Raw genomic sequence first — 57671 nt, forward strand, 5'->3', positions numbered from 1 at the left:
GGCTCGCAGGCCTCGACGCTGGTCATTCGCGCCATGGCGCTGGGCGAGGTCCGGCTCGCCGACTGGTGGCGGGTCATCCGCCGCGAACTCATGACCGGCCTGCTGATGGGCGCCATTCTCGGCGCCAGAGGGCCCACTCGCCCGCCGCGGCAGAGCATTCGCGGCTCGGTTCGGTCGTCGAGAGCTTCGCTTCGGGCGACGGCACGGCGCTCTCGCCCGGCGACTGCCTGCTCGTGGACTTCGCGGCGAGCCCGCCCGAAGCGGGCGCCTCGCGCGCGTGGTTCCTCGAAGTGATCGGCACGCACCTGGAGACCGCCGGCGGTGCGCAGGGCACCCGCCTCGCGAACGACACCGACGTGCGGCCCACTTCGTTCGCGCTGGCCGCTGCGCGGCCCAACCCGTCTTCGAGCCGCACGACGATCGAGTTCGACGTCCCGCGCCGTGCCGGAGTCCGCCTCGAAGTCTTCGACGTGCTGGGCCGGCGCGTCGCGACACTCGCCGACGACGAGTTCCCGCCCGGGCGGCACGCGATTGGCTGGGATGGCGCGACGACCTCGGGCGAGCGCGCTCGCGCGGGCGTCTACCTGTGCCGCATGACCGCCGGGGAATTCCGGGCGCGGAGGACGATCGTCCTCCGGCCGTGAGGCCAGCACCCCACCGCAAGGGAAGGCTCGGGCGCCTGACCGCGCGCCCGAGCCTCGTTCGCGTCGCCCGCGGCGTCCCGCGGCGTTTCGCGCCGCGCCGGCCGAAGGCCCCGCTACGCGATCGGCCGCACCAGCACGCGCGCGTCGAGCACGACACATCCCCTGCCGGGCGGCAGCACCTTCACCGGGTTCAGGTCGAGCTCGGCGATCTCGGGGAACTCGCCGGCGAGCTGCGAGATCCGCAGGATCGTCTCCTCGAGCCGCGCGAGGTCGCCGGGGGGCGCGCCGCGGTAGCCGTCCAGCAGCCTCGCCCCGCGGATGCCGCGCACCATTTCGTGCGCGTCGCGGTCCGTGAGCGGGTGCACGCGGAAGACGACGTCCTTGAGCAGCTCGACCTGCACGCCGCCGAGGCCGAACAGCAGCAGCGGTCCGAACGACGGATCGCGCGTCATGCCGACGATCGCCTCGATTCCCTCGCGCACCATGGATTGCACCGTGACGCCGGCCATCTCGTCGCCGCGGCCGAGTGCGGCGACCCGCGATTCGATGGTGGCGAAGGCCTCGCCGACCTCGCGGGTGCTGCGCAGGTCGAGCTGCACGCCGCCGACGTCGCTCTTGTGCGTGATCGTCTCGCTCGCGAGCTTGATCGCGACCGGAAAGCCCAGCCGCTCGGCGGCGTGCTCGGCCTGCTCGGCCGAACGCGCGAACGCCGCCGCCGGCGTCGCGATCCTCCACGCGGCGAGCAGTCGCGTGACCTCCTCGGGCGTGAGCCACGCGCCCGCCGGCCCGCCGGCGCGGGCCAGGGCCGCGGCGATCAGCTCGCGCGTCGCGGCGCGGTCCACGTCCGCGAACTCGCGCTTCGTGCCATCGGGCGTGAGCAGCCAGCGCCCGTAGCGGACCACCCGCGCGAGCGCGATCGCGGACGCCTCGGGAAACGTGTACGAGGGAATCCGGGTCTCCTGCAGCGAGCGCAGTTCGTCGGGTGTGCCGTGCCAGCCGAGGAAGCAGGACACGATCGGCTTGGGTGCCGCGCCCTTCGCCACCGCGTCGGCCTTGGCCGCCTCGTTGCCGCGCACGATCGCCTGCGCGACCTCGCCGGGGTTGGTCACGACCGGCGGCACGTACAGCACGATCAGCGAGTCCACGCCCGGATCGGCGGCGACCAGGCGCACCGCTTTCTCGAACGAAGCGGGCGTCGCCGAGGCGATCATGTCCACGGGGTTCTTCGTGCTCGCTTCGGCGGGCAGAAACTCGCGCAACTGCCGCACCGTGTCGTCGGACAGCGTCACCACCTCGAGCCCGTGCGACTCGCACGCGTCGCTGGCCATGATGCCGGGCCCACCGGCGTTGGTGACGATGCCGACGCGGTGGCCGCGCGGCACCGGCTGGTTCGCGAGCAGCATCGCGACGTCGAACATCTCCTCGAGCGTGTCGGTGCGGATCACGCCGGCCTGCTCGCACAGCGCCGTGACCGCCGTGTCGGCGCCGGCGAGCGAGCCGGTGTGGCTCGAAGCGGCGCGCTGGCCGGCGCGCGTGCGGCCGCTCTTGACCGCCACGATCGGCTTGCGGCGGCCGATGCGGCGCGCCAGCTCGACGAACCGCCCGGGCACGCCGAAGGACTCCAGGTAGAGCAGCACGAGCGCGGTGCCCGGATCCCGGTCCCACCACTCCAGCAGGTCGTTGCCCGAGACGTCGGCCTTGTTGCCGACGCTGACGAAGTGCGAGATGCCGATGCCGAGCTGCTGCGCGTACTGCAGGATCGCCAGTCCGAGCGCGCCGCTCTGCGACGAGAACGCCACCGTGCCGGCGGGCGGATGCGCGGGCGCGAACGAGGCGTTCATGCTCGTGCCCGCCTCGGTGTTGACGACGCCGAGGCAGTTGGGGCCGATCAGCCGCATGCCGTAACGCCGCACGATCCCGAGCAGCTCGCGCTCGCGCTCGACGCCTTCGCCGCCGATCTCCTTGAAGCCCGCGCTGATCACGACCACCGCCCGGACGCCGCGCCTGCCGCACGCTTCGACCGTGGCGTTGACGTGCGCGGCCGGCACGACGACGACCGCCAGGTCCACGACCTCCGGCACGTCGGCGATGCTCGCGTAGGCGCGCACCGACTGGACCGTGGCCGCGTTCGGGTTCACGGGGTAGACCGCGCCCTGGAAGTCGTGCTTGAGCAGGTTGTGAAAGAGCGCTCCGCCGACCGTGCCGCGGTCGCGCGAGGCGCCGATGACGGCCACGGACCGTGGGCGGAAGACGGCCTCGAGCCCGGCGCCGCCGGCGGGTTTGCCCGTCGGCGGGGCCGGAGCTTCGGCCGGGGCGCGGGGTGCGGCGGCGCCGGCCGGGGTGTCGTTCATCGCGTGCTCCATCTTCTATTGAGGAGGAAAGCCCGGCCCGCGGGTGGCGGGCGCCCTGCGTTTCGCGCCGCCGGCCCCACGCCGCACGCGCGGGCGCGGCGGTGTCCGGGCTCGGACGCGAAGGGCAGGATGCGCGCCCGGCCCGGGGGGCGCAAACGCGGGCGCAGGCCGTGCTAGTGTCCGGCCCGCCCGCCCGATGATGGCCGCACGACCGACCCCGGATGCGCGACGATGACCTCCTCAATCAGGCGCCTGCCACCGTCCCTCGCCGTGCTGCTCGCCGTGGCGCTGACGGCCGCGGGCTGCGGAACGAAGTCGCAGCCTACGGCCCCCGTGGGCGACACGGACGGCGTTGACCTGCTGGTTTACCGCAGCGACCGCACGAGCGCCGGCAACTACGACGTGTGGATGTACGACCTGAACGAGGCCGGTTTTCGCGCCCTGCCGAACCTGAACTCGGCCGCCGACGAGTCGGAGCCCTGCCTGTCCAACGACGGCGTGCTCGTCGCCTTCTCGAGCGACCGCGCGGGCGGCGCCGGCGGCTCGGACCTGTACGTGTACGACCGCGGCGGCATGTCGCTCGCCGCGACGCCGGGGCTGAACACCGCGGCGAACGAGTCGTGGCCGCGCTTCGCCTACGACTCGGTGAATCTCGCGTTCGTGCGCGACTCCGCCGGGTTCGGTCGCGTGCGGCTCTACACGCCGAACGGCGACAGCCTGCTCGGCCTGCCCGGACTCTCGACCGGGGGCCCGCGCACCGACGGCGCGCCCGCGCCGGATTTTCACGGCGACCGGATCGCGTTCCAGTCGGATCGCGCCGGCAACTGGGACGTGTTCGTGTGGAACCGCCCGGGCGGAATCGCGACCCTGCCCGACCTCGCCTCGTCGGGAAGCGACCTCGAGCCCTCGCTGTCGTCCAACGGCCGCTGGCTCGCGTTCGCCAGCGACCGCGCGGGCGGCGCCGGCGGGTACGATGTCTACCTTTACGACCTGCAGTCCTCCACGTTCGTCGCGCTGAACGGCCTCAACACCGCCGGCGACGAGCGCCACCCGGCCGTGAACCTGTCGGGCGACGTGCTCTTCTTCCAGGCGCGCGCGACGCCGTCCGACCACTGGGGCCTGTGGCAGTACGTGGTCCCCACGCACACGCTGACGCAGCCCGCCGGCCTCTCGGGCGCCGACGCCGACAAGATGGAGCCGTACGCCCGGGTGAGGTAGTGCGCACCGCGCGAGAGCGCATTCGCACGCGGCGCTCGCGGTCCGCGCGCCCGCGGCGTTACCCTGCGGCCCGGTTCGCAACCGCGTCACGCACTCCGAATCGGAGGACTCTCCCATGCGTCGCTTTCTGCACGCGGCCTGCCTCGCCGCGCTGCTCGCCCCCGGCGCGGCCCGCTCGGCCGGCGCCCCGCAGCCGCCCGCCACGCGCATCGCCGTCGTCCGCGACACGCTGCACGGCGTCGTGTTCGAGGACCCCTACCGCTGGCTCGAGGACAAGGACTCGCCCGAGACGCGCGCGTGGGTCCGCGCGCAGATGGCGTACACGCGCGGCCAGCTCGACCGGGTGCCAGGGCTCGAGCAGGTGAAGGAGGCGGTCGGCCGCTACGCCAGCCTCGATTCGCGCTCGGCGCCGACCGTGCGGGGCGGGCGGCTGTTCTTCACCGCGCGGCGCGCCGACCAGCAGCAGGGCGTGCTCATGATGCGCGCGGGAGCCGACGCGCCCGACGTCGTGCTCGTGGACCCCAACCCGATGAGCCCCGACCACACCACCTCGGTCACCCTGCTCGACGTCTCGCTCGACGGCAAACTCGTCGCCTACGGCATCCGCAAGGGCGGCGAGGATGAGCTCGAGGTGCACCTGCTCGACCCCGACACGAAACGCGAACTGCCCGGCGGCCTGCCCCGGGCGCGCTACTTCGGCTTCTCGATTGACGCCGCGAAGCAGGGCGCCTGGTTCGCCCGCTGGGAACCGAAGGGCTCGCGGGTCTGGTACCACCGCTTCGGCGACGCCCCCGAGAAGGCGAAGCTGGTCTTCGGCGAGGGGCTGGGGCCCGCCGAAATCCCCTCGCCCTTCCTGTCCGCCAACGGCCGCTGGCTCGCGATCTCGGTGTACGTCGGCTCCTCGGGCGACAACACACACGTTTACCTGCGCGAGGCGTCGAAGGACGGCCCGTTCGTCTCGGTGACCGACACGCTGCACGCGCAGGTCAACGCCCGCTTCGCGGGCGACACGGTCATTCTCGAGACCAACTGGAAGGCGCCGAACCGCCGCCTCATGGCGGTGGACGCGCGCTCGCCGTCGTTCGCCCGCTGGCGCGAGATCGTGCCCGAGCGGCCCGACGCGGTCATCGAGGGCTTCACGACCGTCGCCGGGCGGCTGGTCGTCGAGTACCTGCGCAACGTCACCTCGGAGCTGGTCGTTCACGGCGTCGGCGGCGAGCGCCTCGGCACGATCGCGCTGCCCGGGCCGGGCTCGGCCTCGACGCCGGCCGGAGAATGGACGGGCAGGGACGCCTACTACTCGTTCTCGTCGTTCAACCGTCCCTCCACGATCTACCGCTACGAGTTCCCGCAGGGCGCCGCCGCCGGCGCGAGCCGCGAGTGGTGGAAGAGCCCGGCCGAGTTCGACTCGGGCCGCTACGTCGTCCGCCAGGTCTGGGCCGAGAGCAAGGACGGCACGAAGGTGCCGATGTTCATCGCCCAGCCGGCCGAACTGACGCTCGACGGCTCGCACCCGGTGCTGCTCACCGGCTACGGCGGCTTCAACGTCAGCGAGACGCCGCGCTGGTCGCCGCTGGTCGCCGCGTGGCTCGACCTGGGCGGCATCTACGTGCTCTCCAACCTGCGCGGCGGCTCGGAGTTCGGCGAGGCCTGGCACCGCGCGGGCATGCTCGGGAACAAGCAGAACGTGTTCGACGACTTCACCGCCTGCGCCCGCTGGCTGATCGGCCACGACTACTGCACGCCGTCGAAGCTCGCGATCCTGGGCGGCAGCAACGGCGGCCTGCTGGTGGGCGCGGCCATGACGCAGCAACCCGAGCTCTTCGGCGCCGTGATCTGCGCGGTGCCGCTGCTCGACATGCTGCGCTACCAGCGGTTCCTGGTCGCGCGCTTCTGGGTGCCGGAGTACGGCTCGGCCGAGGACCCGGTGCAGTTCGAGTGGCTGAGGGCCTACTCGCCGTACCAGCACGTCTCCGCGGGCGTGAAGTACCCGCCGGTGATGTTCGTCTCGGGCGATTCCGACACGCGCGTGGATCCGTTGCACGCGCGCAAGATGGCGGCGCGCATGCAGGCGCTCGGCGGCCCGAACCCGGTGCTGCTCCACTACGACGTCTCTTCCGGCCACTCGGGCGGCAAGTCGGTCACGAAGACGATCGACGACATCGCCGACGAGCTGCAGTTCCTGCGCGGATCGCTGGGCATGACGACCGCTCACTGACGCGCCGGCGGGAGAGCGCGGCGCGCGGCGCGAAGGCGTTCGCGCCACGCGTCGCGTTGTCCGTCGCGAGCGCACGATGCGCGAAAGTTTTTCCTCGCGCGCCCGCGCTCGCGTGGATCGCGGGCGCGCGGTGTCCAGCCGAAAATTCTCCGCGTCGTTCGCGAGAATTTTCGGTCTTGAACCGGTGAAGGCGCCGGGTGGTATAAACCACGCACCCCGCCGTCGCGCGAGTCGACTGCTCACGCGAGGCGGCTTTTCTCTCACGCGAACAACTCGCAGCACCGCGATCGCCCCCGCGCTCGCAGCCCAGTCGGGATCGCGTCATGCGTCGCCCCGCGCGAAACAGGCGCCGCCCCGGCCGGGCCACCATCACGGAAGTCGGTCCGCAACCCGCTTCTCGGACCAGGAGGGTCCACCATGTCGCTTTCCCTCAACCCGGAGACGCACGCCCCCACCGCAGCGCCCGGCGGCGAACCGCCCACGAACGCGGGCCTCCACGTCCCGCGCCGCTTCTCCGTGCCGGGCGTTCATCCGTTCGACGCCGTGAAGTGGGACCGTCGCCGCACGGTGATCACCAACCCGGACGGCTCGGTCGTCTTCCAGGCCGACGACGTCGAGGTGCCCGCCGAATGGTCGCAGCTCGCCACCGACATCGTGGTGAGCAAATACTTCCGCCGGGCCGGCGTTCCCGGGCATCCCGGCCGCGAAACCAGCGTGCGTCAGGTGGTGAACCGCCTGGTCCGCACCATCCGCGCGAGCGGCGAGCAGCAGGGCGGCTACTTCGCGGGCCCCGAGGACGCCGAGGCGTTCGAGGCCGAGCTCGCGTACATGCTGGTGCACCAGATCGGCGCCTTCAACTCGCCGGTGTGGTTCAACTGCGGCCTGTTCCACGAGTACGGCATCAGCGGCTCCGGCGGCAGCTTCGCCGTGGACCTGGCGGCCGACACGGTCCGCATGACGACCGACTCGTACTCGCGCCCGCAGGTGTCGGCGTGCTTCATCCAGTCGTGCGACGACGACCTCATGTCCATCTTCGAGCTGGTCAAGAACGAGGCGCGCGTCTTCAAATACGGCTCGGGTACGGGCACGAATTTCTCGAAGCTGCGCGGCCGCATGGAGAAGCTCTCCGGCGGCGGCACCTCGTCGGGCCTGATGAGCTTCCTCGAGGTGCTCGATCGCGGCGCCGGCGCGACCAAGTCGGGCGGCACCACGCGGCGCGCGGCCAAGATGGTCGTGCTCGACGTGGACCACCCCGAGATCACCGAGTTCGTGCGCTGGAAGATGCGCGAGGAAAAGAAGGTCGCGGCGCTCATCTCGGCCGGCTACCCGAGCGACTTCAACGGCGAGGCCTACGCCACGGTTTCGGGCCAGAACTCGAACAACTCGGTGCGCGTGCCCGACACGTTCATGCGCGCGGTCGAGACCGGCGGCGACTGGCAGACGACCTTCCGCACGACCGGCCAGGTGCACGAGACGATGCCCGCCCGCCGGCTGTGGGACGACATCGCCACCGCCGCCTGGAGCTGCGCCGACCCCGGCGTCCAGTACGACGACACCATCCAGAAGTGGCACACCTGCAAGGCCACCGACCGAATCCACGCGACGAACCCGTGCGTCACGGGCGACACGCTCGTCGCGACTTCCGAGGGCTGGAAGCGCATCGATTCGCTGGTCGGCAAGTCCGCACGCGTGATGGGCGCCGACGGCCAGCCGCACTGGGTTACCGACATCTTCCCGACCGGGCACAAGCCCGTGTTCCGCCTGCGCACGAAGGCCGGCTACGAAGTCACCCTCACCGCCGACCACAAGGTTTGGACGCTCGAGCGCGGCGACGTGCCCGTGAGCGGGCTGGTACCGGGAGACCTTCTCGCGCTGCAGGGCCCCGGCTTCGGTCGGCGGGCGCTGGGCAAGCGACTGGGCCTCGCCATTGGCGTCGCGGTGGGTGACGGCTGTCTCGCCCGCGCGGTCCACGGTGAGCGCACGACCGAATCGGTGATCCTGACGATGTCGGCCGAAGAGGCGGGCGTCCTCGAGGCGATTGCCGGCACGGTCAACGAGGCGAAACGCGAGCTTCGGGCCGTCAATGCCGTCGGCCGCGCCGACGATGTCCGCGTCGCCGCGAGCGGAGCACGTGGCACGGTCTCCCGCCTTGCGTTCGGCTCACGACCGGTGGTTGACCTTTTCAAGGAGTTTGCCGTCCTCGACGAGGGCAGCCAGGGCAAGCGTTTCACGCCGGCCGCCTTCGACCTCGACCGCGCTTCGCTGGCCGCCGTGCTACGGGGCCTCTTCACCGCCGACGGCACCGTCGCGAACCACGGCGAGAAGAGCCAGTACGTCTCGCTCGACTCAAGCTCGCATGAGTTACTCCGCCAGGTCCAAGCGCTGCTCCTCGGATTCGGCATCAAGGCGAAGCTCTACGAGAACCGACGCGGCGGCACGACCGAGGCGATGCTGCCGGACGGTCGCGGCGGCAGCCGCAGCTTCCCGGTCACCGAGATGCACTCGCTGCGAATCTCGCGCTCGTCGCGGGTGCTCTTCGAGCGCGAGATCGGCTTCGATCCCGCAAGTCCAAAGGCCACCGCCCTGGCCGAGTTGAACGACCGGTTCGAGGCCTACCTGGACGACCTCACCGACGCCGTCGCGTCCGTGACTCCCGCGGGCGAGGCGGACGTCTACGACCTCACCGAGCCGGTGACCAGCCACTTCGTCGCCAACGGCATGGTCGTTCACAACTGCTCCGAATTCGTGTTCCTCGACGACACGGCCTGCAATCTCGCGTCGGTGAACCTCATGAAGTTCCGGCGTGACGACGGCTCGTTCGACATCGAGGGCTACCGGCACGCGAACCGGGTGTTCTTCCTCGCGCAGGAGATCCTGGTCAGCTTCGCCAGCTACCCGACCGAGCGGATCGCCCGCAACAGCGAGGACTACCGCCCGCTCGGCCTGGGCTACGCGAACCTCGGCACGCTGCTGATGGTCGAGGGGCTGCCCTACGACAGCGACGCGGCGCGCGCCTACGCCGGCTGCATCACCGCGATGATGACCGGCGAGGCTTACGCGCTGTCGGCCGAGATGGCGGCCAGCAAGGGCCCGTTCCGCGGCTACGCGCGCAACGCCGACAGCATGCTCGGCGTGATGCGGCTGCACCGCGAGGCCGCGCGCGCGATTGACCCGACGCACGCGCCGCGCGACATGCGGCAGGCGGCCATCGAGTGCTGGGACCGCGCCGTGGCGTACGGCGGCCTGCACGGCTACCGCAACGCCCAGGCCACGGTGCTGGCGCCGACCGGCACGATCGGCCTGCTCATGGACTGCGACACGACCGGCGTCGAGCCGGACTTCGCGCTGGTCAAGTTCAAGAAGCTCGCCGGCGGCGGCTACTTCAAGATCGTCAACCAGTCGGTGCCGCTCGCGCTCGAGCGCCTCGGCTACGACGCGAAGGAAATCGAGCGCATCATCCGCCACGCGGTCGGCCACGGCTCGCTGGACGGCGCGCCGCACATCAACGCCTCGAGCCTGCTGCACAAGGGTTTCAGCGACGGCCTGGTGGCGTCCATCGAGGCCCTGCTGCCCAATGTCCTCGACATCCGCCAGGCGTTCGGGCGCGGCATCCTCTCCGACGAGGCGCTCACGAACCTCGGCGTGGCGATGGCCGAGCGCGAGAAGCCGGGCTTCAACGTGCTGCCCTTCCTCGGCTTCACCGACGCGCAGATCGAGGAGGCGAACCTGCACGTGTGCGGCTCGCAGACGGTCGAGGGTGCGCCGGGCCTCAAGAGCGAGCACTTCGCGGTCTTCGACTGCGCGAACCGCTGCGGCGCCCACGGCACGCGCTTCATCCAGCCGATGGGCCATGTCCGCATGATGAGCGCCGTTCAGCCGTTCATCTCGGGCGCGATCAGCAAGACCGTGAACCTGCCGAACGACGCGACGGTGGACGAGGTCCGCGACATCTACAGCGAGTCGTGGAAGCTCGGGATCAAGGCCGTGGCGCTGTATCGCGACGGCTGCAAGATGAGCCAGCCGCTCAGCACGGCGAAGAAGAAGACCGAGCCGGAGGCCGCGGGCCAGCCGCTGGCCGACGAGGGACCGGCCAAGCTCCACCGCCGCCGCCTGCCCAAGCGCCGCCACGGTTTCACGCAGGAGGCGCGCATCGCCGGGCACAAGGTGTTCCTGCGCACCGGCGAGTACGAGGACGGCACGATCGGCGAGATCTTCATTGACATGCACAAGGAGGGCGCCGCCTTCCGAAGCATGATGAACTGCTTCGCCATCGCGGTCTCCATGGGCCTGCAGTACGGCGTGCCCCTGGAGGACCTCGTGGACCAGTTCTGCTTCACGCGCTTCGAGCCGCACGGGCGCGTCGAGGGCCACGACAACATCAAGGTCTCGACCAGCGTGATTGATTACGTGTTCCGGGTGCTCGGCTTCGAGTACCTGAACCGCACCGATCTCGCGCACGTCATCGAGACCGCGCCGAGCGGCGAGGTGCTGCAGCCGCGCCAGCACGCCGTGGACGTGCCGGTCGGCCGCGAGCACCGCGTCACGCGGGCGCCTGCGGGCCCGGCGGGCGGAGCGGGCGCGCCGCGGCCCGTGCGGGCGGCGGAACACGCCGGCGAGGTCACGACGGTGGCGATGCAGGAGGCCACCCGCAAGTTCAAGGGCGACGCGCCGGCCTGCGACAACTGCGGGCACATCACGATCCGCAACGGCACCTGCTACAAGTGCGTGAACTGCGGCAACTCGCAGGGCTGCAGCTGAGACCGGGACAACGAGTCGCCGCATGACCGCGGGCGGGGCCGGCAACGGCCCCGCCCGGCGTGTTCACGGTACCGGTCGCGTCCGCCGCGTCCCGGCCGGCGACGGCCCGGCGCCCGGCCGCCCGCGCGGCGCTCCGGTGGCCGCCGCGCGCTTCAGGCCGGCGCCGCGACGCGCGCCCGCGTGCCCGCCCGGCGACGGGCGGCGGGGCGCGTGTCCACGACGAACAGGTGCTCGCGGTTGCGCGCCGGCCCGGGCGTTCCGACCTTGCGGCCGGCGCGGTCGTGGATGCCGATCTTGTGTCCGATGTAGCGCGGGTGCTCGATCCGCTCCTCGCGCACGCGGCCGCGCGCGCCGAGCAGCGCGCGCAGCTCGGCCGGCGCGAGGAAGCCCTCGTCGCTGAACGACACGACCAGCCAGCGCGCCCGCACGCGCGCGAGCACCTCGCGGAAGGCGGCGGGCATGAGCCCGCGGCGGTTGAACGCGCTGCCGCGCGTGCGCACGTCCATGCGCTTCTTCGCCACGCCGTAGACGGCCGGCCGGTCCCAGCGGACCAGCGACTCCCAGACGTGGTAGTTGCCCAGGTAGCTGTGCTGGTTGTAGGGCGGATCGAGGTACGCCACGTCGGCCTCGAAGCGCGCGGCAGCCTCCGCCGCCTCGAGGCACGACGCCGAGCCAGGGCCCGCGAGCAGCTCGGGCACGCGCAGCTCGAGCGGCGCGAACGAGCGCGGCGCCCAGCTCTTGAGGTAGGCCATCTGCAGGCCGACGGTCGAGTCCACCCGGTCGGCGGCCTCCATCAGGCTGGTGAGCGCGATCGCCTCGAGCGTCGGGTCCAGCGCCAGCGCGCGGATCCGCTCGCGAATGGCGTCCACACGGGCGCCGTTCGCGGGCTGCAGGTAGCGCGAGGCGACGCAGTAGGTCTCGGTGAACCAGCCCGGGTGCGGCGGCACGGCGTTCAGCTCGGCCACCACCTTTTCCGCGCGCCCGTGCCAGCGGCGGGCGTCGGCGCCGACGTAGCAGGCGGCGAGGGCGTGCGCGTAGCGGTTGTGGTCGTTCGCGTGCACCCGGAACGCGTGGCGCTTGAGCGCGTGCCCGACGCGCGAGGTGCCGGAGAACAGGTCGAGCACCGTCCGCGCGCCGGCGCAGGACTCGATGGCCGCGACGATGCGCGGCACGAGCAGCCGCTTGCTGCCGATGTACTTGATCACGCGGACCGTCTCCCCGGCCGCGGGCACCCTGCGCGCGACTCGACGGGCCGCAGCGTAGCGCAGCGCGCCGCGCGGCGCGCGGGGACTTGCCCCTCGCCACCGCGCTCGGGCAGAGTGCCCGCGCCATGAACGCCCGAACCGCCACCACCGCGCGCCCGCCGTTCCTCGCTCCCGACCGCTGGCTGCAACTGCTGCTCGTGTTCGTGATCGTCGCGCCGCTGGCCGAGCTGCTCCACTGGAGCCCGCTCGCGGTGTTCGCGTTCAGCGCGCTGGCGATCGTGCCGCTCGCCGGGCTGATGGGCGAGGCGACCGAGAAGCTGGCCTCGCGCCTCGGCGAAGGAGTCGGCGGACTGCTCAACGCCACGTTCGGCAACGCCGCCGAGCTGATCATCGCGCTGGTCGCGCTGCAGCGCGGGCTCTACGACGTGGTCAAGGCGTCGCTCACCGGCTCGATCATCGGCAACTCCCTGCTCGTGCTCGGGCTGGCGATGGTGGCGGGCGGGGCGCGGCGCGAGAAGCAGACGTTCGACCGCTCGGCGGCCGCCGCGTCCTCCACGCTGCTGCTGCTGGCGGCGATCGCGCTGGTCGTGCCGGCCGCGTTCCATTTCGTCAATCAGGGCGCCATCGAGAGCGGCCGGCTTTCGATGGCCCGCGAGACGGCGCTCGAACGCGACCTGTCGCTCGAGATCTCGGTCGTGCTCATCGTCTCCTACGTGCTGAGCCTGTTCTTCACGCTGCGGACGCACAAGCACCTGTACACCGGCGGCGCGGCCGACCAGGCGCACGCGCCGGTGAACGTCGGCCGCGCGGTGGCGACGCTGGTGGTCGCGACGGCGCTCATCGCCTGGATGAGCGAGCTGCTGGTCGGCGCGGTCGAGGCGGCCTCGCACGCGCTGGGGCTGACCGAGGTCTTCGTCGGCGTCATCGTCGTGGCGGTCATCGGCAACGCCGCCGAGCATTCGACCGCGGTGCTGGTGGCGATGAAGAACAAGATGGACCTGGCGCTCAACATCGCCATCGGCTCCAGCATCCAGATCGCGCTGTTCGTCGCGCCGGTGCTGGTGTTCGTGTCCTACTTCATGCCGCACGGGCCGATGAACCTGCGCTTCAGCCCGTTCGAGGTGCTGGCGGTGATCACCGCCACGTTCATCGTCAACATGGTCGCGGCCGACGGCGAGTCGAACTGGCTCGAGGGCGCGATGCTGCTCGCCGTGTACGTCGTGCTCGGGCTGGCGTTCTACTTCCTGCCGTAACCCGGAAGGCCGGCGGCCCCGCCGGCCGCGAGCGCGGCCGGCGCCCCGCGCTTCAGGCGGCTTCCGTCTCGGCGCCGTCGCTCTCGCTGCCGACCGTGTGGACGAGCGCGTCCAGCGCCGGAGGCCACAGGCCGGTGCCGCGGTCGCGCTCGACCCAGCGCAGCGCCTCGGCGGACGAGAGGCCGTGCCGGTAGGGGCGCGGCGCGCTGAGCGCGTCGTACACGTCCGCGACGGCGAGCACGCGCGAAAGTTGCGGGATCTGCTCGCCGTGCAGGCCCCGGCAGTAGCCGCTGCCGTCCAGCCGCTCGTGGTGCGAGGCGGCGGCGAACGCCAGCCACTCGAAGCCGTGCACGTGCTCGAGGATGCGTTCGGTGTGGAGCGCGTGCATGCGCATGACCTCCCACTCCGAGGGCGTGAGTGGGGAGGGCTTGTCGAGAATGGTGTTGGGCACCGTGAGCTTGCCCAGATCGTGCAGCAGCCCGGCGCGGCGGACGTCGGCGATCGTCTCGGCGTCCCAGCCCAGGCGCGCGGCGATGGCGACGGCGAGGTTCGTCATGCGCTGCGAGTGCGCGCCCGTGAACGGCGACTTGGCGTCCACGATCTCGGCGAACACCTCCGCGATGCGGTCCATCGCCCGCGGGCCGGCGAGCAGCGCCGCGCTGCCCGGCTCGGCGTCCACGACCGCCTGCTTGAGCGGCCGCGTCTCGAGCGCGCACCAGCCGGCCAACTCGCGCTCCATCCCGGCGCAGGCGGCGACCACGAGCGGGTCGAACCAGCGGCCGGCGCGCTCGCGCACCACCGCCAGCGCGCGCGTCGCGCCGCCGCGCATCGCGAACACCTCCAGCGTCTGCGAAAGGGTCAGGATGCGCGCGACGATCGGGATCTCGTCGCCCGAGAGTCCGCGCGGGTGGCCGCGGCCGTCCCAGTGCTCGTCCAGCGCCCGCACCGCTTCGGCGGCGCCGGCGCCGAGCCCGAGCCGGGTGACGATCTCGGCGCCGCGCCGGCAGCGCGTCTCGACCAGTTCGGCGGCCAGGCGCGGTCCGCCGCGGGCGAGCTTGGCGATGCGGCTTCCGCGTGCGAACCACGAGCCGCCGGGCGCGGCGTGCGCCATGGCGTAGAACGCCGCGCGGAAGTAGTTCGACCAGTCCACCCGCATGCGCGCGCCCTTGGTCATGCGGTCGTCGCCGCCGAAGAGCGAAAAGACGCGCGCGGCGTTCGACGAGCAGCCGGCGTCCTTGAGCAGCGCGGCGTAGTAGAGGTCGCGCCGCAGCTGCAGCGGCAGCCCGAGCCGCCCGCCGAGCTCCATGGCGATCAGGCTCGTGCGCAGCGCGTGCCCCATGGGCTGACCCTCGGTGAGGTCGAGCGCGAAGGACAGCGCCGCGAAGACGTCCGAGACGGGAACGCGCTCGGGCGCCGGGGTGCGCGGACGGATGGTCACGCGGCGGTTATCGGCCGCGTCGGACCGCCGATTGAGAGGGGGGCGCCCGCGACCCGCGCCTGCGGGGTGGCGCGGCGCGGGTGCGGCCTATAGAATTCCGCCGGCATCCACCGACAGACCGCCGGTGCACCGGCACCCGATGTCCTTCCGCGCCGTGCCACGGACATCGCCCGGGCCCGTACCGCACAGCTCTTGATCCGGAGTTCCCGATGGTCCCCGAGCCGTTTCGCGCCCCCGCGGCGCGCCTGACGTTGCTGCTCGCCGTCGCGCTCTGCCTCGCCCCCGCCCCCGCACGCGCGCTGAAGGTGGCGACCTGGAACCTGCTCGACTACCAGCCCACCACCATCGCCTCCCGGCAGGACAGCTATCGCATCGTCATGGACGGCCTCGACCCGGACGTGCTGATCGTTCAGGAGATGAACGGCTCGTCGGCGTCGCGCGACTCGTTCCTCAACAACGTGCTCAACGTGGTCCGGCCCGGGCAGTGGACGGGCGCCTGGCTGCAGCTCGGCACCGAGGGCGGCGCGATCTTCTGGAAGCCGGCGAAGGTCAACGTCCAGAACATCACGTCCGTCGCCACCGGAGGCCCGCGCCCGGTGCTGGTCGGGCTCGTGAAGCCCGTCGGCTACCTCAAGAACCCCGGCTGGTTCCGCATCTATTCGGTGCACCTGAAGGCGGGGACCGCCACGCCTTCGACGAGCGATTCGACCACGCGCCGGCAGGAGTGCACCAGCCTGCGCACGACGCTCAACAACCAGGTCACCACCGTCGTCGGCACCAACTTCATGATCGGCGGCGACACCAATTTCTACGGTTCCTGGGAGGGCGGCTACCAGCGACTGATCGAGCCGCAGCTCGACGACGACGGCCGCGGCTACGACGTGCTCGACATGCCGGGCACCTGGAACAACGCCGCCTACATCCCCTACCACACGCAGAGCCCGCGGGCTTCGCTCGGGGGCATGGACGACCGCTTCGACCTGTTCCTGTACTCGCGCAGCGCCTACGACGGGGCCGGGCTCGACGTGCTGCCCTCCACCTACCTGGCCTACGGCAACGACGGCCAGCACTACAACCAGGACATTGACGGCGGCGGCTTCAACAACGCCGTCGGCCTGACCATCGCGACCGCGCTGCGCGTGGCTTCCGATCACGTGCCGGCGGTCTTCGAGCTGCAGCTGCCCGCGCGCGTCGCGGCGGCCTCGCAGCTCGCCTTCGGCGACGTCCTCGTCGGCGCGTCGGGCGTGACGCTGCCGCTGGCGGTGAGCAACCCCGGCACCGTCCCGGCCGAGGCGCTCACCTACTCGCTCGCCGCGCCGGCCGGCTTCACCGCCCCGGCGGGTCCGTTTTCGGTCGCGGCCGGCGCGCCGGCCGACGTGCAGGTCGTCGGTCTCGACGCCGCCACGACCGGCGTCAGGGCCGGGACGCTGGTCATGAGCACCAACGCGCCCGACTCCCTCACCAGGAACGTGCTGCTCTCGGGCCGCGTGCTCGCGCACGCGTCGGCCTCGCTCGACTCGAGCGCGGTCGTCACCTCGGGAAGCCTCGATTTCGGCTCGCATCCCGCGGCCGGGTTCGCCGACCTCGGCGTGCGCGTGCACGACCAGGGCTGGAACGCGCTGCAGGCGCAGCTCGCGGTGACGGCGGCGAACGTGACGGGCGGGGACGGCCGCTTCTCGCTTCCGGGTTTCGCGCCGGCGACGCTGGGCGCGACCGGCCGGACGTTCGCGGTGCACTTCGACCCGGCCGGCGCGGTCGCCGACTCGACCTACGAGGCGACGCTCACGTTCACGACCGCGGACGAGGCGCTGCCGGGCGCGCAGCCGGCCGCGCCGCTGTCCGTCTCGCTGCAGGCCCGCGTGCTCGGCAGCACCAACGGCGTGCCGGGCGGTTACGCGCTGCGGCTTTCGCCGCCGCGCCCCAATCCCACCCGCTCGGGCGCGGAGCTCGACTTCGAGCTGCCGCGCGAGGCCCGGGTGGACGCCGCGATCTTCGACCTCTCCGGCCGCCGGGTGGCCACGCTCGCGGCCGGTCCGGTGGGTGAAGGGCACCACGTCCTGCGCTGGAACGCCCGGGACGACGCCGGCCGAGGGGTTCCGGCCGGGCTTTACTTCGTCCGCTTCAGCACTCCGGGCCTGACCCGGGTCCAGCGCCTCGCGCTCCTGCCGTAAGGGTTGCCGTCACCCCTCGTCCCGGGGTGGCGGCCCTTCCGGGACGGCTTCACCCGGCGGCAGCGCCTCGAAGCCGGCGCACTCCAGCACCGGCAGCCGGGGGTAGCGCGGGTAGCGCGGATCGTCGCGCGAGCGCATGCACAGGCTGAATTCGCTGCGCGGCGTGCGGACGAGGCGCGCCCAGCGGCAGCGGCCGCAGAGGCCGGTCCGGGCTCCTGGTTCGCGGGTCATGCGCTCCCTCCTCGTGCGCCGGACCGGGCGGCGGTGTCGGCAGGACCGACACTTTTTCCGGAGGACGCCCGCCGCCGGGCGCGGCTTCGGGACGTCCGGCCGCCCCGAACCGTTGCCGTGCTTCGGGATGGCGCAACGAACTCGGGATTGGCCCGGCGCTTGCAAACTACCACGGCGTACAGGGGCAATGGCACGCAGCCCAAACAACTCCCTCACCGCCGGACTGCCCGAGGAGATTTCGTGATGAAACGGTGGCTTCTCCCTCTCGCGTTGCTCGCTCTCATGGCCGCGCCCGCCTTCGCCCAGGATCCGGAAGGCTCCGTGGACGATCCGGCGACCTCGACCAGCGGTGGCGGCGGTTTCCAGGACACGCGTCATCACCGCGGACGCGGTGGACGCGGCGACCGTCCGGTCGCGCCGGTGCCCGAGCCGGGCACGATGGCGCTCGCCTCCATGGGACTGATCGCGCTCGGCGCGGCGGCCCGTCGCCGGGGCGGCAAGTAGTCGAGCGAAGCGTTTTCGAGCGACGCGCCTGTCCCCACGGGTGAGTTGCTCCGGACGTCAACGACCAGCTGACCCCTGCAGGGGCGGCGGCGGGATCCCGATCCCGCCGCCGCGTCCGTTTTTTGGGACCTCGCGCCCGGCCCGACTACACTCACCGCCCATGTCCTCGACCCGCCCGCACCCGAAGCCGCTCCCCCGGCGCGACGCGACGCGACGCGGCGCGCCCGGAGCCGGGGCGCTGCTGCTGAGCGCGCCCGCGCCCGCGGCCTCGCGGTGGCTGGACCGGCTGGCCTGGGCGCTGGCCGCGGCCTTCGGCGTGCTCGTCCTGGCCATCCTCCTCGGGCCCCACCGGGTCGGGGACGTGTTCACCGAGACCGACTTCTACGGCGCCTACGGCCTGGACGCGCGCGCCCTGCAGGCCGGGCACCTCGATCCCTCGCGTTACGGCGTCGTCGGGCCCGTCCACGAAATGGCGCTCGCGCTGCTGGGCTTCGTGGTGCGCGACCTGTTCCTCGCCGCCGAACTGCTGTCGGCCGCCTCGATGGTCGCGGCGCTGCTGCTGTGGCACCGCATCGCCCGCGAGCGCGCGGGCGCGCTGCCGGCGTTGCTCACGGTCGCGTTCCTCGCGACCAACGCGCAGTTCCTGCGCTACGGCTACGCGGCGACCACCGACGCGCTGGCGCTGGCCGTGCAGGCGGGCGCGCTCGCGCTCCTGCTGACCGGCGCGCCGCGGCCGCGCCGGTTGTTCGCGGCCGGCGCGCTGGCCGGTCTGGCGTTCCTGACCCGCTACAACGCCGTCGCGCTGCTGCCGGCGGGCGCGCTGGCGCTGGCGTTCGGCTGGGCCGGCGTGCGCGAGGGCGGCCCCCCGCGCGGACGCGCGGCGCTGCTCTTTTGCGCCGGCTGGCTCGCCCCGGTCGTGCCGTGGATCGCGATTTCGCTCGCGAGCGGCGCCACGTTCGCCTTCCAGCTCCACCACAACATCGCCTACGACGTGTTCGCGCGCGCGAAGGGCATTCCCTGGGACACCTACCAGCGCGATCTGGAGCCGCAATTCCCGACGCCCTGGTCGGTGATCGCGCGCGATCCGGCGGCGGTGTTCGCGCGCATGGCGTCCAACGTCGGCGAGCACCTGATGCTCGACGCCCGCAAGCTGACCGGGATGCCGGTCGCGATCGCGGCGCTCGCCGGGCTGCTGTTCGCCTGGCGCGACGGTTCGCTCGCGCGCCTGCGCGCGGTGCTGCTCGCGGGGGCGCTGCTGTTCCTCGCGCTCGTGCCGGCCTTCCACAACGAGCGCTGGTCGCTCGCGACGCTGCCGGTCTGGGCGCTGCTCGCGGCGACGGCGTTCGGCTCGCCGCTGCTGGCGCTGGCGTGGCGCACGGGCCCCCCCGGCGCGGCGGCGGGCGGCCGGCTGTGGCTCAAGGCGGTGCTCGCGCTCGTGCCGCTGGCGCTCGCGGCGAAGGTGTCGCTCGCGGTGCAGAAGCGGGTCTTCGACCAGCTCCCCGTCGAGGTGCTCGAGATCGCGCGCGAGGTCCGGCCGCTGCTGCGCCCGGGCGACCGCGTCATGGCGCGCAAGCCGAACTTCGCCTGGCACGCGGGACTCTCGCCGGTCGCGTTTCCCTTCGTGGACTCGCTTTCGCAACTGGCGGCGGCGGCGCGGCGCGGGCACGTGCGCTGGCTGTACTTCTCGTGGCCCGAGGCCGAGATGCGGCCGGACTTCTCGTACCTGCTCGACACGACGTCGCATGTCCCCGGTCTCACGCCGCGCGCCGTGACCGAGCACTGGCCGGCGGTGCTGTACGAGATCGGCCCCGGTTTCGGGCGCGACCCCGCGTGGCTCACGGACGTACGCGAGCATGCCGTGCACCGGGCGCGCGCCCAGGTCGCGATCTCGAACGTGGACTGGATGGCGCGCCTGGTGCTCGCGACCGACGAGCAGGCGAAGGGACGCTTCGAGGAAGCCCAGCGGTTGCTCGATCAGGCGGCGCGGATCGCGCCCCGGGAGCCCGACGTGCTCCTCGCGCTGGGCGACAACCTGCTGCGCACCGACCGGCCGGCCGAGGCGGCGGAGACCTTCGACCGGCTCGAGTCGCTGCGGCCCGGCGATCCGCGCACGCGCATCGGGCGCGGCTGGGCGGCGGCGCTCCAGCACCAGGACGCCGACGCGATGGCCCTGTGGGCGCCGGTGGTGTCGTTCGCCAGCGACGCTGCTACGCTGCGCCGCATGCACCAGCTCTTCGTGGCCGCCGGCGACCGCGGCTCGGCGGCCGAGGCCGCGGCCCGCATGCGCGCGCTGGGGATCGCCCCGTGAGGCGCGCCGCCCTGCTCGCCGCCGCGCTGTCGTTCGCGCTGCTCGCCCCGCTGGCCGCGGCCGGGTCGAAGAAGCCGCGCGCGCCCCGGCTGCCGCCCGCGCCGCCGGTGGCGGATTCGGTCACGGTCGGGCTCTGGTCCATGGACGAGAACGGCGGCCCGCTCGTTTCCGACTCGGGACCCTTCCGGCTGCGCGGCACCGCGGGCGGCGACACGCGCACGGATTTCGGCCGCTTCAGGAGCGCGCGCGTCTTCACGCGCTCGCAGCAGTCGTTCGTCGTCGTGCCCCGCAACCCGGTGCTCGACGTTCCGCACGGGTTCACGATCGAGGCGTGGGTGCAGGCGAACTCGCTCTCGGACTACGAGCTCGAGGTCATCGCCGCGCGCTGGTCGCCCGTGCCCGGGGAGCAGAGCTGGGTGCTCGGCGTCGCCGGCCTGAGGCAGGCGTACCCGATCGTGCCCGCGGGCGCGCCCGGAATCTTCGAGCGCGTCGTCGCCGACCAGCCCGTGGGCCGGTTGCTGTTCGTGATGCAGCCCGCGCAGGCGGCGGCGCCGGTCGCCTTCGCGTCCGGCGGCGCGCTGCCGCTCGGGCGCTGGGTGCACGTCGCCGCGACCGTGGACGGCCAGGCCGTGCGGCTGTATCTCGACGGCCGTCTCGATGCGCAGTACGCCACCGGCCAGACCGTGCGCGGCAGCTTCGCGCCGCTCGTCTTCGGCAACCTGGTGGACGAGCGGCGGCTCACCGACATCGGCGGCCCGCTGCAGATTGACGGCACCTCGGACTACTCGCCCTATTACGGCTTCGACGGCGTCATTGACGAGGTGCGCCTCTCGAACACCGCGCGGACGCGGTTCGAGAGCCTCGATTCGCGCTGAGCGCGGAGCGGCGCGGGACGGACTTCGTGTCCGTGCCCGCACGCGCGGACGCGACCCGGCCCGGTCGAACGGCCGCCTCTCGTCCACGGGGTTGCCGGCCCGCGCACGCCGTGCGCATGGCGCGGCCACCGCGCGAACCGCTAGCCTTGAAGCGTTCGGTTCCGCCCCCGCACGCGCCTCCGCCGGAGCACCTCATGCGCCTCACGCCGTCGCTGCTCGCCGCCCTCGCACTCGCCACCGGCGCCCCCGCCGACGCCGCGACCACGCGGCTCGTCGCCCAGCTCGCGGCCGCGCCCGGCAACGCGGCGCCGACGGCGCGCGGGCCCGCCGACGCGGACGCCCGCGCGCGCGCGGGGGACGCGGCGATCCGGTTCGCCGCGCCCCGCCTTGCCGCGCTCGGGCTGAAGCTCTCGCGCCGGCTGCTCGACGGTCTGCCCGCGCGGGCCGCGACGCTGCCCGCGCGTTCGGGCGAGGCGCTCGCGCTCGGCGCCTTCGCGCCCGGGCGCATCGTGCTGCTCGAAGCGCCCGACGAGGCGCGGGCCGAAGCGGCTCGCCTCGCGCTCGCCGACGGCGGCGCCGTGGACTGGGTCGAGCCGCTGCGCACGCGCGCGCTGCAGCTCGAGTCGTACGCGCCGGCGCCGGCGCGCGGGCCCTGGCCCGCGCGAGCGGCGCTGCTCGATTCGCTGCCCGACGATCCCTACCTGCGCAACAGCTGGCAGTGGGGGCTGTGGAACGAGGGGCCCGCCGGCGCCTACGGCGGCCTCGCGCGCGCCGACGTGCACGCGGCCGAGGGCTGGGCGCTGTGCGTCGGCGACGACGCGCTCAAGCTGGCCGTCGCCGACACGGGCATTGACCCGGCGCAGCCCGAGCTGGGCGGCCCGCTCGCGGGCGGAGGTCCGCGCATCGTGGACGCGATCAACCTGACCGGCGAGCCGGTGCCGGCGATCACCGACTCGTTCGGCCACGGCACGCCGGTCGCCGGCGTGATGGCGGCGCGCAGCAACGACGGCCCGCACTTCACCGGCGGCGGCGTCGCCGGCCTGTGCGGCGGCGACGGCGCGACCACCGCCGGCTGCCGGATCGTGCCCATCAAGATCTCGCCCGGGCATTCGGGCGAGGCGTCGTCGTTCGACATCGCGCGCGCCATGATCCACGCCGCCGACGTCGGCGCGCGGGCCATGAACCTGTCCTTCGCCGGCCCCGGCAGCAGCCGCATCGAGCGCCTGGCGCTCGGCTACGCGCTGACGCGCGGCTGCGTCGTCGTCGTGGCCGCCGGCAACAAGGGCGCGAGCAAGCCCACCGAGCCGCAGTACCCGTCGGCCTACGCGGCCGAGGGCCTGTGCATCCAGGTGGGCGCGAGCTCGCCGTTCGACGAGCGCGTCACGTTCTCCTCGTACGGCCCCGGCCTCGACCTGATGGCGCCGGGGGTCAACGTCTGGACGACCTTCATGACCTACCCGAGCTACTACGGCGCCACCTACGACGGCTACGTCGCGGCTTCGGGCACGTCGTTCGCCGCGCCGTTCGTGGCGGCGGCCGCCGGGCTGCTGGCGAGCGCCCGGCCGGAGCTGCTCGACACCGACTTCCAGCGCGTGCTGCGCGAGAGCGCCGACGACATCGGCGCGCCGGGCGTGGACGCCGAGACGGGCTGGGGGCGGCTCGACGTCGGCCGGGCGCTGTACGCGGTGCGGCCGCAGATCGCGATCTGGCACGACGAGGTGCACGCCGACTCGCTCGTGCCCGGGGGCTCCGGCCTGCTCGAGATCGGCGAGAGCGGCCCGGGAACGCTCGACCGCTTCCGCGGCAGCGTGCGTGCGACGCGATGGGCCGCGTACGCCACCGTCACGGTGCCCGACTCGATCGCGGACTCGATCCGCGTCTGGCCGCGCGTCGGCGGCACATTCGCCGCGCGCGGCGACTTCCGCCTGCCCTACTTCGCCGCGACCGCCGAGGTGGTGGCGCGGACCGCGCGCACGTTCACGCTGCGCGGCTGGCTCTATCGCGCCGACGAGGACACGACCGCCGACGGCTGGATCCCGCTGCCGCCCGAGTACGTGCGCTTCGGCTTCAGCGTGCTCGGCCGCGCGGCGCGCGCGCTGCCGTCCGGCGCGGTCGTTCGCGGCGGCGGCGCCGTGCCCACGCTGCGCGCCGGGCCCAGCCCGTTTCGCGGCGCGCTCGAGCTGCGCGCGCCGGGACAGGGCCGGATTTCCGTGCTCGACGCGGCCGGGCGGCTCGTGCGCGCGTTCGACACGCGCGACGGACACGGGCGCTGGGACGGCCGTGACTCGGGCGGCCGCGACGCGCCGCCCGGGCTCTACTTCGTCCGCTGGCGCGACGGTGCGGGCACGGCGGTGGTGCGCGTGGTGAGGCTGGCGGAGTAACCTGCCGGACATGACGCCTTCCGACCGGAACACTCCGCATCGCCCCGGCGCCGCCGCCCGGCGCGCGGGCCGCCTCGCCCCTCTCGCGCTCGCCTGCGCGCTGCTCGTTCCCGGCTGCACGCCCGCCGCGCGTCCCCCGGCGTGGGCCGGCGTGCGCGAGATCACCCCGCCCGAGCTCGCGGACGTCGCCGCGTTCGATCCCGGCCTCGCGGTCGGCCCGCGCGGCCGGCTCGCGCTCACCTGGGTGACGCGCGACAGCGCCGGCGCCGGCGTCTGGCTGGCCGTCGCCCCCGACAGCGCCGGCCGCTTCGGCGCTCCCCGGCGGCTCGACGATCCGGCGGGGCGGGTTTCGTCCTATTCCGAGAGCCGGCCCGTCGCGGCGTTCGGGCCGAGCGGCCAGCTCGTGGTCGCGTGGGCGGCGCATCGCGACAGCGGCGGCTTCGCCGACGACATCGTCTCGCGCGCGAGCGCCGACGGCGGCGCGACGTTCGGCCCGCCGGTGTTCGTCAACGACGACTCCGGCGATCCGAAGTCCACCTACCACGGCTTCCTCGCGCTCGATTTCTCGCCCGACGGGCGCGCGCTGGCCGCCTGGCTCGACGGGCGCGGCGCGAAGCTGGCGCCCGGCGAGGAGGAACCCGCGCGCGCGCAGGTCCGGCTCGCCGCCAGCCTCGACGAAGGGCATTCGTGGCAGCCGAGCGTGCTCGTCGCCGCGGAGGGCTGTCCGTGCTGCCGGCTCGCGATGCGAGCCGACTCCGCCGGCCGCGTCGTGATCGCGTACCGCGGAGCGCACGACGACCTGCGCGATCCCCGGCTCGCGATCTCGCGCGACGGCGGCGCGACGTTCGCGCTCGACACGCTCGTCTCGGCGGACCGCTGGCTGCTGCCCGGCTGCCCGTCGGTCGGGCCGGCGCTGAGCGCGAACCGCGCCGGCGGCGGGCTCTACGCGTGGTTCACCGGAGCCGAGCACGAGTCGGACGAGGTGCGGCCCGGCGTCTACCTCGCGACCTGGCGCGCCGACGTCGGGCGAACGGGGCCGCGCCGCATGCTGGCGGACTCGCTGCGCGAGGCCTCGCGCCCCATGCTCGCCGGCATGGGAGCGACGACGCTCGCGGGCGTCATCGCCCGGCCGCTCGCCGACACGACGGCCCGCGTGCTGGCGGTGCGCGCGGTCGAGGCCGACGGCGCGCAGACGCCGTGGCTGTTCCTCGGCGCCGCCGTCCGCAGCGCCGCGCTCGCCGGCGCCGGTCCGCGCCGCGCCTACGCGGTCTGGATCGAGCGGCCCGCCGAGCAGCCCCGCCTGCGCCTGGCGCGCCTGGACCGGCGCTAGGTTCTATCTGAGAACGCCCCGCGGCGCCGCGCCGGTCGGCGGACTCTCCGCGCACGGCCGCGCGCGTGGCGGGCGGGACCGGTGCGATGCTAACGTTCCGCACTCGTTTGTCCTGACGGCGCGGCGCCCGGCGCCGGCGCCGCGACCTTCCTCCCGACCGGAGGCCATCGCTTGAGCGGCACCCCATCCGACCTGCAGGCCGTGCAGCAGCTCAACCAGGCCCGCGAACGCATCCTCGCCGAACTGCGCAAGGCCATCGTCGGGCAGGAGGAGGTGGTGGACCACCTGCTCACCGCGCTGTTCGCCGGCGGCCACGTCCTGCTGGTCGGGGTCCCGGGGCTGGCCAAGACGCTGCTCGTCTCGAGCGTCGCGCGCGTGCTGGACCTGCAGTTCAGCCGCATCCAGTTCACGCCAGACCTGATGCCCAGCGACATCACCGGCACCGACATCCTCGAGGAGGACTCGGCCAGCGGGCGGCGCGCGCTGCGCTTCATCCGCGGTCCGGTGTTCGCGAACGTCGTGCTCGCCGACGAGATCAACCGCACACCGCCCAAGACGCAGGCGGCGCTGCTGCAGGCGATGCAGGAGAAGGAGGTCACGGCCGGCGGCCAGACGATGGCGCTGCCGAAGCCGTTCTTCGTCCTCGCGACCCAGAACCCGATCGAGCTCGAAGGCACCTACCCGCTTCCCGAAGCGCAGCTCGACCGCTTCATGTTCAACGTGCGCGTGGACTATCCCGGCGCCGGCGAGGAGGAGCAGATCGTCGCCTCGACGACCTCGGCCTACGTGCCGCAGCTCGACCGGGTGCTCGGCGCCGGGGACATCCTCGCGCTGCAGCAGCTCGTGCGCCGCGTGCCGGTCACCGAGCACGTCGTGCGCTACGCGGTCCGGCTGGCGCGCGCGACGCGCGGGCGCGAGGACTCGCCCGAGTTCGTCCGCCAGTGGGTCAGCTGGGGCGCCGGCCCGCGCGCCTCGCAGTTCCTGGTGCTCGGCGCCAAGACGCGCGCGGTGATGCGCGGCCGCTTCGCGCCCGGCATCGAGGACGTGCAGGCGGTCGCCGCCAGCGTGCTGCGCCACCGGATCATCACCAATTTCACCGCCGAGGCCGAGGGCGTGAAGCCCGACCGGATCATCGCCGACCTGCTGAAGGCCGTGCCGGCGGAGTAGGGCGGGAGGCAGCACCGCAGGACGGACGCGGCCGGCCGGGCGCACGCGCACGGACCGGGGCGGCCGCAGTCGCACGAGCGCGCCGGGAACCGCGGCGGCCGCCGCAACGCAGGACGCGCACCGCCACCGACCGCCGGGGGAACCATGAGCGTCGAGATGCACCGCAGGATCGGGCTCTACGCGGCCACCGCCATCACGGTCGGGAACATCATCGGCTCCGGAATCTTCCGCTCCCCGCACGGGGTCGCGCAGGAGCTGCCCGGGTTTACGCCGGTGATCGCCGCGTGGGTGCTGGGAGGCGTGCTGTCGCTGTGCGGATCGCTCGTGCTGACCGAGCTGGCGGTCGGGCAGCCCAGGACCGGCGGTCTGTACGTCTTCATCCGCGAGAGCTTCGGAGACGCGTGGGGATTCGCCTTCGGCTGGGCGAACCTGTGGGTCATCAAGCCGACCGTGATCGCCTCCATCACCAGCGTGTTCGCGCTCTACTTCTGCCAGGTGCTCGGACTCGGGCACCCGGCGGAGCTGGCCGTGGGCTGCGTCGCGATCTTCCTGCTCACGTTCGTCAACTGGCTGGGCGTTCGCGAGGGTGCGGGCGCGCAGTCGCTGTTCACGACCGCCAAGCTCGCCGGCATCGTCGCGCTGTGCGTCGCGGCGTTCACGGTGCCGGTCGCGCACGCGCCGGGCCCGATCGAACAGGCCGCGACCGCGGGCTCGGCCGGGCACTCGCTGCTGACCGCCTTCGCGCTGGCGATGATCGGCATCCTGTTCGCCTACGACGGCTGGACGGATTCCACCTACGTCGCCGGCGAGGTGGTGAATCCGCGGCGCACCCTGCCCATCGCCATCCTCGGCGGCACCGCGCTCGTGGTCGCCGTCTACGTGCTCGTCAACTTCGCCTATTACAAGGTGCTCACGCCCGACGAGGTCGCCAGCTATCCGGCGGTCGCGACCGAGGTCATCCACCGGCTGGTCGGCGACTGGGGGGCGCGCGCGCTGGCCGTGCTGGTCGCCGTCTCGACCTTCGGCACCATCAACGGCGCGATCCTCACCGGCCCGCGCGTGACGCAGGCGATGGCGGCCGACGGCCTGCTGTGGAAACCGCTCGCCGCGCTCGACCCGCGGCGCGAATCCCCCGCGCGGGCGCTGTGGATCCAGGCGGTGCTGTCGTGCGTGTGGCTGTGGGCCGCCGGCGGCTTCGAGGACGTCTCGGGCTGGTTCGTCACGACCTCGTGGGCCTTCTACGGCGTCACGACCGCGGCGCTGTTCGTGCAGCGCGCCCGCGAAAAGCGCGGCGGCGCGTCCGCCGCTGCGGCGGCGCCTTCGTACCGCTCGCCGCTGCATCCGCTGCCGGCGATCGTGTTCCTGGTCGTCACCGCGGTCATCATCTGGAGCGACTTCTCGAGCAGCGCGCCCTTCACCTCGCTGGCGCGCCTCGGCCTGCCGGTCCCGCGCGCGATGGCCGGCGTGCTCATCGCCGCGACCGGCTTCCCGGTCTACTGGCTGTGGTGGCGTCGCGGCAGGACCGCGCGCTGACGTGGTGACCCCGTGAGCGACGGCCGCACCTCCCTCGACCCGGCGGTCGTCGCGCGGCTCGCGCATCTCGACGTGCGTGCGCGGCTCGTCGTCGAGGGCTTCATCGCCGGCATGCACCGCTCGCCCTTTCACGGCTTCAGCGTCGAGTTCGCCGAGCACCGGCCGTACATGCCGGGCGATCCGCTCAAGAACCTCGACTGGAAGGTGCTGGCCAAGAGCGACCGCTACCTCGTCAAGCAGTACACCGAGGAAACGAACCTGCGCTGCCACCTGCTGGTGGACCTTTCGGGCTCGATGGGCTTCCAGTCGGCGCGCGCTTCGCTCTCGAAGATCGAGTACGCGCGCTCGCTGGCGGCCGCGCTCGCCTACCTGATGCTCGGGCAGCAGGACGCGGTCGGAGCGCTGCTGTTCGCCGAGCGGCCGGTTTCGTTCATTCCCGCGCGCTCGGTACGCACCCACCTCGACGTGCTGCTCAAGGCGCTCGGCGCCGGCCAGCCGCAGGGCCGCACGAAGCTGGGCCCCGTGCTGCACGAACTGGCCGAGCGCATCAAGCGGCGCGGACTCGTGGTGCTGATCTCCGACCTGATGGACCGGCCGGACGAGGTGCTCTCGGGCCTGCAGCACTTTCGCCACCGCCATCACGAGGTGATCGTCTTCCACGTGCTCGACCCGGACGAGATCGAGTTCCCCTACCACGACACCGCGACGTTCGTGGACCTGGAGAGCGGCGAGCGGCTGACGACCGAACCGTGGGAGATCGGGCAACGCTACCGCGAGCGGATGGACGCCTGGCGGGACCATTACCGGCGCGCGTGCCGCGAGCAGCTCGTGGATTACGTGCCGCTCGACACGCGAACGCCGTTCGACCGCGCGCTGCTCGCCTACCTCGAGAAGCGCTCGAGGCTGCTGTGACCTTCCGCGTGCTCGCCGCGCTGGTGCTGGCGCTGGGCGCCGCCGCGCTGATCGGCGGCCTGGCCGTGCTCGGCAAGGGGCCGGCCGCGCCGCGCGAGCTGCGCCACCTGCGCGCCGGCAAGGGGCGCGAGCGCGCGCCCGAACGCTACGCGCCGTGGACGGTGGACAGCTTCGCCGCGCTGCCGCACGGCCGCCCGCTCGCCGAGTACGCGCCGCTCGAAGCCAGGGGCGTGAGCCTCGAAGGCTGGGTGCAGCGCACGATGCTCGCGGCCGACGGCGACCTGCACCTCGAGATCGCGCCCGCGCCGCGCGGCGAGGGCGGCACCGACACGCTCTACGTGACCGCCGAGATCACGCCGCAGTGGCGCCGCCGCGGGCGCTGGAACGGCGAGGCCCTGCTGGCGTTCTTCCGCCCCAACCGCGGCGGCGCGACTCCCTGGCCCGGCGGTCCGCGGCACGTGCGCGTCTCGGGCTGGCTGCTCTACGACTACCAGTACGACCGCGTCCCCTCGTCGTGGTCGCTGGGCAACGCCGCGCCGCGCCTGACGGGCTGGGAGATCCACCCGGTCACGCGCCTCGAGGCCTGGGACGACTCGAGCGGCACCTGGCGGGAGTTTCCGTCGTGAACTTCCTGAACCCGCTGTTCCTGTTCGGCGTCGCGGCGGCCGCGGTCCCGATCCTCATCCACCTGTTCACCCGCCGCCGGCCGCGCGAGGTGCGCTTTCCCTCGCTCGAGTTCCTGACCGAGGTCCACCAGAGCGAGATCCGCCGCCTGAAGCTCAAGCAGTGGCTGCTGCTGTTGCTGCGGGCGCTGGCCATCGCCTGCCTGGCGATCGCCATGTCGCGCCCGGCGCTCAGGGGCAACGCCGCGGGCAGCGCCGCCGCCAGCTCGCTCGTGGCGCTCGTGGACCAGAGCGGCAGCATGGGCGCGCCGGGACCCGACGGCCGGCCGCTCACCGCCGCCGCGCGGCGCGTCGTGGACGACCTGCTCGCGACGATGGGTCCCGCCGACGAGCTGCTGCTCGTGCCCTACGACCGCGCGCCGCATCCCGTCTCGGAACGCCCGCTCGGCGACGCCGGCCGGTTGCGCGCCGCGGCGCAGGCCCTGCGGCCGGGCGCCGCCACCACCGACCACGAGGCCGCGCTGGCGCTGGCGGCTCGGGCGCTGCGCGGCTCGCACGCGCTCAACCGCGAGCTGTTCTGGATCTCGGACTTCCAGCGCGCAGGCTTTCCCGCCCTCGAAGGCGGCGCGCGCTTCGCCGCGCCCGAGGGACCCTGGGACGCCACGCGCGTCTACCTCGTGCCGCTCGCGCCGCGCAGCCGCGCCAACGCCGCGCTCACCTCGGCCGCGCTCTCGCCGGCGGCGGACGGCGTCGAGCTCTCGCTCGGCGCCGCCGCCTTCGGGGTCACGCCGGGCGACTTCGCGGTCGAGGCGCGCGAACTGGCGGCGGCCCCGGACGCCGGCGCGCTCGCGCCCGGCGACCGGCTCGGCTCCGGGTTCGTCTCGCTGCCCGGGCGCGGCGAGGCCGCGGCGCTGCTGCCGCTGTCGCGCCTGCCGGTCGCGGGCGGCGAGGCGCTGCTTCCCGAGGACGCGCTGGCGCTCGACAATCGCCGCGTCTTCGCCGCCGGGCGCGCGGGCGCGCTGCACGTGCTGCTGCGCGAGGACGGCGGGCCCTCGCCGCTGCGCCTGGCGCTCGAAGCGGGCGGCGAGGCGTCGGGTTTCGACGTGCGCGCGGTGGACGCCGCGGGGCTCGCCGCGCAGGCGGCCGACGCCGACGTGATCGTGCTCGGCGACGTCGCGCGCCCGGGCCCGGCCGAGCTGCAGGCGCTGCTCGACTTCTGGCGCGGCGGCGGCGGCCTGCTGCTCGTGCCCGGCGCGCGCGCCGACGCGGACGCGTGGAACCGCCTGCTTCTGGGCGAGATCGGCGCGGGCGAACTGGGCGGCGAGGACCAGGCGCCCGCCGGGGCCGCCTGGCGGCTCGTGCGCCGCGTCGCCGGCCACCCGGTGCTCGGCGGTTTTCCGGCACGCCCGGGCGAGCCGCTTTCCTCGGCCAGCTTCACGGTCGTGCGCGCCTACCGGCCCGGCCCGGGGCGCGTGCTGCTCGAATACGACCGCGCGCACCCGGCGCTGATCGAGGCGCCGCACGCGCTGGTGCTCAACGCCTCGCTCGACCTGGCGAGCAGCGACTTCGCGGTCAGCGGCGCGTTCCTGCCGCTGGTCCACCAGTGCGTGCGCGTGCTGGGCCGCGGCACCGCCGCGCTCTCGCTCGCGCCCGGCGACGTCTGGCGCGCGCCGGCGACGACCGGCGAGTGGCGCGTGCTGGACGAAGGCGGCCGCGACGTGCCCGTCGCGCTCGGCGGCACGCAGGGCGCGACGCGGCTCGAGACGGCGCCGCTCGAGCAGCCGGGGCTTTACCGCGTGCTGCTCGGCGGCCGGCTGCGCAGCAGCTTCGCCGTCAATCCCGACCCGCGCGAGTCGGACCTCACCGCGCTCGACGAATCCGCGCTGCTCGCCGGCTTTCCGCCCGGGCGCGCCACCGTCCTGCACGCCGGCGCGGATCTCGCCCGGCGCGTGCGCGAGGCGCGTTTCGGCCGCGAACTGTGGGCCGTCTTCGCGCTGCTCGCGCTCGCGCTGCTCGTCGCCGAGAGCGTGATCGGGCGCTGGGGCATGCCGGCGGCGGCCCGGCGCGGCGCCTGACCGCCGCCACCACCGCCGTCCCGCGCTTGTTGGCGCCCGCGCCGGCCTGCTAGCGTCGCCGTCCGCCGCCACCGGCCGGGAGCGGAACGAGCCCGCGCCGCGACGCGGCCCACAACCTCGCGCCGCGACCGCCCGGGATCCTTCCGAGGCGGCTTTTCGTGCTGGCCCCGGGACTCGAGAGTGACCACCACCGACCTGTACCTGACCGACGATCTCGCCGAACGGCTCGCGGGCTACGCGGACCGCTGTCCGGAAGCGCTCGACCTGCTCGGCACGCTCGGGGGCGGCTGGAATCGGGCGGACGCCGCGCGCAAGCGCCCGCGCGTCGCGGTGCGCGGGCTCACCGGCTCGGCGCGCGCGTACTTCGTCTCGTGGCTGCAGCGGCGCACGGACCGCACGCTGCTGTACGTGGTCCCGCACGGCGAGGCGTTCGAGGCCGCGCGCGACGACCTCGAGTACTTCCGCGGCCGTGGCGCGACGTTCGCGTTTCCCGAACCCGACTCGCCCCCCTACGACCCGTCCTCGCCGCACCCGACGCTGACCGCCGAGCGGCTCGGGACGCTCGCGCGACTGGCGGCGGGCGAACGCGGCGTGGTGGTCGCGACGGTGCGCGGCGTGCTGCAGCGCGTGACGCGCCCGGAGCGGCTCGCGCGCGCGATCCTGTCGCTGCGCGTCGGCGAGGACGCCGACCCGCGCGCGCTGATCGAGCGGCTCGTCTACCTCGGCTACGAGCGGCTGCCCGAGGCCGAGTCGGTGGGCACGTTCGCGCGCCGCGGCGGCATCCTCGACGTCTTCCCGGTCGGCCAGGGCGATCCGCTGCGCATCGAGTTCGACGGCGACACGATCGCCTCGCTGCGGCGATTCGACGCGGGCACCCAGCGCTCACTGGAAAAGCTCTCCGCCGCCCGCGTGCTGCCGCGCTACGAGATCATCGTCGAGCCGGGCGAGGCCGAGACCATCGCCGGGCGGCTGCGCGAGGCGGGCGACGAGGCCGCCCGCGGCGGCGCGAACCTGTTCCATGACGGCATGGAGCGCTTCGCGGGCTACTACGACGACGCGCTCGCCTCGCTCTCCGACTACCTGCCCGACGACGCGCTGGTCGTGGTGGACGACCCGGCCGCGCTCGCGGAGCGCGCGGAGGAGTTCTCCGCGGGCGTGCTCGAGGCGTTCCACCGCGCGCGCGGCGAGTACCCGCTCATCTCGCCGCCCGGGCAGCTCTTCCAGCCGGCCTCGGCCTGGGACGAGCTGCTCGAACAGCGCCGCGGCGCGGACTGGATGGGCGCGGTCGCCGAGCCGGGCGAGGCCGCGCGCTACGCGCACCGGGTGATCGTGGACTGCCTTCCGGCCGAACCCCAGCAGCGCTCCCTCGACCGGCTGCGCGACCACCTCGCCGAGCTGAGCGCGAACGGCATCGCCCCGGTCATCCTGTGCGACAACCCGGGCCAGCGCGACCGGCTGTGGGAGATGCTCGGCAACGAGGGCGCGACGCTCGGCGTCGGCCTCGTCTCGGCCGGCTTCACCCTGCGCGGCGCCGGGCTCGCGCTGCTCACCGACCACGAGATCTTCTCGCGCTACCGGCGGCGCCGGCGCCGGCTGCGCCGCACCGGAGGCATGTCGGTCGCCGAACTCTCGGCGCTCAAGCCCGGCGACTTCGTCGTGCACGAGGAGCACGGGGTCGGCATCTACCGCGGCATGAGACGCCTGACGCTCGGCGGGCAGGAGACCGACTGCCTCGAGCTTTCCTACGCCGAGAAGGACGTGCTCTACGTGCCGGTGCACATGCTGTCGCTGGTCTCGCGCTACGCGGCCGGCGACGGCGCGAAGCCGGGGCTGCACCGGCTGGGTTCGGCGCAGTGGCAGAAGACCAAGGCGCGGGCGAAGCAGGCCATTCAGGACATGGCCGACGAGCTGCTCAAGGCCTACGCCGCGCGGCACGCGCTGCCGGGCCACGCGTTCAAGCCCGACACGGTCTGGCAGCGCGAGCTCGAGGCGTCGTTCCCCTACGACGAGACGCCCGACCAGCTCACGGCCATCGAGGACGTGCGCGCCGACATGGAGACCGCCTCGCCCATGGATCGCCTGATCTGCGGCGACGTCGGCTACGGCAAGACCGAGGTCGCGATCCGTGCCGCGTTCAAGGCCGTGCAGGACGGCCGGCAGGTCGCGGTGCTGGTGCCGACCACGATCCTCGCGCAGCAGCACGGCATCACGTTCCGCGAGCGGCTCGCCGACTTTCCGGTCAAGGTCGAGGTGCTGTCGCGCTTCCGCACCCCGAAGGAGACGAAGGACGTGGTCTCGCGCCTCGCATCGGGCGACGTGGACATCGTCATCGGCACGCACCGGCTGCTCAGCAAGGACGTGCGCTTCGCGAGCCTGGGCCTGGTGGTGATCGACGAGGAGCACCGCTTCGGCGTGGCGCAGAAGGAGAAGATCCGCCAGCTCACCCGCACCGTGGACGTGCTCGCCCTGACCGCCACGCCGATCCCGCGCACGCTCAACCTGTCGCTCGCCGGCGCGCGCGACATGAGCGTCATCGAGACGCCGCCGCAGAACCGCCTGCCGGTGCACACCGAGGTGCTCGAGTTCGACCCCGAGGTGGTGACCGAGGCGGTGCTGCGCGAGGTGGACCGCGGCGGGCAGGTGTTCTTCGTCCACAACCGCGTCGAGACCATCTACAACCGGGCGGCGATGCTGCAGGAACTCATCCCCCAGGTGAGCGTCGGCGTCGCCCACGGCCAGATGCACGAACGCCAGCTCGAGCAGGTGATGCTCGACTTCACCGAGGGCCGCCTCGACGTGCTCGTCGCGACCATGATCATCGAGAGCGGCCTCGACATCCCCACGGTCAACACGCTGATCGTGGATCGCGCCGACACGCTCGGCCTCGCGCAGCTCTACCAGCTGCGCGGCCGCGTCGGCCGCTCGAGCCACCGCGCGCACGCCTACCTCATGGTGCCCGGCCGCCGCGTGCTGACCGAGGAGGCCGAGAAGCGCCTGCGCGTGATCGAGGAGTTCGACGAGCTGGGCGTGGGATTCAAGGTCGCGCTCAAGGACATGGAGATCCGCGGCGCCGGCAACATGCTCGGGCCCGAGCAGCACGGCCACATCGTCGGCCTGGGCTTCGACCTGTACGTGAAGCTGCTCGAGGAGGCGGTCGCCGGGCTCAAGGGCGAGGTCGAGTCGCTGCGCCCCGAGCCGCGCCTGCTCACCGACTGGAGCGCCTTCCTGCCCGACGACTACGTGCCCGACGAGCACGAGAAGCTCGCGCTCTATCGCCGCCTCGCCGAGGCGAGGAACGACGGCGCGGTGGACGACTTCACACTCGAGCTGATGGACCGCTTCGGCCAGCTGCCGCCGCCGACGGTCGCGCTGGTCGAGCTGCGGCGGCTGCGCGTGCTCGGCCGCGGCCCCGACGAGGCGCCCGCGCTGGTCGAGAGTCTCAAGGTCCTGCACGACGTCGCCGAGGTGACGCTGCGCCGTCCCCTCAAGCCCGCGGAGATCGCGTCGGTCGTGGGCTCGCTCAACTTCCAGGTCGAGTTCTTCTCGGGCCGCGAGTTCGGGCTGCGGATGAAGGGGGCCGATCTCGTGCTGCTCAATCGGGCCCGCGAGACGCTGGTGGCGCTGAACCGTGCGGTCGCGGCCGCCGCGCCGGATGCCGGCGGCGGGCCGAAGCCGGGAGCGCCGGAGCGGCCCGCCGCGCCGGCGCCGGCCGGACGCACCAGCCGATCGTGAAGCGCGGGCGGTTTCGTCTCGGATTCGTGGCCCTGCTGATCGCCGTGTTCGTGCCGCTCGCCCTCGTGCTTCGGCGCCCCGGCGCACCGCCGGAGCGGCGCCAGCCGCCGGCGCCTGCTCGCCCCGGCCCGCGGTCCGCATCGCCGGGCCAGGCCCCCCGGCCCATCGCCGCGCCCGCCCGCGCCCGGGCGCGCACCTGCGTGCGCGTCATTGACGGCGACACGGTGATGCTCGACGGCCACGAGCGCGTGCGGCTCATCGGCGTGGACACGCCCGAGCTGCACCGCGAGGGCACGCCGGTCCAGTACTTCGCCCGCCAGGCGAGCGCGCACACGAACCGCCTCGTCGCCGGGCGCCGCGTGCGGCTCGACTTCGACCAGGAGCGGCGTGACCGGTACGGCCGTACGCTCGGCTACCTGTGGCTCGAGGACGGCACGTTCGTGAACCTCGAGATCGTCCGTCGCGGCTACGGCTTCGCCTACACGCGCCACCCGTTCCGCTACCTGGACGAGTTCCGCTCCGCCGAGCGCGCCGCCCGAACGGAGGGCGCCGGCCTGTGGGCCGCGCCCGACTCGATCGGCACGGCCGTGGGTCCGCCTGCCTAGTGGAACTCCGCCGGAGCGGCGCCGGCGCACGACGACCGGCCTTGCGACCCCCCGCGGCCCCCTCTAATGTCGGCCGCCGATTCATCGGAAAGCCGCCGCATCCCGCCGGAAAGGAACCGTTCCGTGACCCGCTCGACTGCCCGTGCCGCGCTCGCGGCGCTCGCCGCGTTCGCCGTTTCCTCGCTGCTCGCCGGCTGCTCGATCGGCCAGCGCCCGCTGGCGCGCGTCGGCTCGCGCACGATCACGTCCGCCGACCTGCTCGACGCCGCGCGCGGCAACGAGCTGCAGTACCGCGGCACGCCCGAGCAGGCGAAGCTCACGCTGCTGCAGGATCTGGTGCGCCGCGAGCTGATGCTCGAAGCGGCGCACCGGCGGGGCTCCGACACGACGGCGTTCGCGCGCAACTACCTCGCGAGCCTCGAGGACCGCTACGCGCTCGAAGCCCTGTACGCGAAGCTCGCGCCGAAGGACCCCGGCGTCAGCGAGGCCGAGGCGCACCGGCTCTGGCAGTGGCGCGGCACGCAGGCGGTGGTGCGCGTCATCTACTCGCCGGACCGCACCATCATCGCGTCGGCCCTGCGCGACCTGGCCAACGGCGTGCCCTTCGCGGCCGTCGCGGACCGCCACAACATCCCGGGCACCGTTCCGTCCGGCGGCCTGGTCGGCAACGTGCGTCCGGGCCAGCTCGTTCCGCCGCTCGACGAGGCGCTGCTCACGCTCGAGCCGGGCAAGGTCGGCGGGCCGTACGACACGCCGCAGGGCGTGTTCCTGATGGTGGTGGAAAGCCGCGCGGCGGTCGAACGGCCGTCGTTCGAGCTGGAGCACACGCAGCTCACCGAGATGCTGCGGCAGCGCAAGGTCCGCCAGACCATGGTCGAGGCCATGATCGGCCTGAAGGAAGCCGCGCACGTGAACGTGGAAAAGGGCGCCGCCCAGCGCCTGTTTCGCCTCCTGACGCCGGCGCGCATCGGCGACCTGACGCCGCCCGCGCCGACCGCCGACGAGCGCGCCGAGACGCTGGCCCGCTGGGACGGCGGACGCTACACGCTCGGCGACGCGCTCGACGACCTCTCCCGCCCCGACGTCCAGAAACCGCCGGCCGGCCTGACGCCCGCCATCCAGCAGTGGATCGAGGGCCGCGTCATCACCCGGGTCGCGCGCGAGGAGGCCCGGCGCCGGCACCTGCTGGAGGAGCCGGAGGTGAATCGGCGCGTGCGCGGCGAGTACGAGCGCTACCTGCTCGAAGGCGAGTTCCAGGCTTCGATCGCGGACGTCCCGCCTCCCGGCGAGGCTCAGCTCCGCCAGATCTGGGCCATGGTCCAGGGCCAGTACCAGCAGGTCAGCCGCGCGAACATCCAGTGGGTGATCCTGCCCGACTCGGCGACGGCCGCGCGCATCGGAATGCACGGCGGTCACGGCGGGGCCACGCTCGAGGAGGCGGTGCGCAGGGCGGGCGTGCAGGCGATCGTCCACCACGAGGTCGTGAACTACCCGACGTCCGACCCCAACTGGATCACGATGCGCGAGACGCTCGCGCGCATGCAGCCCGGCGAGTGGGCGGGACCGGAGCACCTGCGCGAAGGCTTCCGGCTCATGCAGGTCGTCGGCAAGGCGCAGGAGCCGCTGACGTTCGAGAACCTCACGCCGGACCTGCGCGCGAACCTGCTCCAGAACGCCATGCAGCTGGCGCAGGAGCAGCGGCTGGCGCGGTACACCGACTCGCTGCAGTCGCTGGTGCGGCCCGTCCTGCTCACCGAGAACCTGCGAAGCGTGCCCTGGCCTCCGCCGGCCACGATCGACGTCGGAAACTGACGGGTCCCCGCGCGTGGCGACCCGCGGCTGGCTGAGCCTCCTGCGGGCCCTGCTCGCGCCCTTCACGCTGTTCGGAGCGGCCGGCGCGCACGCGCAGCCGGTCGCCGAATCGCTGGGCGAAGGGCTGGCGCGCTTCTGGCCCGACGCGGAGGCGCGCGGCGCGGCGCCGCCCTCGCTCGCGCTCGAGGCGCCGCGCGCGGCGGTCGGCGAGCTGCCGGCGGCCTTCCGGGTGCGGCCGGTCTTCTCGATGGCGCGGGGCGGCCGCGTCGTGCGCGTCGCCCTTGCGCGCGGCACCTCGCTCTACGGAACCGGCGAGGTGCCGGGCCCGCTGCTGCGCAACGGCCGCACGACGATCTGCTGGAACACCGACGCCTACGGCTACGACGGCTCGACCCCGTCGCTCTACCAGTCGCACCCGTGGGTGCTGGCCGTGCGGCCCGACGGCAGCGCGTTCGGCGTTCTCGCCGACACGCCCGGCCGCGTGGTCGTGGACCTCTCGAACGGCATCGAGTTCCGCGCGCAGGGCCCGGCCTTTCCGGTGATCGTCGTCGAGCGGCCGACTCCGCAGGACGTGCTCGTCGCGCTCGCCGGGCTCGTCGGCCGCCCGCCGCTGCCGCCCCGCTGGGCGCTCGGCTTCCAGCAGTGCCGCTACTCGTACGCCCCCGCGGGCGAGGTGCTGCGCATCGCCCGCGAGTTCCGCGCCCGGCGGCTGCCGTGCGACGTGCTGTGGCTGGACATTGACTACATGGACCGCCACCAGCCGTTCACGTTCGATCCGGTGGGGTTCCCGGAGCCGAAAGTCATGAGCGACACGCTGCACGCGCAGGGCTTCCGCACGGTGTGGATCCTCGATCCCGGCATCCGCCGCGAGGCCGGCGACGCGACGTACGACGAGGGCACGCGGCTGGACGCGTGGGTGCGGCTCGCCGACGGCACGCCGTTCACCGGCCGCGTGTGGCCGGGCCTGTGCGTGTGGCCCGACTTCACGCGCGCGGCGGTGCGCCGGTGGTGGGGCCGGCGCACCGCCGAGTTCGCCGATCGCGCGGGCGCCGACGGAATCTGGAACGACATGAACGAGCCCGCGGTCTTCGCCGCCCCGGGCAAGACGATGCCCGAGACCGCGCGGCACGAGGCCGACGCCGACCTCGGCGGCCCGGGGTACCACGCGCGCTACCACAACGTGTACGGCATGCAGATGGCGCGCGCCACCTACGAGGGCCTTCGCGCCGCGCGCCCGGAACGGCGGCCGTTCGTGCTCTCGCGCGCCAACCACCTCGGCGGACAGCGCTACGCGGCGGCGTGGACCGGCGACAACCGCTCGAACGAGGAGCACTTCCGCATGGCGCTGCCGATGACGCTGAACCTCGGACTCTCGGGCCAGCCGTTCGCGGGGCCCGACATCGGCGGCTTCGCGGGCCCGAGCACCGGCGGGGAGTACGCCGCCTGGCTGGGGCTGGGCTCGCTGCTGCCCTTCTCCCGCGCGCACACCGAGAAGGGCAACATGCGCAAGGAGCCGTGGAGCTTCGGGCCGAAGGTCGAAGCCCTCGCGCGCCGCGCGCTCGAGACCCGCTACCGGCTGCTGCCCTACCTTTACACGCTGTTCGAGGAGGCCTCGCGCACGGGACTGCCGGTCGCGCGTCCGGCGTTCTTCGCCGCGCCGCGCGCCGCCTGGCTGCGCGCGGTCCAGCACGAGTTCCTGCTCGGGGCCGACCTGCTCGTGCACGCCGGCGCGCTCGCGCCCGCGGGCGGCGGCGCGAGCCTCGCCGACGACGAGGCGCGCTGGCCGCGCGTGCGCCCGGTCGCGGGCGACGACGACGTGGCGCTGCCGCGGCTGCACCTGCGCGCCGGGGCCATCTTGCCGCTCGGGCCCGTCGTGCAGTCCTCGGGCGAGACGGCTCCGGATTCGCTCGAGCTGCTGGTCGCGCCCGACGCGGACGGCCGCGCCGAGGGCTGGCTTTACGAGGACGCCGGCGACGGCTACGGCTACGCGCGCGGCGCGTTCCGCCGCACGCGCTTCGCCGCCGAAACCGCGGGCGGGGTGCTGCGCGTGAGCGCGCGCATCGAGGAGGGCGCGTGGCCGCGGCCGGCGGGGCGCCGCTACGCCGTCACGGTCGTGGGCGCGAAGCCGGAGCGCGTCGAGGGGCCGTGAAGCGGGCCGGCCGCTGTTAGCGCAGCTTCCTGCGCACCTCGGCGGCGCGGCGCTCGCTGGCTTCGACGCGGCTGCCGTCCTTCAGGCGCAGCACCAGCACGCCGTCCTCCGAACCGTAGCTCTCGATGGCCTGCACGTTGACCAGCGCGCCGCGATGGGCGCGCACGAACTGGCCCGCGGGCAGGCGCGTCTCGAGCTCCTGCAGCGTGTAGTCCACCAGGTATTCCCGGCCCTCGCTGCGCGCGAGCACCAACCGGTCGCGCGAGACCACCAGCGGCACGTCGGCGAGGTCCAGCAGCTTGACCTCCCGCCGGTGCCGCACCGGCAGGCGATGGAGCGTCCGCGCGGACTGCGGCAGCGACTCGCTCGCGAGCGCCTCGCGCACCGCCGCTCCGTTGCCGCGCCGCGCGCCGCCTTCGCGTTCGGCGCGCACGCGCTGGACGGTCTCGCCCAGCCGTTCGCGGCGGATCGGCTTGAGGACGTAGTCCAGCGCCGCGATCTCGAACGCCTCGACGGCGTGCTGGTCGTAGGCGGTCACGAACACCACGATCGGCGCGGTCTCGCCCTTCAGGTGCCGGGCCACTTCGAGCCCGGAAAGGTCCGGCATGTGGATGTCGAGGAACGCGACGTCGGGCCGCGTCTTCGCGACCACCGCCAGCGCCTCGGCGCCGTTCTTCGCCACGCCGACGACCTGGACGCCCTCGTGCTCGTTCAGCAGCTTCTCGAGGAACTGCCGCGCGCGCGGCTCGTCGTCGGCGATGATCACGCGCAACGTGTCGTTGTGGGTCACCGTGGTTCCTCCTGGCTGGCGAGCCAGCGCACGCGGACCGCGAAGCCGGAGCCGGCTTCGCCCTTTCCGCGTCGCGGGCCCGAGGTCACGCTCGCTTCGTTCCCGGCGAAACGGCGCACGCGTTGTTCGAGGTTCTCGAGGCCGGTTCCGAGGCTGGGGCCGCCGTTGCCGTGCGGTTCGCCGTCGTCGGCGAACTCGAGTTCGATCCACCCGTCCCTGCGGGCGGCGCTCAGCGTCAGGTGCAGCGGCGCGCCGGTCGGGGTGATGCCGTGCTTGAGGCTGTTCTCGACGAGCGGTTGCAGCAGCAGCGGCGGAACCGCCGTCGAGAGCATCGCCGGATCGCCGGTGTAGCGGAACTCGAGCGGGTTCTCGTAGCGCTCGCGCGCGACGCCGAGGTAGTCCTCGACGAACGCGATCTCGTCCGAGAGCAGCGCCGCCGGCCGCTTTCCGGCCTCGACGGTGTAGCGCAGCATGTCGGCGAGCCGTTCGCTGAAGCGCTGCGCGGCCGCCGGATCGGTCTCGATGAGATAGGCCAGGGCGTTGAGCGCGTTGAACAGGAAGTGCGGCTGCACCTGCGCCTGCAGCGCGCGCAGCTCGGCGCGCGTCGCCGCTTCCTTCAGCTCGACCGCGCTGCGCTCGGCCGTCGCGCGCGCCTCGGCGAGGCGCAGGTTGTCGAGCCGGATTCCGGCCTGGCGCAGCAGCGTCGCCAGCTCGCTGCGCGCGTAATCGGGCGCGGCCTCGGGGTCCGCCAGCCGCGGCGTGCCCTCGGCCGGCCAGACGATCTCCACCTTGCGGCGCAGGCCGCGCGCGAGGCCGATCTCGACCGCCTCGCGCACCTCGTCGCGGTCGAGCGCCGACAGCAGGTCGCGGCCGGCGTCGTCGAAGGCGCGGTGCAGCCCGCGCGGGTCGCGGCCGTAGAGCCGGTCAATGGCGCGCTGCAGCCGCGTCCGCAGCGGCGCGAACGCGAACGCCAGCACGAGCGCGGCGACCACGCTGAAGACCAGCGTCTGCTCGCCCGTCACGTTCGAGAACAGCCGCTGGCCGAGAAACACCACGCCCAGGTAGATGGCCGCGAGCACGCCCGAGAGCAGCGCGTACGGCAGGCCGTCGGCGACCAGCCGGCGCGGATCGAAGATCGGGTCGTCGGCGATCAGGTACGCGAACACGAACGGCGCCGACAGCCAGGCGATCAGCTCGGTCGTGTACAGGCCGCGCTGCATCGGCAGCGGCAGGAGCGCGAACACGCGCGGGTCGGTCGCGACGACGTTGAGCGCCGCGCTCGAGAGCACCGCGAAGCCCGCGACCATCGCCAGCACCCGCTGGTGCGCGGCCGGGTGCCAGAGCGGTCCCGAGCGCGCGTAGCGCTCGACCATGGACAGGACGCCGAAGGCGAGCGCGATGGCCTGGTACCAGTTGTAGACGGCCTCCGACGGGCTCGCGCCCCTGGGCGCGAACGCCAGCCACAGCACCAGCGGGGCGACGTAGGCGGCGACCGTGATCCAGAACCACGCGCTGCGCACACGGCGCCCCGGCCGCCAGCGGGGGCGCGGGAACACGCTCATGAAGTGGACGAACGCCGCCGGGTAGAGCCACGCGATCCACTCGTAGGCGCGCAGATAGGCGCGGAAGGGCGGCGTCAGCTCGACCTGCGGGTACTGGTAGAGCGACCACATGACACCAAGCCCCTGCAGGATCGAGAACCACAGGAACACCCAGGCGGTCGCGAGATCCGGCCGCCGCCAGACGAGCAGGAACGCCACCAGCGGCGCCGCGATCACGGCGAAGATCGGGTACCAGTAGACGCGCAGCCGTTCCCAGGTGTTCATCTGCACGGGCGGCACGATCATCGGCACGAGCGCGCCGCCGCGCGCGACGACCAGCCGGAACGGCCCCGGCGGCATGCCGCGCGCGCGCAGCGTGTCGCGCGCCGCGGGCTCGCGCAGGTCGAGCGAGTCCACCCGCACCAGCACGTCGCCCTCGCGCAGCAGGCCCCGGGCGGGAGGCCCGATGACGCGCTCGACGACACCCTTCGAGACGTAGGCGCCGAGCCGCTGGTACGGCGTGTGGGTGAGGAAGCGGGGCAGCGCCAGCGCGACGGCGACGCACAGGGCCGCCACCGCCAGCACGCGCCGCGTCGGGGCGTCGGAAGTCACGCGGGGCACCTTCGCACAGGTGGTCGTGCGCCGACAGAACGTTCCGGAGGGCCGCGCACCCTGCCCGCCGAACGGTGAGGATGCCCCAGCGGCGCGCACGCGCGACCGGCGGCGCCGACGAGCGCGGGAGCGCGCCTGCCGAGCGTCATGTTCAAGAAGCGCAAAGGTGCGGGGCGTCCGTGGAATGCGGTCCCGCGCGCGGGGCTATTTCGGTTCGCCGCGACCGGGGGAGTGGCTATACTGCGCGCCGCTTGCGACCACCCGCCGGAGACACTCCCGCCGGTCGCGGCATGCCCGTTTCCCGGCGCATCGGCCGTTCCCCCGGCGCGCCGACCACCACTCCGGAGGTTTCCTTTGACGTTCGCACGACGCGCGGCCGCCCTGGCGATTCCGCTCACGTTCGCCGCCTGCATGGCGGCCGCCGCCACGAGCAAGCCGGCCGCCCCGAAGCCCGCATCCGCGCCGCCCGCCGCCGCCACCGCCGCGAAGCAGAGCCCGGCGGCCGCGCCGACCTCGGCCGCGGACTCCGACAAGGACGACGCCCTCGACGCCATCGCCGCGATGGTCAACGACGAGGCGGTGCTCGCGAGCGACGTCGAGGAGCAGCTCTACCTTTACCTGCAGCGCGCGAACGCCCGCCCCGACCCGGCGCAACTGGACACGCTGCGGCGCCAGATCCTCGACCAGTTGATCGACGAGAAGCTGCTGCTCGCCGAGGCGAAGCGCCAGGGCATGACCGCGAGCGACGCGGAGATCGAAAAGCAGATTGACCAGGCGATCGCGGACGCCAAGGAGAGGCTCGGCGGCGAGGCCGCCTACCGCGAGCAGCTCAAGCGCGAGAACACGACCGAGGCCCAGCTGCGCGAGAAGTACCGCGGCGAGCTGCGCCGTCAGCTCATGGTCCGGCGCCTGGTCGAGAAGCAGTTCCCGCGCCGTCCCGTGCCGCAGACCGAGGCCGAAGCCTACTTCGCCGCGCACAAGGACAAGTTCCCGAAGGTTCCCGCCGAGATGCGGCTGTCCGTGATCCAGATCACGCCCGAGCCCGACTCGGCGGCCGTCGCCGCCGGCCGCGCGAAGGCGCTCGCCGCGCGCAGGCGCATCGTCGCGGGCGAGAAGTTCGCCAAGGTCGCGGCCGAGGTCTCGGACGATCCGGGATCGAAGGACGCCGGCGGAGACGTGGGCTTCTTCACGCACGGCCGCATGGAAAAGGCGTTCGAGGACGTGGCCTTCAGCGCGCCCCTGCACCAGCTCAGCCAGCCCGTCCGCTCGCCCTACGGCTGGCACCTGATCGAGGTGCTCGAGCGCGATACGGTCAAGACCGAAAGCGGCCGCGACTCGATCGGCGCGGACGGCAAGCCCGAGCTCGAGGCGCACGCCCGGCACATCGTCATCCGCGTCACGCCGACACCCGAGGACGTCGCGAAGGCGAAGGCGCTCGCCGACCGCGTGCGCGACGAGGCCGCCAGGGGCACCAACTTCGCGACCCTGGTGCGGCGCTACAGTTCGTACGACGGACCGGCGAGCCCCGAGGGCGACGTCGGCTTCGTGTCGCTGGGATCGCTGCAGCCGCAGATCCGCGAAGGCCTCGATTCGCTCGAGGTCGGGCAGGTCAGCGAGGTGCTGCCGAACCAGTCCGGCTTCAACATCTTCAAGGTCTCCGATCGCCGCCCCGAGCGCGAGTACACGCTCGAGGAAGTGAAGAGCGACCTGCCCGACGCGGTCGCGCAGGTGCAGTTCCGCGAGAAGTACGAAGCCTGGCTCAAGCAGCTTCGGGCCAGGGCGCAAATCGAATACCGTTCGTTCTGACGTTCCGGCCGTTCGTGGTCGCCCGGTCCGCCTCGCGGCGCGTCCGGGTGAAGGCGGAACGGAGTCCATCACCGCGGGCCCACGGAAGGGCATCGCCCGGCAGGGAGGCTCGATGATCGCGTTCGAGCACGTGACCAAGCGCTATGGAGAGCGCCTCGCGCTCGAGGACGTGTCCTGGCGCATGGACGAGGGCGAGCTGGTGTGCGTTCTCGGCCACAGCGCGGCCGGCAAGACGACGCTGCTGCGCCTCATCACCCACGAGACGCAGCCGACCTCCGGCGAGGTGACCGTCGGCACGTTCCGCGGCCGCCTCTCGCGCGGCCACCGCGCGCTGCTGCGCCGCAAGCTCGGCGTCGTCTACGAGGACTTCCGGCTGCTCGCCGACCGCAGCGTGTTCGAGAACGTCGCGCTCGCGGTGCGCATTGACGGTCACTTCCGCGACAGCGAGGTCCTCCCGCGCACGCTGCGGGCGCTGCAGGAGGTGGGCCTGCACGACAAGCAGACGGCGCTGCCGCCCGAGCTGTCGTTCGGCGAGCGCCAGCGCTGCGCCATCGCGCGCGCGATCGTCAACCGGCCGGCGCTGATCCTCGCCGACGAGCCGACCGGCGCGCTCGAGCCGCGCAGCACGAACGAGGTGCTCGAGCTGCTCAAGCGCGTCCACGGCGAGGGCGCGGCGCTCATCATCGGCACGACGCGGCCCGAGGTCGCCGAGGCCGTCGGCGGGCGGCGGCTCACGCTCGTCGAGGGGCGGCTGTACGAGGGCGCGGCCCCCGCCAGCGCGCCGCAGGGAGCCTGACCGTGCACGCGTTCTACTTCCGTGAAGCCTGGCGCTCCTTCAAGGCCCACCGCGGCCTCGCGCTGACGACCGTCTTCTCGCTCACCGCCGCGCTCACGCTGAGCGCGCTGTTCCTGCTCGTCAGCTGGAACGCCAGCCAGGCGCTGCGCGCGATCGGCGACCGGCGCGAAATGGTCGTGTACCTCAAGGACGAGACCACCGACGCCGACGTCCAGGCCCTGCAGGAAAAGATCGGTGAGCTGTTCGGCGCCGCGACCTACGTGAGCCGCCAGCAGGCCTGGGACGAGTTCTCGCAGCAGGTCGGCGACGCCGATCTGCTGCGCGCGGTGGACACCAACCCGCTTCCCGCCTCGCTGCGCGTCAAGCTCAAGCCCGAACTGCAGAACTTCGTCTCGATGGACGCGAGCGCGAAGCAGATCGGAGCGATGCCCGGCGTCGAGGCCGTCCGCTTCGGCGGCGAGTGGGTGCGGCGCCTCGACGCGGTGGACGCGGGCGCGCGCAACGCCGCTCTCGCCGTCGGCCTGCTGGTGGCGCTGGCGATCGTCTTCGTCCTGCACAACACCCTGCGCCTCACGGTGCTCGCGCGCCGCCAGCAGGTCGAGATCATGTCCCGGCTCGGCGCCAGCGACCGCTTCGTCGCCACACCCTTCCTGCTCGAGGCGCTGCTGCAGACGCTGCTCGCTTCGCTGGTCGCGCTCGGGTTGATCTTCGCGCTCCAGCAGGTGCTCGCACCGCGGATCGAGGGGCTGGTGTTCCTGCCGCCGCTCTGGTCCGGGGCGTTCCTCGGCGGCTCGCTGCTGCTGACCTGGGCCGTCTCGGCCATCGCGCTCGCGCGCGTGCTGCGGTCGTCGGGCGCATGAAGGTGCGCGCGGCCCCGGCCCTGCTGCTCGCGGCGCTCGCGCTGGGCGCGCTGGCGCCGGCCGCTCGCGTCGGCGCCCAGGACAGCCTCGAGACCGCGAAGAAGCAGGAGTTGGACGAGATCCGCCGCCAGGCGGCCGAGAAGCGCAAGGCCGCGGCCGCGCTCAAGCCCCGCGAGACGCGGGCGATCGGCGACCTGCGCCGCACCGAGCGCGAGCTGTCGCTGTCGCGCAACCGCCTGCGCAAACTGCAGCGCCGCCACCAGGCGCTCGGCTCGCAGCTCGAAGTGACGCGCGCCAATCTCGAGCGCAGCATCGCGACGCTCGAGGTGCAGCGCGCCCGCCTGCGCGCGCGGCTGCGCGGCATGTACATGACCGGGCCGGCGCGCGAGCTGGAATACCTGCTCTCGACCGGCTCGTTCGCCCAGCTGCTGACGCGCTGGGACTTCCTCAACATGGTCGCCGAGCAGGACCGCATCCTGCTCGAGGACGTGCGCGACCAGAAGGAGCAGGTCGAGGCGAACCAGCACCGGCTCGAGAGCAACCTGAGCGAGGTGCAGGTCAACCAGAAGCGCACGAGCCAGGAGTCGAGCAAGCTCGCCTCGCTGCGCACCGAGAAGGCGGGCACCGTGAAGAGCATCCAGTCGGAGCGGCAGTCGTACGAGGCCGCCGCCGCCGAACTGGAACGCACCGCGAAGCGCATCCAGTCGCTGCTCGCGACCCTCGAGCGCCGCCGGCGCGAGGAGGCCGAGAAGGCGCGCTCCGAGGGCCGCAACCCGCAGCCGTACAGCGGCGATTTCGCGAAGGGCATCGGCCAGCTCGAGTGGCCCGTGCGCGGCAGCATCGTCGGGCAGTTCGGGATCGAGACGCACCCGCGGTTCGGAACCCAGATCCGCAACGACGGAATCGACATCGCCGCGCCCATCGGCACCGCGGTCCAGGCGGTGGCGAAGGGCCGCGTGGACTTCGCGAACGACGACTACGAGGGCATGGGCGGCATGATCGTGCTGAACCACGGCGACGGGTACTACACCGTCTACGGGCACCTCGACGCCGTGCTGGTCTCGAGCGGCCAGGAGGTGCTCCCGGGCACGACCATCGGCCGCGTCGGCGACGCCGGCTCGCTCAAGGGCCCGATCCTGCATTTCGAGGTCCGCAAGGGCTCCGCGCCGCAGAATCCGCAGACCTGGCTGAGGTAGGAGCGCCGCGCGTGCCGCGCGGCCGGGAGTGGGCTACGTTCCCCGCGGGGCCGCCACCAGGACGAGAGGAGCTTCTCCCATGCAGACCATCGGCACCTACGCCTTCCAGGTCACCACGAAGCGCGGCTTCGACGACGCCATCGCGCGCGTCACCGAGCTGCTCGCCGAGCAGGGCTTCGGCGTGCTCACCGAGATTGACGTCAAGGCCACGCTCAAGAAGAAGCTCGACCTCGAGGTGCGGCCGTACAGGATTCTCGGCGCCTGCAACCCGCCGTTCGCGCACCAGGTGCTCGCCGCCGAACCGCACGTCGGCGTGCTGCTGCCGTGCAACGTCGTCGTCTGGGACGAGGGCGACCACCGGGTCGTCGCGGCGATGGAGCCCCGGGTGATGTCGCAGGTCGTGGCGAATCCCGTGGTGCAGCAGGTCGCCGGCGAGGTCAGCGAGCGGCTGCACGCGGTGCTCGAAAAGCTCGACTGACGCGGCCCTCCGCCCCGCGCGCCCCGGGTCTGCTAACCTCACCGCGCCGCGCAACCGCAACCAGTCCCGCCACCTCCTTCGCGCCCGGAACGCCATGGCCACCGTCACGCTCTCGCAGCTTCTCGGACAGCCCGAGGTCACGGCGTTCCTGCGCGGCATCGTGGCGCGGCAGCGCTACGCCAACGCCTACCTCTTTCACGGGCCCGCCGGCGTCGGCAAGGGCACGGCGGCGATCGCCTTCGCGCGCGCCGCGCTCTGCGAGCGGGTGCCGGGCGCTGCGACGTTCACGCAGCGCGGGCAGGCCGAACCTTCGCTGTTCGGCGATGCGCCCGCCCCGCCCCCCGGGCCGGCCGGCGACGACGCGTGCGACGAGTGCGCCTCGTGCACGAAGACCGCGCGACTCCTGCACGTGGACCTCAAGCTGCTCTTTCCCATCTCGGGACCCGGCGGAGAAAGCGACGCCGACGAGACCGTCGGCGAGACGCTGCAGCAGATGCGCGACGACCCGCTCTTCACGTTCCAGTACGACAAGGCGGCGTCCATCCGCCTCTCGCAGACGCGCGAACTGCAGCGCGAGCTGGCCTTCCGGCCCTACGAAGCCGCGCGCCGGGTGGTGGTCGTGCGTGATTGCGACCGCATGCGCGAAGACCAGTATTCGGCATTGCTCAAGTCCATCGAGGAGCCGGCCGCGACGACGGTCTGGGTGCTGACCACCGCCCGGCCCGCGCGCGTGCCCGCGACGATTCGCTCGCGCTGCCAGCGGGTGCGCTTCGCCCCGCTCTCCGAGGCGCTCGTGCTGCGCTTCCTGACCGGGCGCGCCGGCGTTCCCGAGCGCGAGGCGCGCGTGCTCGCGGCGCTCGCGGGCGGTTCGCCCGGGCGAGCGCTCGCGCTGCGAGGCGGCGAGGCGCTCAAGCGGCGCGACGCGGCGATCGCGCTGCTCGCGCCCGCGCTGAGCGGGGACGCGCCCGGCATGTGGCAGGCCGTGCAAAGGTTCATGAACTTCGGCCGCACGGGCCGCGAGGAGATGCGCCGCGCCATCGAATACCACCTGCTGTGGCTGCGCGACGTGCTGCGCGTGCGCTACGGCGCGGGGGGCGACCTGCTCGCGTTCGCCGACCGCGAACAGGAGCTGCGCGCGCTGGCGGCCCGGCTCGACGCCGTGGAGGTGCGCCGCCGGCTGATGGTGCTGGAGGAGGCCCTGCGCTCGATTGACGGCAACGTCAGCGCCGACCTGACGTTCTTCTCGACGCTGTCGCGGGTCGCCGGCAGCCGCATGGGCGAAGGCCGCTGGCCCGCGCACGGCACGGCGCGCTGGGACTACTAGCCCGGCCGCCGCGAAGCCGGCGCCGGTGGCCACGACGCCGGGCCGCCGAAGGGCCGAAAACCCTGCCGCGCCCCGAACGGTCTGGGGTATCGTCACCGCCACGAGCCCCGCACCTGCTGGGCCTGACGATAGGCGCGATCGGCCCACCCCCGGGGCGGCGCGCGGCGATCCCGATGCCTTCCCCGCCGGCCCCGCGCCGGCGTTTTCGGCGGACGGCCGTTCCGCCCTAGAGGTTTCCCATGCCGGACATCGTCCAGGTCTCCCTGCGCGGGACGCGCAAGGAGTTCTTCCTCAACAGCCGCAACCTGTGGCTGCGGCTCGGCGACCGCATCGTCGTCCAGGGCGAACACGGGGAGACGCTGGGCAAAGTGTTCCTCAAGGACCCGGCCCTGGTCGCGCTCAAGCAGCCGCGCAACGTCAGCCGCGAGATCATCCGCCGCGCCGAGGAGGAGGACCTCGACCAGGACGATCACAACACCCGGCTGGAGGACGAGGCCTTCGAGTTCGCGCGCAAGCGCATCGAGGCGCGCGAGCTCGACATGGAACTGTCCGAGGTCGAGGTCGCGTTCAAGCGCAACCGCATCACCTTCTTCTTCACCGCCGAGCGCCGCGTGGACTTCCGCGACCTGGTGAAGGATCTCGCGGCGCGCTTCCAGACCCGCATCGAGCTGCGCCAGATCGGCGTGCGTGACCAGGCGAAGCGGCTCGACGGCTGCGGCCCGTGCGGCCGCGCGTTCTGCTGCTCGACGTGGATGAAGGGCTTTCATCCGGTCACGCTGCGCATGGCGCGCGAGCAGCAGCTGTCGCTCAACCCGAGCAAGATCTCCGGCGCCTGCGGCCGGCTCATGTGCTGCCTGTCGTACGAGCTGGCGCAGTACCGCGACAGCGCCGCCAAGCTGCCGCCGGTCGGAGCGAAGCTCGCGACGGGCAAGGGCGTCTGCACGGTGTTCCGCGTCGAGCCCTACGGCGAACGGATCTGGATCCGCGACGACGAGGGCGGCGAACACCAGATCTCCATGGACGACCTGCCGCCCGGCCCCTACCACAAGTGCGGGGACTGTCACTGCGGCGCGAAGGAACCGAAGCGCGGCGACGACGGCCCGCCGGCGGAGTCGTAACCGGCTCGCCCGCCGCGGGGCGGACGCGAGCCGCGCGACTAGAGCGGCCGCCGAGCGAAGCCGCGCACGGCCAGCAGCAGCAGCGCCGCGGCCCACGCGGCCGCCCACACGACCATCGCAGGGCTCGGGACCGCGCCCATCGAGAACGGCGTCACGTGCAGCTCGGCGATGATCCTGGGCTGCATGAGGTGCGCGGCGAGCTGCCACAGGGATTCGGTCGGAATCACCAGGCTCGTGACGGTGCCGATGTTCCGCGCCGCGACGTTGCCGGTCATGGACGCGACCTGCTCGATCCAGCCGCCGAGGAACGCCAGGCCGTAGAGTCCGAACGCCACCACGCCGTTCGTGACGGTCGAAAGCCGCGTGCCGCCCGCGATCGAAAGCGAGACCAGGCAGGTGACCTCCAGCAGCATGAGCGAGAGGCCCGCGGGCACGCCCGGCGGCGCGAAGCCGTGCAGGAAGCGGGCAATGGCCAGCACGCCGCCCGCCGTGAGCAACAGGTAGCCCGCGCACACGAGCCAGTAGCCGAACCACTTGCCGAGCACGATCCCGGAGCGGCGAACGGGCTTGGCCGCGATCGTCTGCAGGACGCCCGAGGCGATCTCGCCCGACAGCGTGTCGATCGGCAGCAGCACGGCCGACAGCACCGACAGGAAGTTCGCCGCGTAGAGCCCGACCATGGTGTAGAGGTTGAGCACCAGCCTGCGCTGCAGCTCGTTCTGCAGCCCTTCACGAGCGGCTTCGCGACCCACGAAGTGGAATCCCGTCGCGTACAGCAGCAGGAACGCGCACGCGCCGATCAGGCCGGCCAGCAGGACCCGGCGGCGGGCGGCCTCCCGCAGCGTGAGCCGGGTGATGGTGAGAAATCCGTTCATGGCCGCGCGTCCCGCCTCATCCCGGCCGCCCGTCGTTGCCCATCACCTCGAGGAACATCGTCTCGAGCGAGGTGCGCCGCGCGGCCAGGTGGTGCAGCCGCGCCCCGCGCCCGACGACGACGCGCGCCATCTCGGGCACGCGCGCCGGATCGTCCACGCGCACGCACCAGCCGCCCGGCTCCTCGCGCACTTCGCCGAGGCGCGCCAGATCGGCGAGCGCCGCGGCGTCGAGCCCCGCGGCGCGCAGCTCGACTTCGAGCGCGCTGTCCTCCGCGCCGAGCGCGTGTTCGCGCACGACGCGCCCCTCCTTGAGGAACACGACGCGGTCGCAGGTCTGCTCGACCTCGCCGAGCAGGTGCGAGTTGAGGAACACGGTGACGCCGCGCCCGCGCAGCTCGCGCATCAGATCGCGCACCAGCAGCCGGCCGAGCGGGTCGAGGCCGGACGTGGGCTCGTCGAGGAACACGACCTCCGGGTCGTTGAGCAGCGCGGCCGCCAGACCGGCGCGCTGCAGCATGCCCTTGCTGTACTCGCGCAGCCTGCGGTCCGCCGCCTCGTGCAGGTCCACGCGCTCGAGCAGCGCGCCGGCGCGGCGTTCGAGGTCCGGACCCGAAAGCCCGTAAAGCCCGCCATGCAGCCGCAGCAGCTCGCGGCCGGTGAGCCAGTCCTGGAAGCGGAAGTGCTCGGGCAGGAAGCCGACCTTCGCGCGCGCGGCGCGGTCACCGATCGGCCGGCCGAGCAGCGTGCCCCGGCCGCCACTGGGCTCGAGCAGGCCGAGCAGCATCTTGAGCGAGGTGGTCTTGCCGGCGCCGTTGGGGCCGAGGAAGCCGAAGATCTCCCCCCGCCGCAGCGACAGGGAGAGATCCGCGACCGCCAGCTTCGCGCCGAACCGCCTGCGCAGCCCGTGCGTCTCGACCACCGGAACGACCATGCGGAAATCTAGCGCACCGACTCGGCCATCTGCATCATGTCCAGCTCGTCCAGGTTGCCGAGCAGCGCGAACACGCGCCCGTCGCGCGTCCACATCAGCACGGTGCCTGGGCCCGGGTCGGACCCGCCGGGGGTGGCGGTGCTGCGCGACTGCAGCAGCACGCCGCGCGCGCCGTTGACGCTGACCTGCTGAAAGCGGGTCGCCGAGGCCATTACCGGCAGGAGCAGCGTGCCGTTCCAGTCGAGCGAGCCCGCGAGCCGGTGCGCCTCGCCGCGTTCGACCCCCAGGATGCGCAGGCCGATCTCGCCGAGCTGCTTCAGGTCGGTGCCTGCGGGCAGCGAGATCTCGGGGCTCCCGGCCTGCATCAGCGCCGCGCGGCGACGGCCGGAGCTGTGGAACTTCTGCACCACGGCCGCCGGCATGCGCGCCTCGATCACCTTGCCGTCGAGTCCGTCGGGCACGCGCAGGTCGGTGATGCCCAGCAGGTCCATCGCCTCGCGCAGCGGGCGGGTGGCGACGGTCAGGCGGACGCGGCTCTCGCCCGAGACCACGACCGTGTCGGCCGTGAGCGACGGGGCGACGAACGCGGGCGTCCGCACTTCGAAGCCGGCGGCGCGCCCGGCGGAGGCGACGTCCGTGAAGTACCGCGGCGGACCGGCGTCGCGCACCGTCTCGACGGCGCCGCCGAGCAGTTGCTCGGGCTCGAACTGGCCGCTCCTGAGGCGTTCAAGTCGCGATTCGTCCACCCGTACCACCGCGAACTCGCGCACGCGGAACAGGTCGAGCACCTGCTGGGCGGTCGCCCGCACGGCCGGGAACGTGAACGCCGCCACCAGCGCCGCCAGCGCCAGCGCGCCGGCGAGCGCGGAAGACAGTCGGAACGCGGGGCGCGCGGCCTCGTCGGGCTCCGCGGCGCGCAGCCGCGCCCGCAGGGAGCGGGCGAACTCGGGTCGCGGTTCGCGGCGCTGCTCGTTCAGGAATCGGTCGTCCATCGTCTATTCCCTTTCCGTCCACGCGGCGCGCAGCTGCCCGACGGTGCGGTGCAGGATCGTGCCGACGTTGGATTCGCTCAGTCCGGTCGCCTTCGCGATCGCCCGATTGGTCATCCCGGCGCCGTACTTGAGCGCGACCAGGTCGCGTTCGCGGTCCGGCAGCGTCTCCAGGAGCCGCGAGAGCCGCTCGAAGTCGGAGCGGCGCTCGGCGATCTCCTCCGGGGTGGGTCCCGCGGGCATGTCGGCCGCCGCCTCGAGCGGCGCGTGCACGCGCCGCCCGCGGAAGTGGTCGTTGGCCACGTTGCGCGCGATGGCGTACAGCCAGGTCCCGAATCCCGCCAGGTCCCGCCGGTACCGGTGCCGGGCCCGCCACGCCTTCTCGAAGGTCAGCGAGGCCAGATCCTCCGCCACCGGCCCGTCGCCGACCCGGTAGCGGAAGAAGTTGTAGACGCGCGGCAGCTGCTCCGCGTACAGCGCGTCCCAGTCCTCCTCCACCGCCAGGCTCAGGGCCCAGAGCCGTCCGAACATCGCGTCGTGCATGGCCATGCGCGGAATGATACGGGCGGACCGGCCGGCTATCACGGGCGGATTCGGGGCCCCGGCGGCGCGAAATCGCGTTTCCGCTATACTCCGCCGCGCATTTCCCCAACGACGGAGCCGAACCTTGACCCGCTTCTACATCACCACCGCCATTGACTACGTGAACGGCAGCCCCCACCTGGGCCACGCGTACGAGAAGGTCCTCGCGGACGCCATCGCCCGCTGGCACCGCCAGCAGGGGCACGCCACCCGGTTCCTGACCGGCACGGACGAGCACGGGCAGAAGATCGCCAAGGCCGCCGAGGCGGCCGGCAAGGCGCCGCAGGCCTTCGTGGACGAGGTCTCGCAGCGGTTCGTGCACGCCTGGGCGGCGCTCGACGTCCAGTACGACCAGTTCTTCCGCACCACCGACAAGCGCCACGAGCTCGCCGTGCAGGAGCTGTTCCGCCGCCTGCACGACGCCCTGAGCCCGAAGACCGGGCGGCCGGTGCTGTACGAGGAATCCTACGAGGGCCTCTACTGCGAGGGCTGCGAGGCGTTCAAGACCGAGAAGGACCTCGACGAGCAGGGCCGCTGCCCCGAGCACCTGACGAAGCCGCGCGAGGTGAAGGAGTCCAACTTCTTCTTCCGGCTCTCGGAGTACGACGACGCGCTGCTCAAGCACCTCGCCGCCCACCCGGAGTTCGTCATTCCGGACTACCGCCGCAACGAGGTGGTGAACGTCATCAAGGGCGGGCTGCAGGACATTTCGGTCTCGCGCCCCAACCTGACGTGGGGCGTGCCGCTGCCCGAGGAAGTGCAGGGCGGCGAGGGGCATGTCGCCTACGTCTGGGCGGACGCGCTCCTCAATTACCTGTCGGCGCTCGGCTGGCCCGAGCGCAAGTCCACGATCTGGTGGCTGGCCAGCGCGAAGGAGGTCGGCGGTCCCGGCGCCGCGCGACAGGACGAGTTCCAGCACCTCGACGGCCAGGGCAAGCCCGGCGCCGCGTGGGCGGGCACCAAGGATCCCTACTACACGAACGCGTTCCACCTCATCGGCAAGGACATCAGCCGCTTCCACTGCGTGCTGTGGCCGGCGCTGCTGCTCGCGGCCGGCGTGCCGCTGCCGCGGCAGATCTACGTGCACGGCTTCGTGAAGTACGGCGACCAGAAGCTCTCCAAGTCCACCGGCAACGTGCTCGACCCGGTCGCGATCGCCGGCCGCTTCGGCCCCGACTCGCTGCGCTTCTTCCTGCTCGATTCGTTCCCGACCGGCCGCGACGGCGAGTTCACCTTCGAGCAGTTCGTCGAGCACGTGAACTCGCACCTGGCGAACAAGCTGGGCAACCTCGCCAGCCGCACGACCACCCTGATCCACAAGCATTTCGCTGGGCAGGCGCCCTCCGAGTGGGCTCCGGGACGGTTCGCCGACCCGCTGGCGGGCGAGGCGCTCGGCCTGCTCGTCGCCGCCGCCGACGCGGCCGCGGTCCAGGTCCCGAAGGCGTGGGAGGAGCTGCGGATCAACGAGGCCCTCGACGCCGCGTGGACGGTGATCGAGCGCGCCAACGAGTTCACCGACCGCGCCAAGCCCTGGGCGGCGGGCAAGGACGAGGCGCGCCGCGACGAGCTCGGCACGACGCTCTCGGCGCTGCTCGAGTCGCTGCGCCTCGCCGCGATCTGGGCGTGGCCCGCGATGCCGCGCAAGTGCGAGGAGCTGTGGAGGAATCTCGGTCTGCCGGGCACGCCGGGCGAGGTGTCGGGCGAGGCGGCGAAGCCGCGCTTCGGGCCGGCCGCGCCGCGGCCGGTGGGCGAGCCGACGATCCTGTTCCCGCGCATTGACCTCAAGCAGACCGCCGGAGCTTGAGCTCCCCGCGCGCCAGGCCGGCAGGCTCCGGCCGATGATCGACACGCACTGCCACCTCTGCGACAAACGCTTCGACAAGGACCGCGTGCACGTGCTCGACCGCGCGCGGCACGCGGGCGTCACGCACCTGATCGAGATCGCCTACGGTCCGGGCATCTGGGAGAAGGCGTTCGAACTGGCGCGGGAGCACGCCAACGTCTTCGTGTGCGTCGGCGTCCATCCGGGCGAGTCGGGCAGGGTGCCGCTGTCGGAGCTGGCGGCGCTGCGCGGGCACGCAGGGTCCGCGCGTGTGGTCGCGATCGGAGAAACGGGCCTCGACTTCCATCGCGATCACGCGCCGCATGCGGACCAGGAGCGCTGGTTCCGCGCGCAGCTCGCGCTCGCCGACGAGCTGGGCCTGCCGGTCGTCATCCACCAGCGCAGCGCGCTCGAGCAGACGCTCGCGATCCTCGAGGAGGTCCGCCCGGCCGCGGGCGGGGTGCTGCACTGCTTCGACCAGGACTCCGCGGCCGCCGCGCGGGCGCGGGCGATCGGCTTCAAGCTCGGGCTGGGCGGCGTGCTGACCTACGGGCGTCCCGAACTCGAGCAGGCGGTGCGCGACGCCCCCGAGGACATGCTGGTGCTCGAGACCGACGCGCCCTACCTGGAGCCCGAGCCGCGCTCGCTCAGGCGCAACGAGCCGGGCCTGCTGACGCGCGTCGTCGCGCGGCTGTGCGAACTGCGCGGCTGGACCCCCGCGCAGGCGGTCGGGATCACGCGCCGCAACTCGCGCGAGCTGTTCCGCCTGCCGATCGGCTGAGGCGTCCCGGCCGGGGATTCCGGCCTTCATGCATCCCGGGGTCGCGCCGAAAACAAGGGGACCATGCCTGAACTTCCCGCGGGTCTCCCGCCGCACCTGGCGCTGGGAGCCCTGGTCCTCGCCTGCGCCATCGCGCTGCTCTTCCTGCTCGCCCGCGCCGCCCGCCGTGGCGCGGCACGCGAGCACCGCGGCCGCGCGGCCGAACTGGTGCGGCTGCTGACCGGCGTGCTCGCGGGCAACGTTCCGGCGCGCGAGCTGCGCGCGGCGGCGCGCGATTCGCAGAGCGAACCGTTCTGGGGCGCGGTCGAGGCGACGGCGGGCTCGCTGCGGCCGCGCGAGCGCCGGGTGCTCGCGCACGCGCTGACGCGCAGCCGCCACCTGGTGGTCGAGCGCGACGTGCTGCGGCGCGAGGACTCGCCCGCCCGCCGCGAGCTGGCGGCGCGGCGCCTGGGGCTGTTGCCGGCGAAGCGCTCGCGCCGGCTGCTGCGGCGCTTGCTGGCGAAGGGACCGGAGCCCATGCGCCTCGCGGCGGCCCGCGCGCTCGCGGCGCACCGCGACCTGGCCTCGCTGACCTGGCTGCTCACCCACCCGGATTCGCTGGCGACGCGCCCGGCGAGGACGATTTCTGGGCTGCTGCGTTCCTTCGGGCCGCGCGGCCGGGCGCTGCTGGTCGTGGCGCTCGAGCGGCGCGACCTGCCGCTGTCGCTCGAGGTGGGGCTCGTGGACGCGCTCGGCCTGACGCGCTGCCGCTCGGCGCGCGGGGCGATCGAGGTTCGCCTTGGCTCGGAGCGGCTGGACGCGCGGGTGGCCGCGGCGCGCGCGCTGGGCCGGCTGGGCATGGGCGAGTCCATTCCGGCGCTCATGCTGTCGCTGGCCGATGCGGACTGGCCGGTGCGCGCACAGTCGGCATGGGCGCTGGGCCGGCTGGGCGCGACACCGGCGGTCGAGCGGCTGACGGAGCAGGTGACGGACCGCGCGTGGTGGGCGCGGCGTCACGCGGCGTATGCGCTGGCGGCGCTGGGGCCGGAGGGACGCGACGCGCTCTGCGAGATCGTCGCGCGTTCGCCGGATCCGTTCGCGCGGGAGATGGCGCGCGAGGCGCTGGACAACGGCGGGCGCGAGGCGCGTCGGAGCGCGTAGCGGCCTTCCTGCCGGCCGTGGGTCGGCCGGCGTGGCGGCATCGAGCGGGCGCGACGGACGGCGAGTCCGTTCTGGCTTCGCTTCCGGCGAGCAGGAGCGCCGGTCAGGCCGGCGTTCGCGGACGACCGCCGCCACGCGGAGGCCTTCGCGCTCGCTGCGCTTCGTGAATCGTCCGGGCCAGGGGCCGACACGGTTGCGTTGGAGCGGCGCCGGCGCGTCGAGGCGTTGACGTTCGGCGCGGCCGCCCACGATACTGCCCCGTCGTCCCCGCGGGGAGGTCTCGTCATGGCGATTTCACCGGCCGGCCGCTGGATGGAGCGCGACCGGGCCCCGTATCCCGAAGCGCTGCGCGACCGCGCGGGAACCGCGCGCGAGGGTCCGTCCGCACCGCCCCCGCGACTCCTCGATCGGGTCCGCTCCGCGGTGCGCGCCCGCCACTACAGCCCGCGAACCGAGCGCGCCTACGTCGGCTGGATCCGGCGCTTCATTCTCTTCAGCGGGAAACGACATCCGGCCGCCATGGGCGAAAAGGACCGG

The 57671-nt window shown here is 73.3% G+C and carries 41 protein-coding genes (1 of these 41 running past the window's edge); 31 read left to right on the forward strand and 10 right to left on the reverse strand.

Annotation, left to right across the window (positions count from 1 at the left end; translation table 11 throughout):
- Nucleotides 1–65 precede the first annotated feature (65 nt).
- Nucleotides 66–644 carry a hypothetical protein gene (locus IT347_04400; GenBank protein MCC6348819.1) on the forward strand — a complete coding sequence of 193 codons (579 nt, stop codon included), beginning with the start codon at nucleotides 66–68 and terminating at the stop codon, nucleotides 642–644.
- A gap of 113 nt (nucleotides 645–757) precedes the next feature.
- Here the strand turns inward: IT347_04400 and IT347_04405 are convergent, their stop codons facing one another.
- On the reverse strand, nucleotides 758–2995 hold the full coding sequence (locus tag IT347_04405; GenBank protein MCC6348820.1) for an acetate--CoA ligase family protein: 2238 nt from the start codon (nucleotides 2993–2995) through the stop codon (nucleotides 758–760).
- Between the two features lie 231 nt (nucleotides 2996–3226).
- Here IT347_04405 and IT347_04410 point away from each other — a divergent pair, with 231 nt between their 5' ends.
- The 3 genes from IT347_04410 to IT347_04420 all read left to right on the forward strand — a co-directional run bounded on the left by IT347_04410 (nucleotide 3227) and on the right by IT347_04420 (nucleotide 11189).
- Nucleotides 3227–4213 (forward strand): PD40 domain-containing protein, encoded by a 987-nt coding sequence (locus tag IT347_04410; GenBank protein MCC6348821.1) that lies wholly within the window; start codon nucleotides 3227–3229, stop codon nucleotides 4211–4213.
- A 115-nt stretch (nucleotides 4214–4328) separates the two neighbouring features.
- Nucleotides 4329–6431, forward strand: a complete 2103-nt coding sequence (locus IT347_04415; GenBank protein MCC6348822.1) for a S9 family peptidase — start codon at nucleotides 4329–4331, stop codon at nucleotides 6429–6431.
- A gap of 417 nt (nucleotides 6432–6848) precedes the next feature.
- Complete coding sequence (locus IT347_04420; GenBank protein ID MCC6348823.1) at nucleotides 6849–11189, forward strand: vitamin B12-dependent ribonucleotide reductase; 4341 nt, start codon at nucleotides 6849–6851, stop codon at nucleotides 11187–11189.
- 152 nt (nucleotides 11190–11341) lie between these two features.
- Here IT347_04420 and IT347_04425 read toward each other — a convergent pair whose 3' ends face one another.
- Entirely contained in the window at nucleotides 11342–12394 is a 1053-nt protein-coding gene (locus tag IT347_04425; protein ID MCC6348824.1) for a DNA adenine methylase, read from the reverse strand.
- A 125-nt stretch (nucleotides 12395–12519) separates the two neighbouring features.
- On the opposite strand from IT347_04425, the gene cax reads away from it, so the two are divergent.
- Complete coding sequence (cax, locus tag IT347_04430; GenBank protein ID MCC6348825.1) at nucleotides 12520–13647, forward strand: calcium/proton exchanger; 1128 nt, start codon at nucleotides 12520–12522, stop codon at nucleotides 13645–13647.
- Between the two features lie 52 nt (nucleotides 13648–13699).
- On the opposite strand, the gene IT347_04435 is transcribed toward cax, so the two are convergent.
- Complete coding sequence (locus tag IT347_04435; protein ID MCC6348826.1) at nucleotides 13700–15085, reverse strand: HD domain-containing protein; 1386 nt, start codon at nucleotides 15083–15085, stop codon at nucleotides 13700–13702.
- Between the two features lie 209 nt (nucleotides 15086–15294).
- Here IT347_04435 and IT347_04440 point away from each other — a divergent pair, with 209 nt between their 5' ends.
- Nucleotides 15295–17256 (forward strand): T9SS type A sorting domain-containing protein, encoded by a 1962-nt coding sequence (locus IT347_04440; GenBank protein MCC6348827.1) that lies wholly within the window; start codon nucleotides 15295–15297, stop codon nucleotides 17254–17256.
- A gap of 9 nt (nucleotides 17257–17265) precedes the next feature.
- Here the strand turns inward: IT347_04440 and IT347_04445 are convergent, their stop codons facing one another.
- Complete coding sequence (locus IT347_04445; protein ID MCC6348828.1) at nucleotides 17266–17487, reverse strand: hypothetical protein; 222 nt, start codon at nucleotides 17485–17487, stop codon at nucleotides 17266–17268.
- 243 nt (nucleotides 17488–17730) lie between these two features.
- Between IT347_04445 and IT347_04450 the strand changes: the two genes are divergently transcribed.
- The 14 genes from IT347_04450 to IT347_04515 all read left to right on the forward strand — a co-directional run bounded on the left by IT347_04450 (nucleotide 17731) and on the right by IT347_04515 (nucleotide 39493).
- A complete protein-coding gene (locus IT347_04450; GenBank protein MCC6348829.1) occupies nucleotides 17731–17991 on the forward strand; it encodes a PEP-CTERM sorting domain-containing protein in 261 nt (86 codons plus the stop codon).
- Between the two features lie 160 nt (nucleotides 17992–18151).
- A complete protein-coding gene (locus IT347_04455) occupies nucleotides 18152–20299 on the forward strand; it encodes a tetratricopeptide repeat protein (protein MCC6348830.1) in 2148 nt (715 codons plus the stop codon).
- Nucleotides 20296–21174: a LamG domain-containing protein gene (locus tag IT347_04460; GenBank protein MCC6348831.1), complete on the forward strand. Its 879-nt coding sequence runs from the start codon at nucleotides 20296–20298 to the stop codon at nucleotides 21172–21174. Before IT347_04455 ends, IT347_04460 begins: the two co-directional genes overlap by 4 nt.
- Before the next feature lie 194 nt (nucleotides 21175–21368).
- Nucleotides 21369–23555, forward strand: coding sequence for a S8 family serine peptidase (locus tag IT347_04465; GenBank protein ID MCC6348832.1), 2187 nt, complete (start codon nucleotides 21369–21371; stop codon nucleotides 23553–23555).
- Between the two features lie 10 nt (nucleotides 23556–23565).
- A complete protein-coding gene (locus tag IT347_04470; protein ID MCC6348833.1) occupies nucleotides 23566–24885 on the forward strand; it encodes an exo-alpha-sialidase in 1320 nt (439 codons plus the stop codon).
- A gap of 171 nt (nucleotides 24886–25056) precedes the next feature.
- Nucleotides 25057–26052, forward strand: a complete 996-nt coding sequence (locus IT347_04475; GenBank protein MCC6348834.1) for a MoxR family ATPase — start codon at nucleotides 25057–25059, stop codon at nucleotides 26050–26052.
- A gap of 144 nt (nucleotides 26053–26196) precedes the next feature.
- Nucleotides 26197–27585, forward strand: a complete 1389-nt coding sequence (locus IT347_04480; GenBank protein MCC6348835.1) for an amino acid permease — start codon at nucleotides 26197–26199, stop codon at nucleotides 27583–27585.
- A 111-nt stretch (nucleotides 27586–27696) separates the two neighbouring features.
- Nucleotides 27697–28497 carry a DUF58 domain-containing protein gene (locus IT347_04485; protein ID MCC6348836.1) on the forward strand — a complete coding sequence of 267 codons (801 nt, stop codon included), beginning with the start codon at nucleotides 27697–27699 and terminating at the stop codon, nucleotides 28495–28497.
- Nucleotides 28494–29123 (forward strand): hypothetical protein, encoded by a 630-nt coding sequence (locus IT347_04490; protein MCC6348837.1) that lies wholly within the window; start codon nucleotides 28494–28496, stop codon nucleotides 29121–29123. Before IT347_04485 ends, IT347_04490 begins: the two co-directional genes overlap by 4 nt.
- Nucleotides 29120–31195 carry a VWA domain-containing protein gene (locus IT347_04495; GenBank protein MCC6348838.1) on the forward strand — a complete coding sequence of 692 codons (2076 nt, stop codon included), beginning with the start codon at nucleotides 29120–29122 and terminating at the stop codon, nucleotides 31193–31195. The genes IT347_04490 and IT347_04495 overlap by 4 nt, the downstream gene beginning before the upstream one ends.
- Nucleotides 31196–31375: 180 nt before the next feature.
- Entirely contained in the window at nucleotides 31376–34927 is a 3552-nt protein-coding gene (gene mfd / locus IT347_04500) for a transcription-repair coupling factor (GenBank protein MCC6348839.1), read from the forward strand.
- Entirely contained in the window at nucleotides 34924–35532 is a 609-nt protein-coding gene (locus IT347_04505; GenBank protein ID MCC6348840.1) for a thermonuclease family protein, read from the forward strand. Before mfd ends, IT347_04505 begins: the two co-directional genes overlap by 4 nt.
- Before the next feature lie 123 nt (nucleotides 35533–35655).
- Nucleotides 35656–37344 (forward strand): peptidylprolyl isomerase, encoded by a 1689-nt coding sequence (locus IT347_04510; protein MCC6348841.1) that lies wholly within the window; start codon nucleotides 35656–35658, stop codon nucleotides 37342–37344.
- A gap of 13 nt (nucleotides 37345–37357) precedes the next feature.
- The gene (locus tag IT347_04515) at nucleotides 37358–39493 is read left to right on the forward strand and encodes a DUF5110 domain-containing protein (GenBank protein MCC6348842.1); all 2136 of its coding nucleotides are present in this window, start codon (nucleotides 37358–37360) and stop codon (nucleotides 39491–39493) included.
- 16 nt (nucleotides 39494–39509) lie between these two features.
- Here IT347_04515 and IT347_04520 read toward each other — a convergent pair whose 3' ends face one another.
- Both IT347_04520 and IT347_04525 read right to left on the reverse strand, forming a co-directional pair.
- Nucleotides 39510–40283: a response regulator gene (locus IT347_04520; GenBank protein ID MCC6348843.1), complete on the reverse strand. Its 774-nt coding sequence runs from the start codon at nucleotides 40281–40283 to the stop codon at nucleotides 39510–39512.
- Entirely contained in the window at nucleotides 40280–42436 is a 2157-nt protein-coding gene (locus IT347_04525) for a histidine kinase (GenBank protein ID MCC6348844.1), read from the reverse strand. Before IT347_04525 ends, IT347_04520 begins: the two co-directional genes overlap by 4 nt.
- Nucleotides 42437–42790: 354 nt before the next feature.
- On the opposite strand from IT347_04525, the gene IT347_04530 reads away from it, so the two are divergent.
- The 7 genes from IT347_04530 to IT347_04560 all read left to right on the forward strand — a co-directional run bounded on the left by IT347_04530 (nucleotide 42791) and on the right by IT347_04560 (nucleotide 50014).
- Nucleotides 42791–44242 (forward strand): peptidylprolyl isomerase, encoded by a 1452-nt coding sequence (locus tag IT347_04530; protein ID MCC6348845.1) that lies wholly within the window; start codon nucleotides 42791–42793, stop codon nucleotides 44240–44242.
- 112 nt (nucleotides 44243–44354) lie between these two features.
- The gene (locus IT347_04535; GenBank protein MCC6348846.1) at nucleotides 44355–45038 is read left to right on the forward strand and encodes an ATP-binding cassette domain-containing protein; all 684 of its coding nucleotides are present in this window, start codon (nucleotides 44355–44357) and stop codon (nucleotides 45036–45038) included.
- A gap of 2 nt (nucleotides 45039–45040) precedes the next feature.
- Nucleotides 45041–45898, forward strand: a complete 858-nt coding sequence (locus IT347_04540; protein ID MCC6348847.1) for an ABC transporter permease — start codon at nucleotides 45041–45043, stop codon at nucleotides 45896–45898.
- Nucleotides 45895–47094 carry a peptidoglycan DD-metalloendopeptidase family protein gene (locus IT347_04545; GenBank protein MCC6348848.1) on the forward strand — a complete coding sequence of 400 codons (1200 nt, stop codon included), beginning with the start codon at nucleotides 45895–45897 and terminating at the stop codon, nucleotides 47092–47094. The genes IT347_04540 and IT347_04545 overlap by 4 nt, the downstream gene beginning before the upstream one ends.
- Nucleotides 47095–47173: 79 nt before the next feature.
- Entirely contained in the window at nucleotides 47174–47572 is a 399-nt protein-coding gene (locus tag IT347_04550) for a DUF302 domain-containing protein (GenBank protein ID MCC6348849.1), read from the forward strand.
- Nucleotides 47573–47666: 94 nt separating this feature from the next.
- The gene (locus IT347_04555; GenBank protein ID MCC6348850.1) at nucleotides 47667–48896 is read left to right on the forward strand and encodes a hypothetical protein; all 1230 of its coding nucleotides are present in this window, start codon (nucleotides 47667–47669) and stop codon (nucleotides 48894–48896) included.
- Between the two features lie 239 nt (nucleotides 48897–49135).
- A complete protein-coding gene (locus IT347_04560; GenBank protein ID MCC6348851.1) occupies nucleotides 49136–50014 on the forward strand; it encodes a stage 0 sporulation protein in 879 nt (292 codons plus the stop codon).
- 38 nt (nucleotides 50015–50052) lie between these two features.
- On the opposite strand, the gene IT347_04565 is transcribed toward IT347_04560, so the two are convergent.
- Genes IT347_04565 through IT347_04580 form a run of 4 tightly spaced genes read right to left on the reverse strand, consistent with a single transcriptional unit; the run spans nucleotide 50053 to nucleotide 53358 of the window.
- The gene (locus IT347_04565) at nucleotides 50053–50889 is read right to left on the reverse strand and encodes an ABC transporter permease (GenBank protein MCC6348852.1); all 837 of its coding nucleotides are present in this window, start codon (nucleotides 50887–50889) and stop codon (nucleotides 50053–50055) included.
- Between the two features lie 16 nt (nucleotides 50890–50905).
- Nucleotides 50906–51820 (reverse strand): ABC transporter ATP-binding protein, encoded by a 915-nt coding sequence (locus tag IT347_04570; GenBank protein MCC6348853.1) that lies wholly within the window; start codon nucleotides 51818–51820, stop codon nucleotides 50906–50908.
- An 8-nt stretch (nucleotides 51821–51828) separates the two neighbouring features.
- Nucleotides 51829–52812, reverse strand: coding sequence for a hypothetical protein (locus IT347_04575; protein ID MCC6348854.1), 984 nt, complete (start codon nucleotides 52810–52812; stop codon nucleotides 51829–51831).
- Nucleotides 52813–52815: 3 nt separating this feature from the next.
- Nucleotides 52816–53358, reverse strand: a complete 543-nt coding sequence (locus IT347_04580) for a sigma-70 family RNA polymerase sigma factor (protein ID MCC6348855.1) — start codon at nucleotides 53356–53358, stop codon at nucleotides 52816–52818.
- A gap of 118 nt (nucleotides 53359–53476) precedes the next feature.
- Here IT347_04580 and metG point away from each other — a divergent pair, with 118 nt between their 5' ends.
- From metG to IT347_04600, 4 genes are all read left to right on the forward strand, one after another.
- Complete coding sequence (gene metG, locus IT347_04585) at nucleotides 53477–55195, forward strand: methionine--tRNA ligase (GenBank protein MCC6348856.1); 1719 nt, start codon at nucleotides 53477–53479, stop codon at nucleotides 55193–55195.
- A 34-nt stretch (nucleotides 55196–55229) separates the two neighbouring features.
- The gene (locus IT347_04590; GenBank protein ID MCC6348857.1) at nucleotides 55230–55994 is read left to right on the forward strand and encodes a TatD family hydrolase; all 765 of its coding nucleotides are present in this window, start codon (nucleotides 55230–55232) and stop codon (nucleotides 55992–55994) included.
- 63 nt (nucleotides 55995–56057) lie between these two features.
- Entirely contained in the window at nucleotides 56058–57134 is a 1077-nt protein-coding gene (locus tag IT347_04595; GenBank protein ID MCC6348858.1) for a HEAT repeat domain-containing protein, read from the forward strand.
- 285 nt (nucleotides 57135–57419) lie between these two features.
- Nucleotides 57420–57671, forward strand: the start of a protein-coding gene (locus IT347_04600; GenBank protein ID MCC6348859.1) for a tyrosine-type recombinase/integrase. It continues 468 nt past the right edge of the window; the window shows 252 of its 720 coding nt (coding positions 1–252); its start codon is at nucleotides 57420–57422; the stop codon falls past the right edge of the window.

Source organism: Candidatus Eisenbacteria bacterium, from assembly GCA_020847735.1.
Classification (GTDB): domain Bacteria; phylum Eisenbacteria; class RBG-16-71-46; order RBG-16-71-46; family RBG-16-71-46; genus CAIXRL01.

Bases quoted from the DNA above. Each gene is read 5' to 3' on its own strand.
- IT347_04405 (MCC6348820.1), bottom strand. From the start codon at position 2,995: ATGAACGACACCCCGGCCGGCGCCGCCGCACCCCGCGCCCCGGCCGAA.
- IT347_04410 (MCC6348821.1), top strand. From the start codon at position 3,227: ATGACCTCCTCAATCAGGCGCCTGCCACCGTCCCTCGCCGTGCTGCTC.
- IT347_04415 (MCC6348822.1), top strand. From the start codon at position 4,329: ATGCGTCGCTTTCTGCACGCGGCCTGCCTCGCCGCGCTGCTCGCCCCC.
- IT347_04420 (MCC6348823.1), top strand. From the start codon at position 6,849: ATGTCGCTTTCCCTCAACCCGGAGACGCACGCCCCCACCGCAGCGCCC.
- cax (MCC6348825.1), top strand. From the start codon at position 12,520: ATGAACGCCCGAACCGCCACCACCGCGCGCCCGCCGTTCCTCGCTCCC.
- IT347_04440 (MCC6348827.1), top strand. From the start codon at position 15,295: ATGGTCCCCGAGCCGTTTCGCGCCCCCGCGGCGCGCCTGACGTTGCTG.
- IT347_04445 (MCC6348828.1), bottom strand. From the start codon at position 17,487: ATGACCCGCGAACCAGGAGCCCGGACCGGCCTCTGCGGCCGCTGCCGC.
- IT347_04450 (MCC6348829.1), top strand. From the start codon at position 17,731: ATGAAACGGTGGCTTCTCCCTCTCGCGTTGCTCGCTCTCATGGCCGCG.
- IT347_04455 (MCC6348830.1), top strand. From the start codon at position 18,152: ATGTCCTCGACCCGCCCGCACCCGAAGCCGCTCCCCCGGCGCGACGCG.
- IT347_04465 (MCC6348832.1), top strand. From the start codon at position 21,369: ATGCGCCTCACGCCGTCGCTGCTCGCCGCCCTCGCACTCGCCACCGGC.
- IT347_04470 (MCC6348833.1), top strand. From the start codon at position 23,566: ATGACGCCTTCCGACCGGAACACTCCGCATCGCCCCGGCGCCGCCGCC.
- IT347_04480 (MCC6348835.1), top strand. From the start codon at position 26,197: ATGAGCGTCGAGATGCACCGCAGGATCGGGCTCTACGCGGCCACCGCC.
- IT347_04485 (MCC6348836.1), top strand. From the start codon at position 27,697: ATGCACCGCTCGCCCTTTCACGGCTTCAGCGTCGAGTTCGCCGAGCAC.
- IT347_04535 (MCC6348846.1), top strand. From the start codon at position 44,355: ATGATCGCGTTCGAGCACGTGACCAAGCGCTATGGAGAGCGCCTCGCG.
- IT347_04545 (MCC6348848.1), top strand. From the start codon at position 45,895: ATGAAGGTGCGCGCGGCCCCGGCCCTGCTGCTCGCGGCGCTCGCGCTG.
- IT347_04550 (MCC6348849.1), top strand. From the start codon at position 47,174: ATGCAGACCATCGGCACCTACGCCTTCCAGGTCACCACGAAGCGCGGC.
- IT347_04555 (MCC6348850.1), top strand. From the start codon at position 47,667: ATGGCCACCGTCACGCTCTCGCAGCTTCTCGGACAGCCCGAGGTCACG.
- IT347_04560 (MCC6348851.1), top strand. From the start codon at position 49,136: ATGCCGGACATCGTCCAGGTCTCCCTGCGCGGGACGCGCAAGGAGTTC.
- IT347_04565 (MCC6348852.1), bottom strand. From the start codon at position 50,889: ATGAACGGATTTCTCACCATCACCCGGCTCACGCTGCGGGAGGCCGCC.
- IT347_04570 (MCC6348853.1), bottom strand. From the start codon at position 51,820: ATGGTCGTTCCGGTGGTCGAGACGCACGGGCTGCGCAGGCGGTTCGGC.
- IT347_04575 (MCC6348854.1), bottom strand. From the start codon at position 52,812: ATGGACGACCGATTCCTGAACGAGCAGCGCCGCGAACCGCGACCCGAG.
- IT347_04580 (MCC6348855.1), bottom strand. From the start codon at position 53,358: ATGGCCATGCACGACGCGATGTTCGGACGGCTCTGGGCCCTGAGCCTG.
- IT347_04590 (MCC6348857.1), top strand. From the start codon at position 55,230: ATGATCGACACGCACTGCCACCTCTGCGACAAACGCTTCGACAAGGAC.
- IT347_04595 (MCC6348858.1), top strand. From the start codon at position 56,058: ATGCCTGAACTTCCCGCGGGTCTCCCGCCGCACCTGGCGCTGGGAGCC.